Source organism: Dactylosporangium sp. CS-047395 (assembly GCF_050942185.1).
Classification (GTDB): domain Bacteria; phylum Actinomycetota; class Actinomycetes; order Mycobacteriales; family Micromonosporaceae; genus Dactylosporangium.
The window spans coordinates 3,729,533-3,785,932 of the sequence record NZ_CP192015.1 but is presented as its reverse complement, the minus strand read 5'-3'; the positions used below and the strand labels follow the sequence as shown (position 1 = coordinate 3,785,932).

Sequence of the window (56,400 nt, the reverse complement as noted above, 5' to 3'; positions counted from 1 at the left end):
CGAACGTGGCGATCTCGCGGCCGGGGCGCCACAGCTTCACCACGCCGGTGGTGTCCACATTGGCCGAATACTGGTCGCGGAAGGTCAGGGCGGCCGCGGTGCCGCTCACCACCTTCACGTCACCCTCATACGTGAAATCGGCCGCGCTGGTGCCGCTCAGGTAGAACGCGTCGCCGGTCGCGGTGCCCTGCTTGCCGCCGGCCACGTCCGTCCAGGTGCCGCCGTTCGCGGTCCACGGGCCGGCCAGGTTGCCGTCCAGTGTGGACTCACCGGTGCCCCAGGTCTTGCCGAGGCGGTAGAACTGCAGTGAGGTGAGCGTGACGGCGCCGTTCTCGGAGTACACCTGCAGGCCCTGGCTGGTGCTCGCGGAGTTGAAGTTGACGTTGTCGCTCACCGAGAGCCGGCCGTCGTTGCCGAACACCTCCAGCTGTCCGCGATCGACGAGCACGCGCATCTTGACCCGGCCGTTGACGGGGGCGAGCGGGCGACCGTACAACGTGGACGCACCGCGGTCATAGGCCACCGCGCGGTCGTAGGTCCCGTCCGCGCGGGTGTGCAGCCGCAGCCCGAACGCGCTCGCGGTGGCGCCGGCGAGGTCGAACTCGGCGGTCACCTCATAGGTGTCGGCGGCCGTGATCGCCATGCCGCCGTTGACGGTGCGGCTGCCGAGGGCGATGCCGCCGGACCGCAGCGAGGCGAGCTCGCGGATCGGCGTGCGGGTGAGCCGTACACCCTCGGGGAAGCTCTTCAAGGCAAGCTCCGCCGGGAACGTCTGGTCGCCGGTCCACGTGCTGCCGTGGTTGCCCGGCTGCCAGCTCATCTGGATCACCCGGCCGTCCGGGACGCCGGTGAACGTCTGGCCGGCGTAGAAGGTGCCGTCGGCCGTATTCGTGCCGAGGTCCATGCGCTGCGGCGACGACCAGTCGGAGCGGAACGTGGTGCCGTCGAACGATCCGATGGTGTACTCCCCGGAGGCGTCGGTGAGCACCCACTTCTGGCCGGCCGCGCTGCCGTCCACGTTGAGCGGGAACATGTCCGGGCACTCGAAGAACCAGCCGGCGGCGAAGCGGCTCGCGTACGTCCAGTCGAGCAGGTTCGCCGACGTGTAGAACGTGGCCCCGTTGCCGCCGCCGTCGTTCCACACCACCATGGCCCACCGGCCGGAGGCGGCGTGCCAGAACACGTGCGGGTCGCGGCTGGTCCCGCTCGGCACGGCGACCTTGCGGCCGTGGTCGAAGGACTGGAAGGTCCGGGCGCCGTCGGTGCTGTACTGCACCGTGACCCCGTTCGTGCCGGAGAACACGAGGATCGGGTCGTCGTCGCCGGACTTGAGCCCGGTGACGTTCGCGGTGTCGACGACCCCGTTGCCGGACCACAGATCCCCGGCGTGCACGCCCGGCTCGAGGGCGATCGGCCGCTGGGTCCAGTGCACCATGTCGGTGCTCGTGGCGTGGCCCCAGTGCATCGTGTCCCAGCCCAGGCCGTGCGGGTTGTGCTGGAAGAACAGGTGGTACGTGCCGCGGTAGTACACCATGCCGTTCGGGTCGTTCATCCAGCCCGCGCGGGGGCTGAAGTGGAACTGCCCGCGGTACGGCTCGTCGTAGGCGGTGGCGGGGTACGGGAACTCGGGATAGTCGGCGACAGTGCCGGCCGAGGCCGGCCCGGACGGCAGCGCGACCAGCGCGGCCGCGGCCAGGAGCAGAACGCACAGCAGACGTCTCAACGTGCCCTCCCTGACAACGTTGTCAAAACCCGCCCGCTGCGGTGGCAGCCGCATGAAACAGGCGGTTACGTCAACGTTGTCAGTCTTCGCCACGGCACGACGAGCGTCAATACGTCGGGCCAAGGTCGATTCGCGTTGGGCGGCCCCGCCGCCAACCCGGCCCTGCCCGCGCCGACCCGGCCCGGCCCGCGTCGGCGCGGGAGCGCATTCACGCCGACGGTGCGTAACTTTCACGGGCGGTGCACACAGTTTCGAAAGCGATTGCGGTCGCCAGCCATCGATGGATCACCCGGCCCCGGAAACGGCGGCTGATCGACATTTCGGGCCCAAAAGTTTCGTGGCAGCATCGCGCTCGCGTGGAGTCGCCAACTGGGGAGACGGGCGTTCTGGCGAAAGCCGATCTTCCGGGGACTCCGCGACCCGCACTCCCGGGGTGGCTTGCAGCGTAAGTTTCAGGCGCGTTACCAGGCACTTACGAGGTAGACGGCGCATCCGACGGAGACCGCCTTGACGCGGTCCCGGGACGGTACGGACGGTAATCCCCACCTCGATTCCGACCCGTCAATGTAAGGAGAGTCGATGAGGCGCAAGATCGCCCTCATATCGGCCGCCGCCCTCGTGGCGACCGCCGGTGCCGTCGTGGTCGCCAACCAGGCGTCCGCGGCCGCCGGGTGTTCGGCCAAGTACGCGATCGTGAGCTCGTGGCCGGGCGGCTTCCAGGCCCAGGTCGACGTCACCAACCTCGGTGACGCGCTCACCGCCTGGAACGTCGGCTGGGACTTCGGCAACAGCTCGCAGACGATCACGCAGATCTGGAACGCCAACAAGACCCAGTCGGGCGTGCACGTCAACGCCACGAACATGGCCTACAACGGCAACGTCGGCACCAACGGCGTGGTCTCGTTCGGCTTCACGGGCAACTGGAGTGGCAGCAACCCGGCCGGCACCAACTTCACGCTCAACGGCACCGCCTGCACCGGCGGCACCACGGGCGGTCCGTCCTCGCAGTCGCCGTCGGCCTCGACCTCGCCGTCGAACCCGACCAGCGGCACCCCGACCGTGTCGCTGACCAGCCCGACCAGCGGCTCGTCGTACACCGCGCCGGCCACGATCAGCCTCGCCGCCTCCGCCAGCGTGAGCGGCAGCACGATCAGCAAGGTCGAGTTCTACAACGGCTCGACCCTGCTCGGCACCGACACCTCCGCCCCGTACACGTTCAGCTGGACCAACGTGGCCGCGGGCAACTACTCGCTGACCGCCAAGGCGACCAGCGCGGCCAACAAGACGGCCACCAGCTCGGCGGCGGCGGTCAGCGTCACCACCGGCGGCGGCAACAACGGCACCCACGTCGACAACCCGTACGTGGGCGCCAAGTGGTACGTCAACCCGGACTGGTCGGCCAAGGCCGCCGCGGAGGCCGGCGGCAGCCGGGTCTCCAACCAGCCGACCGGCGTCTGGCTCGACTCGATCGCGGCCATCTCGGCCCCGTCCGGCTCGGGCTACACCACCAGCCTCGCGGCGCACCTCGACAACGCGCTCGCCCAGGGCGCGACGCTGGCCCAGTTCGTGATCTACGACCTGCCCGGCCGGGACTGCGCGGCGCTGGCCTCCAACGGTGAGCTCGGCCCGACCGAGATCGACCGGTACAAGTCCGAGTACATCGACGCGATCGCGGCGGTCGAGGCGAACTCCAAGTACGCCGGGATCCGCATCGTCAACATCGTCGAGATCGACTCGCTGCCGAACCTGGTGACCAACGCGGGTGGCGAGGCCGGCGCCACCGCCGCCTGCGCGACGATGAAGGCGAACGGGAACTACCAGAAGGGCATCCAGTACGCCCTGAGCAAGTTCCACGCCGCCGGCACGAACATCTACAACTACATCGACGCGGCCCACCACGGCTGGCTCGGCTGGGACAGCAACTTCAACCCGTCGGCCCAGCTGTTCGCCCAGACCGTGCAGGGTGCCACCGGCGGTTTCGCGACCGTCGACGGCTTCATCACCAACACGGCGAACTACTCGGCCCTGTCCGAGCCGTTCATCCAGCCCACCGTCACGGTCGGCGGCCAGAACATCCGCCAGTCCAAGTGGATCGACTGGAACCAGTACACCGATGAGCTCACCTTCGCCCAGGCCTTCCGCAACCAGCTGGTGTCCCTGGGCTTCAACTCCAACATCGGCATGCTGATCGACACCTCCCGCAACGGCTGGGGCGGCTCGGCCCGGCCCACCGCGGCGAGCACCTCGACCGACGTGAACACCTACGTCAACGCGTCCCGCATCGACCGGCGCATCCACGCCGGCAACTGGTGCAACCAGAGCGGTGCGGGTCTCGGCGAGCGTCCGCGGGCCACGCCGGCCGCGGGCATCGACGCCTACGTGTGGATCAAGCCCCCGGGCGAGTCGGACGGTTCCAGCTCGCTGGTCCCGACCGGCCCGAACAACCCCGGCGGCAAGGGCTTCGACGGCATGTGCGACCCGAGCTACGGCGGCAACGGCCGCAACGGCAACAGCCCGTCGGGCGCGCTGCCGAACGCCCCCATCTCGGGTGCGTGGTTCTCGGCGCAGTTCCAGCAGCTGATGCAGAACGCCTACCCGGCGCTCTAAACCACCTGTAGCACCACGGCAACGAACGAGGGCCCCCGGGTGACCGGGGGCCCTTCCCACGTTTCATCCCGCCCGCATGCGGTACAGCTAGGGCCGTGAAGCGTTTCGTGGTAGTGGCCAACCGCCTGCCGGTCGACGCCGGGCCGGGCGGCCTGGTGAGCGCGCTGCAGCCGATCACGCGCAGCTCCGGCGGCGCCTGGGTGGGCTGGACCGGCAACCCCGACGAGCGGCCGGAGCCGTTCGAGCACGAGGGCGTGCACATCCACCCGGTCGAGCTCAGCGCCGACGACATCGACCGCTACTACGAGGGCCAGTCCAACTCGACGATCTGGCCGCTGTTCCACGACGGGGTCGAGCCCTCGGTGCACCACCGGCCGTGGCGGGTGGCCTACCAGGCGGTGAACATGCGCTTCGCCGAGGCGGCCGCGGCCGTCGCCGCCGAGGGGGCCACCGTCTGGGTGCACGACTACCAGCTGATGCTCGTGCCCGGCATGCTCCGCGAGCTGCGGCCCGACCTGCGCATCGGGTTCTTCCTGCACATCCCGTTCCCGCCGGTCGAGCTGTTCATGCAGCTGCCGCGGCGGACCGACTTCGTGCGCGGGCTGCTCGGCGCCGACCTGGTCGGCTTCCAGCAGCCCCTCGCGGCGCAGAACTTCCTGCGGCTCACCACGCAGCTGCTCGGGCTGCGGCCGGAGGGTGAGCGGGTGGAGTACGAGGGGCGCACCGTCACCGCCCGCGCCTTCCCGATCTCGATCGACGTGTCCGAGATCGACGAGCTGGCCGCCGACCCGGAGGTCCAGGAGGAGGCCCGCCGGCTGCGCAAGGACCTCGGCGGCGACCGCCGGCTGCTGCTGCTCGGCGTCGACCGGCTGGACTACACCAAGGGCATCGACCAGCGCATCGAGGCCTACGGCGAGCTGCTCGCGGACGGCACGGTGAGCAACGAGGAGGCCGTGCTGGTGCAGGTGGCCACGCCGAGCCGGATGCGGGTCGCGCAGTACCAGCAGCTGCGGGAGCGCGTCGAGCGCGAGGTCGGCCGGATCAACGGCGAGTTCGGCGACGTCGGCCGGGCACCGCTGCACTACCTGTTCCAGTCGCGCAGCCGGGCCGAGCTCGTCGCGCTGTACCTGGCGGCCGACATCATGCTGGTCACGCCGCTGCGCGACGGGATGAACCTGGTCGCCAAGGAGTACGTGGCGGCCCGCCGCGACGAGGGCGGCGCGCTCGTGCTCAGCGAGTTCACCGGGGCCGCGAGCGAGCTGTCCGACGCGTTCCTGGTCAACCCGTACGACGTCGACGACCTCAAGCGCGGCATCAACGCGGCGATCGCGGCGAGCCCGGACGACCTGGCCGCGCGGATGCGCAAGATGCGCGAGACGGTGCGGGCCAACGACGTCGGTCGCTGGGCCAAGCAGTTCCTGGAGGCCCTCGGCTGACGGAACCTCGCGTGTCCGGCAAGCGTCGGAACAGGCATGCGAAGCCTCGCGGTCCTCGTCCTCGCCCTCGCCGGGCTCACCGCCTGCGCCCCCAGGGACACCGGCGACCACCCGGCCGTGCCCCCGGTGGCGACCGGAGCACCGATCATCAACCCCGCCTGGACCTCCTGCGAGACGGCCGCGGCCCAGACCGTCGCCGGTCCGGACGCGCTGGAGCTGCCGCGGCTCCCGGCCGATTTCACCCCCGCCGCGGTCGTCGTGTGCGACGAGCCGATCCAGCCCCGGGCCGACGGCGGCGAGGACGTGGTGCAGCGGGAGCGGCGCGGGACCGACGTGGCCGCCCTGACCGCGGCGCTGCGCCTGCCCGACCAGCCGCGCACCACCTCGGCGTGCACCATGGACCTGCCCGGCATCGCGTGGTTCGCGGTGCTCGACGCCGGCGGCCGGTGGCTGCGCCCGGGTGTCGCCACCGACGCGTGCGGCAAGCTGCGGATCGAGGCCCGCCAGGCCGTCGAGCGGCTGGAGCTCACCACGGTGCGCACGCGGGTGCTGCGGGAGATGACGTCCTCGGCCGCGGCGAGCACCGGCTGCCAGATGGCCTGGGCGGACATGGTCGGGGCGGTCACGGCCGACCTGGGGAGCATCGACTACGCCAAGCGCCCGGTCGACGCGCCCAAGGGCCAAGTGCGGCTCTGCTTGTACCGTGTAGAGCCCGCAGAACAGGGCAGCGGCAAGCCTCGCGGCGACTTCGACCGGGGCGGGGCGCTGGCCGAGGAGCGCTGGACGCCGTTGCGGGCCAAGCTCCTCGCCGCCGGCCCGCCGTCCCCGTGCACGGCCCACGCGAGCCGGTTCGCGCTGTTCCTGCGGCCCGACGGCACCGGCGGCACGGTCTACGCCGAGCTCGACGGCTGCCGGCGGCTGTTCTTCGACACCATGGCCGGCGGCGCCCTCCGCCAGGGCGACCAGGCCCTGGCGGAGGAGATCGAGCGGGCGGTGTGACTCAGGCCGTGATGTGCAGGGCCGGGTCGAGGGCGAGCGCGGCCAGCTGCTGGTCGTCGAACGGCAGCTGCTCCAGCGGGTTGCCCGCGTGGTCCAGGGCCAGCCCGAAGTTGCCGTAGCGGGACAGGGCGACGTAGACGACCGTACCGTCGGGGTGGATGTAGCCCGCCCAGCGGTCGATCCGGTCGTCCTGCTCGCCCCCGGTGGCCACGGCGACGTCCTTGCCGCCCACCTTCACGATCTTGCAGCTGGCCGCCTTCGACCAGAACTGCAGGTCGCACGGGCCGCTCGCGCCGGTGTTGCGCAGCCCCGGCTCGTACACGGACACGACGATCTGCCCAGCCCGGCCGTCCTTGCGGATCTCGACCGACGACAGGTAGCTCCACCGGTCCTTGCCGCCGCTCCGGTCCTCGAACTGGGCCTGCGTGTTCCGCGAGGGGATCGCGTTGTCGCCGCCCTTGTCGTCGGCGGCCGTGTAGCCGGCCGGAACGAGCGTGAGCAGGTGCTCCAGCAGCGCGTTGGCCTTGTCGTACTTCACCCCGGCCCGAGCCGTGCGGTCGCCCTGCGGCGTGCCGTCCGGGCCGGTGGGCCAGACCTCCTTGGTGTCGCTGCCGATCGGCACCGGCGACGGCCCGGCGGTCCCGGCCGGCGCGGGCGCGGTGGCGGCCACGCTCGGCCGGCCCGGTCCGGCCGCCTGCTGCCCGGCCGGGGCCCCGCCCGCGGTCGCCGCCACGCCCACCGCGGTCAGCGCCGCGAGCACGCCGACGCCCGCGCCCCCGATGGCGGCCGTCCGCCGGCGGGCGGCCCGGCGGCCCTCCGCCAGCGCGACCTCGGGCCGCATGCCCGGCGGCTGGTTGCTGTGTTCGAGGGCGTCGCGCAACGAGGCCCGGAAGTTGTGTTCGTCCATTCCTATTCACCCATGTCTATTCGCGCTCACTTCGGTCCGCAGCGGTGGGTCAGTCGGTCGAGAACGTCGGGCTGAGCCGGCTGCGCAGGGTCTGCAGTCCCCGCGACGCCTGGCTCTTGACCGTGCCCTCGGAGCAGCCGAGCAGCTCGGCGGTCTCCTCGACGGACAGGTCCTCCCAGTACCGCAGGATCAGCACGGCGCGCTGCCGGGCCGGCACCGCGGACAGCGCCGCGAGCACCGCCACCCGCTCCTCCGGCCCCGGGTCGAGGGCGACCCGCTCCGGCGGCGTGCCGGTGGTGCGCACGCGCCGCCACCAGCCGAGCCGTCGCTCATCGAGGTACGTGCGGACCAGCGTGCGCCGCACGTACCCGTCGAGCACCTCGTGCCGCGAGACCCGGTTCCAGGCGAGGTACAACTTCGTGAACGCCTGTTGCGTGAGGTCCTCGGCCCGGTGCCAATCCCCGCACAGCAGAAACGCCGTGCCGCGCATCGCGTCCGACCGCGCGGCGAAGTACTCGGCGAACGCCGTGTCCCGTTCCGTCATGCGCTACTCACGACTCCCGACCCGCTGCGGGTTGCATGCCGCCCCGAACTTTCTCACTTCCGCGCCGTCCCGTGCTAAACTGCTAACGTCGTTCGCAGTTGCTCGACGGAGGGGGAGGCATGGAGCAGCGGGTGCAGGCGCCCGACGGGGCGGACATCGTGGTGCACAGCTTCGGCAGCGGGCCCGGGATCGTCGTGGTGCACGGCGGCGGCGTGACGATCGCCGTGTACCAGCGACTCGCGCACCGGCTCGCCGACCGGTTCACCGTGCACCTCTACAACCGGCGCGGGCGGGCGGATGCCGGGCCGCGCCGGGAGCCGTACACGTTCGCGCAGGACATCGACGATCTCGCGGCGGTGTTGCGGGCCACCGGGAGCAGCAACGTCATCGGGCACAGCTCCGGCGGGTTCATCGCGCTCGAGGCGGCCAAGACGCTGCCCATCGAGCGGCTCGCGGTCTACGACGCGGCCGTGGGCGTGGACGGGATGAATCCGGGCGAATGGCTCGACGACGCTCGGCAGGCGGCGGCCGACGGGGACATTCCGCGCAGCATGGCCATCACCACCGGCGGGATCAACACGCACTCCGGGCTGGCCCGGCTGCCGCTCGGGGCGCGGATCGCGCTCTGCCGGCTGTTCCTGCGCACCCCGGTCGGGCGGATGATGGGCGGGCTGCTGCCCCAGACGCTCGACGAGACGCAGCAGATCCGGCTCGCCGACGGGCCCGCGGCGCAGTGGGCCGGCGTCAAGGCCGAGGTGCTGCTCGCCTACGGGTCGCCGGGCCGCCGTACTACAAGCCGGTCAATGAGGCCCTCGCCGGCGCCATCCCGCGGGCGCGGGTGCTGCCGGTCGCGCGCTGCGGGCACGACGGGATCAACCGGGCGCCGGAGCGGGTCGTCGAGCCGATCAAGGCGTTCTTCAGTGGATCCAGGGAAGATCTGGCGGCATCTCGTACGTCACGCTGACGTCGAAGGCCCCGTCGCCCTGCACGGTGAACGTCAGGCCGAACCGCGACGGGCTGCCCTGGGCGACCATGACGGCCCGCAGGGCGAGCAGGGTGTCGCTCAGCTCGTCGGTCCACGGGTCGGCGAACACGACCCAGCCGCTGCTGTCCAGCGGGCCCGTCGCCGAATGGAACTCCATCCGGGTGCCCGTGTAGTGGTCGTCGACCTCGGCGAGCAGGACGGACCGCACGGCGTCGGGCGGAGAGACCTTGCGCACGATGCCCACGATGGTGTCCACACAGGACGTGGCATCGACCATTGTCACAGGATACGGGGCTACTTGGCCGGGCCGGCGCCGGGCCGCACGGTGTTCGCGGCCAGGGCTTGCACCAGGGCCCGGCCGCCGCTGACGGTGCCGTCCTCGTCGTTGCCGACCGCGGCCGGGGGCAGGCGCAGCACGATGAGCCGGCCGTCGCCGGTGTCGGTCACGTCGACGTCCAGGCCGTCCGTGTCGGTTCGCGCGGCGGTGGTGCGCAGCCAGGTGGCCAGCGAGAAGACCGGCGCGCCGGGTTCGGGGCGGTTCCATTCCTCGCGTACGTGCACCAGGTCGATCCAGGCGTAGTCGGCCTCCCACGCCCGGCCGAGCTCGGCGACGAGGCCCGCGACGGCGGGCAGGTGCTCCTCGAGGACCGGGTTCAGCAGCGGCTTGGTGCCGACGTGCAGGCCGGCCCGGCCGCGCTCGGCCTCGTGCCAGGTGATCCAGAGCCGGCCGCGGCCCAGGGTGAGCGGTTCGGGGCCGGCGGCTTCGAGGTCGCGGACGAGCGACGGCGCACCGACGGGTGTCTGGTCGCCGCCGGGGGTCATCCGGACCGTGTCGGCCTCGCCGGGGAACGCGGCGGCGATGGCGTGCAGGGTGGTGCGCAGGCGGCCGGCGCGTTCGGCCGCCGTCCATAAGTGCGCCGGGCCGTCGGTGCGGATGTCCCATCGGTACGTCACGCGAATCCTCCGCTTGCCTCGTGCATCCACGTTGTGCAGCGGCATGTTCGCGCGCACCCCTGAGCGCCGCCCGGGCGGCGCGGGATCTTCTTACCCGAAGTGATCGCGGCGCACGCACGATCGGCGCGGCGCGTGCGTCGGATTTCCCCCACCGCATGCTATCCGGCCGTCGCGCATCCCCGCTGCCCCGCTCACCCAGCGTCACGCAGCGCGCTCGGGGTTATCGCAGCGCCTCCACTGTGGACGTCTCGTACAGGCGCGGGATGAAGATGTCCAGCAGCTGGGGGCAGCGCCGTTGCGGGTACGCGGCCAGCAGCGCCTCCTTGAACGTGGCCGGGTCGTCGTGGGCCAGGCGCTGCTCGGCGAAGGCGAGGTAGTCGGCGTTGTGCAGCACCTCGGCGGAGTCGGCGACCGGCCCGTGCCCGGCCAGGAACACGTCGGAGCCGGAGGTGGCCATGATGCGCAGCAGGGCGACGGTGTTGGCGGCGTCGCGGGTGACGTAGACGTGCGTCTGGCTGTACACGAGGTCCTGCGCGATCGTGACGCCGTGCCCGGGCAGGGTGAGCACGAGCTGGGCGCCGCACTCGGCGTTGCGCACGACGTCGAGGTGGTAGTCGACGCCGTCGACGGTGTCGTGGCCCGGCTCGGCCACGTGCTGGGGCATCACGACGGCGTCGGGGACCATCGGGCCGTACTGCATCCGCCGGGCGGCCCGCTCGGACTCGGCGGTGTGCCGCAGCTCCTCGATCGTCGCCTCGGCGGCCCAGACGGGCACGTCCGGGAACGCCGTGCTGAGCCCGAACCAGTGGTCGACGTGGGAGTGACTCAGGTACAACTTGCGGATCGGCTTGTCGAAGGCGTCGACGAAGCGCCGGAAGGCGACCGCGTAGGGCGCGACGAACTGCCCGTCGATGACCACGAGGGCCCCGTCGGTCTCCAGCACGTGGGTCGAGTCGGCGAGGAAGTCGTCGGGCGCCGTGAAGGTGTGGATCCTCAGGTCGCCGCGCTTGATGGAACTGATGGTGGGATCGGCTAGGTCAGGCACGTGCACTCACCGGCTTCCGCGCGAGGTGGCTGGGTGGCACAGCACCCGTGGTCATGGCGCCGACCGTAGCAAGGTGATTACTCCAAGTTACCGAATCGCGCGTTCTGGGTATCCTGCACCCCGCACGCCGTACGGTATGAGCGCGGACTCCTACCGCCGGTGCAGGTTGCGCATGGCGAGGATCGACGAGCGCACCTCCTGCAGGAGCTCGGTGGTGCTGAGCGGGCGCCCCCAGGCGGCGGTCGCGGCGTCGTCGTAGCCGACGGTCTCGATGCCGCAGCCGTACCTGCTGCCGAGCAGCCTGATCGCGTCGCAGTGCTGGTGCCGCACGTAGGGCGCGTTGGTCACCAGCAGCACGCGCTCGTCCGGCTTCGGCTCGTGCACGATCTCGGCCCAGCCGATGAGCGTGTCGGCCGTGTTCGCCCGCAGCGGCGGCCGCGTCGACGGCGCGGCGAGCACGTGGCGCTCGCCGGCCCAGGCGCGATGGTGCTCGTTCACCCGCGTGGGCGCGCCGAGCGCGAAGAACTTCGTGAACGCCGCGGCCATCATGTCGGCCTCGGTCTCGACGCCGGGCAGGCCGAGCCGTTCGGCCTCGCGGAACTCGCGGTCGTCGCGGTAGCGGTGACTGCCCAGCCCGGTGAGCGTGCGCGTGGTCGTTCCCGCGGCCAGGAGCCGGGCGGTGTAGTCGGTACGGCCGAGCGCGACCCGGATGCCGCCGCCGAGCACGAGGACGTGGTCGTACCGCGCGTGCCGCGGCGCCGGCGGGCCGCCCATGCCGAGCCCGTGCATCAGGTCGCGCACCCGCGCGTCGCGCTCGGGCTCGAAGTCGATCCGCTCGGTGTCGAACCGCTCCCTGACCCCGGCCCGGTAGTCCCAGACGGCCGAGAAGTCGGCGAGCCGGTCGAGGTCGCCGCGCGCGTCGCCACCGAACTCGGCGACCAGCTCGGCCATCGCGTCGCAGCGGGCCCACGCCTCGACGGCGGCGGCCACGGCGTCGAGATCCTGAAAGCCGGGCTCACAGGGCGGCAGGGGGAACGGCTCCATGGTCACCGAAGCTTACGTGTCCAGCAGTTCCGGGGCGAAGAGCTCCTCGACGGTCCAGCGGCGCGGCGATAGGCCCTGCTCGTGGTGGTACCGCAGGAACGTGTCCAGCGCCGTGCGGTTCGCGGCGATGCCGTACGGCCACCAGTCCTCCGCGAACAGTTCGGCGTTGCGCTCGTACAGGGCGTTCGTCCACGGCAGCAGGTGGTGCGCCTGGTAGAGGCGTTCGTTGGCACGGTACCGCTGCAGGCCCTTGTTCTTGGCTTCCAGGAAGGCGTCGTAGACCGTGCGCGCCAGGCCGGGGCGATCGGCGAACAGGGCGCGCGGCGCGGCGAGCAGGTGCATCATCGGGAAGATGCCGGTGCGCCGGAAATAGTCGCGTTCGGCCGTTTCGTAGTCGGGGAACAGGCGGCGGACGGCGGGTGAGCGATCGAGCACCGGCTGCGGCACGTTCGCGGTGAACAGGGCGTCGATCTCGCCGGATGCGAGCATGCCGCTCAGCGTCCTGCCGTCGGGCGCGCGGCGCACGTCGACGCCGGCCGGGTGCGGGTGGGTGGTGAAGTCGAACGGCGCCATCGGCCGGTCGAGGCCGCCGATCACCCAGCGGTTCGTCTCCGGGCGGAAGCCGTGCTCGTCCATCAGCGCGCCCTTGATCCACACGCCGGAGTCCTGGCCGTAGACGCCGAACTCGCCGATCGTGCGGCCGGTGAGGTCGGCCGGGCCGGTGATGTCGCTGCCGGCGTGCACGAACACCGACGAGTGCCGGAAGACCCGGGTCGGAAAGACCGGGATCGCCGTGTACGGTGCGCCCGCGTCCAACGCCCGCAAGTAGAACGTGAGCCCGAACTCGGCCACGTCCGCCTCGCCGTCGACGAGCGCGCGGAAGATGTCGGGCAGCGTCGGGCGGGTCTGCACGTTCGGGCGTTCGAACAGCGCCTCGGTGGCGTCCGACCGGCTGGTGATGACGCGAAGGTTGTCCATGGGACCACCGTCGCCCCGGCGCACCCCGGCCGTCCAAGTCCGAACGGGCGGCGCGCATACCTTCTGGGTATCGTGCGCGGGTGGACCTGCGGTTGCTGCGGTACTTCCAGGCCGTGGTCGAGGAGCGCCACGTCGGCCGGGCGGCGGCCCGCCTGCACATGACCCAGCCGCCGCTGAGCCGGGCGCTGCGCCGGTTGGAGCGCGACCTCGGCGCGACGCTGCTCGACCGGACCCCGCAGGGGGTGAGTCCAACCCCGGCCGGCGACGCCCTCTACGCCGAGGCCCGCGCCCTGCTGGAGCAGGCCGACCGGCTGCGCGAGCGGGTCCGCGACGCCGCCGGCACGGCGACGCTGGCCGTCGGTACCCTCGCCGACACCGCCGAACTGCTCAGCGGCCGCCTCGTGGCCGCGTTCCGCGCCGAGCACCCGCACGTGACGGTCTCGGTGCACGAGTCCGACCTGAGCGACCCGACCGCGGGCCTGCGCACGGGCCTGGTCGACGTGGCGTTCACCCGCGCCCCGTTCGACGAGACCGGCCTGCGCGTGCACGCCCTCACGAGCGAGCCGGTCGGCGTCGTGGTACGCGCCGGCGACCCGCTCACCCGCGCCTCGTCGGTCGCGGTCGGCGACCTGGGCGACCGCCGCTGGATCCGCCTGCCGGAGGGGACGGACGCGGCGTGGGCGGCGTACTGGACCGGGCCGCCGCACCCGGACGCCCCGGTCCTGCGCACGATCCAGGAGTGCCTGCAGTCGGTGCTGTGGAACGGCACGTCGGCCCTCGCCCCGCTGGACCAGCCGCTGCCGCCGGGCCTCGTCACGGTGCCGGTGCACGACCGGGCACCGAGCCGCCTGCTGATCGCCTGGCGCGCCGACCGGGTGACCCCGCTCGTCCGCTCCTTCGTCCACATCGCCGCGCGCTCCTGAAGGTCAGATCCCGGCGCGTCAGGCGGTCACCGTGGCGGGGCCGTGGTTCTTGAGGGAGGTGGTCAGGCCGGTCTTGCCCGGCAGCAACGAGACCACGCAGCCGGTACGGCCGTCGCGCGGGGAGCCCAGCACGTACGCGCGCAGGTCCTTGCGGGCGGCGAAATCGTCCACGGGCTGGCCCAGGTACGCGGCGGCCGTCTGCCGGCAGCTGCCCTCGTGGTCGCCGCCGTCGGTGACCGAGCCGACGTACTCGGCCGTGTGGTCGGCGCCGCACTCACGATATTCCAGGCGGCCCTCGTCGTAGCGGCCGCACCGGATCGCGATCGGGCGGTCGCCGGACATCGCGCCGTGCAGGGTGCCGGCGTACTCGGTTTCGGCGTCGTCGGAGTCGGTGGTGACGACGAGCGCGCAGGCGAGGGAGGTGAAGTCCTCGCGCACGTACGGCAGGCGCCGCAGCTCGACCCGCGCGTCGGCGAGCGGGCCGCCCAGGAAGTCCTCGGCCGCCTTGTGGCAGCCGGTCTCGGCGCCGTCGGGGTAGAAGAAGTCGACGATCTCGGCCTGGTGGGGCTTACTGCACGGGGCGGGCGAGAGCTCCTCGACGTTGGTGGTGCTCGCGTAGCAGCCCTTGTCGCCGAACGCGTGATGATTCGGGGCGAAGTGGCGGTACAGCGTGAATCCACAGCAGGACAGGACCAGTGCGACCGCGACGCCGATGGCGACCCTCATCTTCACGCGCGCAAGGTATACGCCCTCCGCTGGAGGGTGGCAAGGATGACCGCCAGGGCGACGGCCTCCGCGGCGGCGGTGGCGGCGGCGGTGCCGAGGGGGCCGAACAGCGGTACACCCGCGGCGACCGTGACGGTGAGGACTCCGGCGAGGATCGCGATCGCCTTGGTCGCCCGGCTGTAGTGGGCGTCGCCGATCCAGTTGAACAGCAGGGCGCGGGTGACCGCCATGAACGGCAGCGCGAGCATGAACACGGCCAGCCAGGCGGCCGCCTGGTGGTGCGGCAGGGACAGGACGGTGCCGGTCAGGAACGGGGCGAGCACGGCGACCGCGGCCGCCATCGGCACGGCGCAGGCCAGTGCGACCGCGATCGAGAAGCCGGCCGGGTGGGCGGAGCGTTCGATGCCGAGCCGGTCGCGCGCGCGGGCGACCATCGGGACCTGCAACGCGGACTGCACGACGCCGCCGATGGCCTGGTAGGCGGTGACGATGGCGCCGAAGCTGCCCATCACCGCCGGGCTGGCGACCAGGGAGAGCACGAGCGTGCCGAACCGGGCCACATACAGTTCGCCGAGGGAATAGCCGAAAAGATGACGGCTGCTCTTGTACCCCTGGATCGCCCGCCGGAACGACAGCCCGTGCAGGAGCTTGGCCCGCAGCGAGCCGTGCTTGCCGAGGATCAGTTCACCGGCGAGCAGCTGGGCGAGCCCGATCACCGCGAGCGCCAGGGTGAGCGGCACGCCGAGCACGACGAGCACGAGCGAGACGGCCTTGCTGACGCAGATGAGCACCGCGCTCTCCAGGAAGCGCATCCGGCGGCTGAAGTCGGACAGCTGCAGGGTGGCGAGCCCGTTGCCGAGCGCGATGACGCCGGCCGCGGCCAGGGCGCCGATCCCGTACCCTCGTGCGGCGTAGAAGGCGCCCACGGCCACGGTGCCGAGCAGCAGGCCGGGGACGACGACGAGCATCCACTGGCTGCGCACGAGGGCGCGCTGCTCCTCGGTGCCGTTGAGGTAGAGCAGGGTGGAGCCGCCGCTGAGGAAGATGACGACGAACGCGAGCGCGGACGTCATGACCGTGTACGCGCCGATCTCGGCGGTCTGCCCCAGTTTCGCGCACAGCGCGAGGATCGCCGCGCTCAGCAGTCCGTTGGCGACCACCGCGCCGGCCGCGATCGCCGAGTTGCGGGCGAGCGCGCGATACCCGGGCCGCGTCTCGGGGACCGGGTCCGCGACCAGCTCTGCCATGGGCCGAACGTAGCAGGCCCGCTCAGCCCGGAACGCCCGCCTCGCCTGATGGTCGCATGAGCTCCCTCAGCAGAGTGAGGTCGATCGTGGGTGACCCGGCCGGCTTGGGGTTGCGCTGCGCGGTGGCCAGGTGGGCGGCGACGAGCTGGTGCACCGCCGCCGGCTCCCCCGCCTCGATCAGCTCCAAAATCCGGCCGTGGACCTCGCCGGACTCGCGGCGCTGCCCGAGCGGTACACCTCGAGGCTCGGTGCGACTCGCCCAGCCCTCCTCGTGGCTGGACCACAGCGCCTCCAGCGCCCCCGCGAGCACGATCAGCGGCGGGTTGCCGCACAGCTCGACCAGGGCCTCGTGGAACCGGCGCGACACCCCGACCACGGTGGGCAGGTCGCCGATGCTCGCGAGGTACTCCTCGTGCAGCTCCCGCAGCCGCGGCACGACCGTCGTGGCGCGGTCCGGCCGGGCCGCGCACAACGCCGCACACGCCGGCTCGACGTGACGCAGCGCGACCGCCACGTCACCGATGTCCGAGTGCTGGGCGGCGAGGACGAGCCCGAGGTTGTACCCGAGGTTCGCCGGGGACGGCCGGTGCACGACGGCACCGCCCAGCCGCCCCCGGCGGACCGTGATGAGACCCTCGGCCTCCAGGATGCGCATCGCCTCGCGCAGGGTCGGCAGGCTGACCGGGTAGCGCCGGCTCAGCTCCTCCGACTTCGGCAGCGGGTCGCCGTCGGCCAGCTCGCCGCTGATGATCTGCGCCCGGATGCGGTCGGCGACCTGCTCGGCGAGCCGATGGACGCGTACCCGGGGCTCCACGACATCGAGCCTAGTAGGCGTCGGGGTCCTGCTGCACGGCGGCCGGAACCGGGTGCCGGTACAGCTTGGAGGCGTTCTCCCAGGTCATCTTGCGCACGTCCGCGGCCGGCAGCCCGCCGATCTCCTCCTCGATGGTGCGCTGGGTGTGCGGCCAGGTCGAGTCGCAGTGCGGGTAGTCCTGTTCGAGCAGGATGTGGTCGACGCCGATCACGTCGCGCAGGGCGAACGAGGACGGGTCCTCGACCGCGCAGAAGTAGAAGTTGCGCAGCAGGACCTCGGCCGGGGTGAGCTCGATGCCCTTCCAGGTGCCGTACATCGCGTGGTAGCTCAGCATGTGGTTGAGCCGGTCGACGAGGCCGGGCACCCAGCCGATCCCGCCCTCCGAGAGCACGATCTTGATGTCCGGGAACCGCACCGGGATGCGCGAGTACAGCCAGTCGACGGCGGAGAACATCGAGTACCCGAAGAACAGCACGCCGACCACGTCCGGCGGGGCGTCCTCGGCGGTCGACGGGGAGGTGCCCGACGATCCGATGTGGAGGTTCACCACGGTGCCGGTCTCGGCGCAGGCCCGCATGATCGGGTCCCAGTGTCCCGTGTGGAGGGACGGCAGCCCGAGCATGTGCGGCGCCTCGCTGAAGGTGACGGCCTTGAAGCCGCGCTCGGCGTTGCGGTAGATCTCCTGCGCGCCGACCTCGGGGTCGAGGAAGTACGGCAGCTGGCAGGGAATCATCCGATCGGGGTACGCGCCCGACCAGGCCTCGATGTTCCAGTCGTTCCACGCGCGGGTGGCCGCGAGGGCGAGCTCGGCGTCCTGTGTGGACAGCTGGAGGCGCTGCCCCGCGAAGCCCGGCAGGAACGACGGGAAGCACAGCGAGGCGTACACCCCGGAAAGGTCCATGTCCTTGATGCGCTCGTGGATGTCCCACGATCCGCGGCGCATGTCGTCGAACCGGCACGGCTCCATGCCGTACTCGTCGACCGGGCGCCCGACCACGGCGTTGAAGCCGACGTTGGGGAACTCGTTGCCGTCGTACACCCAGACGTGGCTGCCGTCCTTCTCGATGACGTGCGGCGCCTGCTCGGCGTACTTGGCGGGCATCCGGCCGTCGAACGCGTCCGGCGGCTCGACGATGTGGTCGTCGACGGAGATGAACGTGTACTTGCGCTCCTGCCGGGGCGGATCGGGCAGGAACGTCACCTTGTTGCGGTCGGCGGTGGTGAATCCGGTGTTGCGCAGCAGTTCGTCGATCGAAGCCATGTGCTCTCCTACTCGAGGACGTCGGGTTCGTGGCGCAGCAGCTTGCGGACCGCGCCGGCCCAGAAGTAGTCCGATCCCCGCTCCAGCAGGGACTTCTTCATGCCGTGGCGCAGGCCCGGCGCGATCGCGAGCGGGTCCTTGCCCAGGAGCATCACGTCGTACGCGAGCCGGCACGCACGGTCGATGCTCGCCGAGCGGTAGGTCGCCTCCTGGATCGTCGGCGCGGTGACGATGATCCCGTGACTGGCCAGGATGACGACGGACTTGTCCCCGATGCGCCGCGCGAGGTCGGCCCCGAGCGCCGCGTCGTCCACCTCGCCGGTGTACTCGTGCACGAACGCCAGGTCCCCGTCGAACATCGACCCGGTCTGGTGCACGATCGCGGGCAGCACCCCGACCGCGGCCAGGACGGTCACGTAGTACGGGTGGTTGTGCACCACCACGCGCGCGTCGGGCCGGGCGCGGTGCAGCTCGGTGTGGATGTGGAACGCCGGGGTGACGTCCCAGCGCCCCTCCTTCACGGCACCGTCCCGGTCGACGACACACAGGTCCGAGGCGCTCACCTCGTCCCACCACAGGCCCCACGGGTTGATCCACATGTCGCCGTCGGCGTTCTTGACCATGGTGATGTGCCCGGCGATGTTCTCGCTGAAGCCGGTGCCCGCCAGGATGCGGAACGCGCACGCCAGGGCCTGCGCCTCGGTGAGCTCGACCCCGATGGGCGGGGTGACGCGCGGCGACCAGACGGCCGCCCCGCCCTCCTTGACTCCACTCTCCGCGACTGCTGTCACGTCTCTTCACCTCCGGAGGTGACTGCCAAAAATCCTTTAAAAGATTTAGCAGTTGTACCGCCCTGAGGCAAGCAAACGCTTGGTTGTTTTCAACCGCCCGCCCGCAGCAGACCGAGCGCGACCCTATCGGCGCCCGTGCGATAACGTGAGTCCCGTGACCGAGCCCGCGGAACCCGCCGAGCCGGACGACCCCCGCGACCCGCCCCGCCGGCGCCGCCGCATCACCCCGATCGACCCCCGCCTCAGCCCCGAACAACTGGACCGAATCGTCGGCCCAGAGCCAAAACCAGAACCCCAAACAGAACCCCAGCCAGACCGCCAACCCGACGACCAAGCAAACGGCTCCTGATAGGACCAGGTGCGGTTTTGAGGGGGTGTGGGTGGAGCGGAGCTCCCCCACTGCTTTTCAGGACATTCGACGGAAAACCCCGCTGCCAAGGCGCCCATACAGTGCTGAGACCTTCCAGTGCCCGTCCAGCCCCAGTGGGTTGTGAAAACCCCGCTACCAAGGCACCCATACAGTGGGAGACCTCAGAGCCCCGTCCAGCCACAGAGGGTTGTTAAAACCCCGCTACCAAGGCACCCATACAGTGAGAGACCTTAGAGCCCCGTCCAGCCACAGAGGGTTGTGAAAACCCCGCTTCCAAGGCGCCCACACAGCGGGAGACCTTAGAGCACCGTCGAGCTAAACGCCTCGAAGGCGCTCGATGACGCCCGCTGCCACAGCCGCGTCGTGTTCGCCCCAGTAGTAGCCGATCTCGATGCTGATCTCCTGGGCCTGGGTCAGCTCCGCCCGGGCCGCCTCCGGGTCGCCCGCGTGCGCGCGCAGCTGGGCCAGCACGATCCGGGCGTCCACCTCGTACAGCCGGTAGCCCCCGATGATCGCCAGATGCAGCGCGTGCACCGCGTGGGTCAGCGAGTCGCCGCGGTCGCCGGTGGCGATGTCGAAGCGGCTGCGGCCGAGCAGCGCGGCGACCAGCACGTCGCGGCGGGTGATGCCGCGGGCGACCCGCAGCGCCTCGTCGTACGCGGTCCGGGCGGCGTCGAGGTCGCCCGCGGCCACGTGCACGTCGCCGATGCCCACGTGACTGCGGGCCACGTCGGCCAGCCAGCCCGCGGTGCGGCAGATCTCGACGTTGCGGCGCAGCACGGCGAGGGCCTCGGCGGACCGGCCGACCCGCATGAGGTGCTCGGCGTACCGGGTGCCGCTGGAGCTGTAGAGCGCCGGGATCGGGGTGTGCGCGGTGGCGATCCGCAACGCGTGCCCGAACGCCGCCTCGGCCTCGGTGGAGCGGCCCTCGATGTGCGCGAGCGCGCCGCGCAGGGTCTCGGCGACGAGCTCGTCCTCCTTGTCGGCCGCCCGTCCGGCCAGGTCGAACGCCTCCGGGATGAGCCGCCGGCAGCTGCTCAGGGCGCCCAGGTGCAGGTACAACTCGGTCACGTTCTGGCAGCTGACCGCCGCCTCGTGCCACGAGCCGAGCTCGACGAACGCGGCGCTCGCCCGCCGGAACGTGCTCGCCGCCTCCCGCAGCCGGCCCAGCATCTGCAGGCAGGCGGCGACCTCGTGCAGCAGCCAGCCCCGGGAGTCGGGGTCGGACAGCAGCGGCTCGGCGTGCACGTCGCCGCCGGGGAAGAAGCCGGTGAACATCGACAGCGCCGCCTCGTACGCGTTGAGCTCGCTGGTCACCAGCGCCCGGTCGCCGAGGTAGACGTGGTCGTAGGCGATGTCGCACGCCTCGTCGTAGCGCCCGGCCCGGCACGCGTGGTGCACCGCCTCGATCGCCGGCTCCAGGTCGTCGAGCGAGGCGGGGGCGGGCGCGAGCGCCGAGCGGTAGTACGCGAAGGCCAGCTCGTGCGCCTGCCGCCAGTCGAGCTGTTCCCGGCGGCCGTGCGCCTGGTAGAAGTCGCGGACCAGCGGATGCAGCACCAGCCGGGACCGGGAGTCGCGCCGCAGCACCCGGGCCACCTCGAGATAGAGCAACGTGCGGGCCACGGTACGGGCCCAGCCGGCGTCGTCCCCCGCCAGTCCCAGCACGGCGCGCAGGGCGTCGTCCTCGACCGGGCCGCGGAACAGCGAGCAGCGGACCAGGACCTGGCGCTCCTCCTCGGCGAGCAGGTCGTCGTACTCCCGCAGGATCCGCCGCACCCGCTCGCCCTCGGACAGCCCGGAGCCGGGCGGCGGGAGGGCGCCGATCCGCCGGGGGTCGCCCGCGTACCGGCGCTGCAGGTAGGCCGCGACCAGGGTGAGGGTGAGCGCGTGCCCGCCCCAGTCGGCCGCCAGCTGCTCGAGCGACGCGTCGGGGCCGATGACGCCGAGCTTGCGCAGCAGGTCGCGGCCCTCCGCGACGCTGAGCGGGACGATGGCCGCGTGCTGGTAGGTGCTGTAGGCAGCCAGGTCGAGCACCGGCACCCGGCTGGTGAGCAGGCAGAACGACTGGTGCCCGGGTGTCGCGGCGAAGCGCAGGAAGTCGTAGAGCTCCTGGCTGGTGACGGACCCGTACTGGTCACCCCGCTCGTACTGCAGCGCCTCCAGGCCGTCGAGCACGAAGAGGTACCGGCGCTGCTGCATGACCCCGGCGACCACCGCGGCCCGGCTGCCCGCCTCCCCGCCCACGTCGGCCGGGCGCAGCCGCCCGCCGCTGAGGAACTCCACCGCCGCCGACAGGAACTCGTCGGTGCTGGGCCGCTCGGTGAAGCTCCACCAGAAGATCCCGGCGACGTCGTCGCCGCGCTCGACGACCGTGTCGATCCAGCGCCGGGCGACGCTGCTCTTGCCCTCGCCGCCGAAGCCGATCATGCCGACGACGAGGATCCGGCGGCCCTCCCAGGCCTCGTCGAACAGGCCGATGAGGTCCTCGCGGCCGACCCAGTCGGTCACCACCGACGGGGCGTCGGCCAGCCGGTGACCCGGCACCGGCACCGCCTGCCGCGCGAGGGCCTCGTCGAAGACCGGCGGCTCGGCCCGGCGCAGCGGGAGCGGGTGGTCGCTGAGGTCGATGCCGAGCCGGGAGAAGCCGATCACCCGGGCGTCCACGGCCCACGCCGTCTCGCTGTCCTTGCCGGTGGTGTCCGGGATCCAGGTCTCGGACACCACCCCGACGATGAGGTTGCGCACGGTGTCGAGCACCGGGCTGCCGCTCATGCCGGCGTTGATCTGGGTCGAGCGCAGCTGCACCGGGTCGGTCAGTGCCACCGCCTCCTCGGGCGGCTCGACCTCGCCGAGGATCATCCCGTCGGCGATGCCGCCGAGGTACTTCTGCAGCCGCCGGAAGCCGTAGCTGCGGAACCGGTTGTCCTGCGAGTCGTGGGCCGAGCCGAGCGCGGCGACCCGGTCGGCGGGCAGGTCGACCCGGCCGCGCAGGCGCAGGCACACGATGTCGTCGTCGAAGCCGTCGGGGTACCAGACCACCCGGGCCACCGCCGACCAGCCCGGCCGGTCCTGCCGGCGCGGGATGTCGACGGTGACCGACGCGCCCAGCTCGGCCGGGTCGACGGCGGCCGCCCGCAGCACGTGGGCGCAGGTGATGACCAGGCCGTCGCGCGACACGATGATGCCGGTGCCCACCACCGCGGCGCCGTCCAGGGTGCGGACGCGCACGGTGCAGTTGCGCAGGTCCTGCAGGATGACGCGGTCGGTGGACCCGGTCACGGCGAGGGCTGCGGCGGCACCGCGACGACCGCGAGCTCCAGCGGCGGTTCGGCGTCGTCTTTGACTTCGGCTTCGGCTTCGGCTTCGGCTGCGGCTTTGGCGTTGGCTTCGGCCAGGTTGTGCGCGTCCCAGCGGAACACCACGTTGATCGAGGCCTCGACGCCGGCCTTGGCGATGACCGCGCCCGCCTCCCCGTCGAACTTGATGCCGAACGAGACCTCGACCTCGGACGGGCGGCCGGGCATGGCGCGCACGGTCTGGCGCACCCGTCCCGCCATCTGCCGGATGATGCCCATGGCGTCGTTCATCGCGCGTACGGAGCGGTCCAGCGCCTCGGTCCCGCCGAGCGCGACCTGGCGGACTCCTGGGCCGTACGAGAACTCCACCCGCAGCGGCGGTTCGAGCTGGGCGTCCACGGCCCCGATTATCCCGGGCGGCCGTTACAAGGGTCAATGGACGACTACGGAATGCATCCGACCGGCGCCGCGGGCGACCCCGTCGAGCTACCCGTTCCGGTTCCCGGCGGCCTCCTCGGCGATCGCGGCGAGCTGGGCGGTGACCAGGCCCCAGCCGTCGTGGAAGCCGAGTTCCTCGTGCCGGGCGCGGGCGGCCGGGTCGCCGTGCCGGACGATGACGCGGTAGTCGGTGCCGTCGGGGTGGTCGACGAGGGTGATCTCGGCGGTCATCGGGACCGGCGCCGGGCTCGCCGGGCGCCACGAGCTGTCCAGCGCGTTGGTCCACACGAGCCGCTCGAACTCGTCGACGACCAGGAAGCAGGCGTCCAGGTGCGGGACGAAGGTGGTGCCGTCCTCGCTGAACTCGGTGACGAAGGCGCCTCCCGGGCGGACGTCCAGCCGTTCGACGCGCGAGCGCGCCGGGGCCGGCACCCACCACTGGGCGAGGCGGTCGCGGTCGGTCCAGGCGCTCCACACCGACTTGCGCGGGGCGCGGATGACGCGGTTCAGGGCGAGGTCGAGGTCGGGGTTCATGACGGGTCCTCCGTGGTGACGAAGTGTTCGAGTCGGTCGGTGCGGCCCTGCCAGATCCGGCGCTGCTCGGCGAGCCAGTCGTCGACGAGGGCCAGGCGGTCGGGGTTGAGCGTGCAGGTGCGCACCCGGCCCGCCTTGGCCGTGCGGATCAGGCCGGCGCCCTCGAGCATGCGCACGTGCTTCATGAACGACGGCAGCGCCATCGGGAACTCGCCGGCGAGCTCGCCCACGCTGGCCGGGCCGCCGCCGAGCCGCCGGATCACGGCCCGCCGGGTCGGGTCGGCCAGGGCCACGAACACCCCGTCGAGCTGGGCCGAATACTGAGCCATGAGGCTTAGTATTGCCGCCATGAACAGTTAGCGCAAGGGCTAAGTGTTCAGCCGCTCCAGGGTGGCCGTCGTCGCGGCGTGGCCGGGGCCGAGGTGGCGGGTCTGGTCGTCCGCCAGCCGCCGCAGCACCCGCCTCCCCTCGCGCCGGCGGCCCTGTTCGAGCAGGGCCACGCCCAGCCAGTACCGCGGGCGCGTGTCGAGGGTTTCCGGGTGCTCGGCGCCGAGCACGCGCAGCCGGTCGGCGATCAGCGGCCGCAGTTCCCGCTCGGCCGCACCGAACAGCGAGCTCAGGACGAACAGCTCGGCGAGCGAGTGGCGGGCGTCGAGCGTCTCGACGTGGTCGGCGCCGAGGACGCGGCGGCGGTCGGCGATGACCTCGGCGTACCGTTGCCGCGCCTCCTCCTCCCGCCCGCACCGCCCGATCGCCCAGGCGAGGCAGCAGCGGGTGTGCAGGGTGTCGGGGTCGTCGGCGCCGAGCAGGGCGGACCGGGCCACCAGCACCGGCTCCAGCAGGTCCCGCGCCGCCTCCCAGTCGCCGAGCCGCCCCGTCGCCCAGGCGAGCTTGTGCCGGGTGTCGAGCGTGTCGCGGTGGCCGGCGCCGAGCAGGCGCGTCCGGGCCGCGCACACCTCGGTGAGCTCGGAGTGCGCCCTCTTCCAGCGGCCCTGCCGGCCGACCGCCCAGGCCCACTCGTTGCGCAGCGCCAACATCGCCGCGTGGTCGGAGCCGAGGCCGGACGCGTGCCGCAACGCCGAACCGGCGAGGGACTCGGCGGCCGCCTCGTGGCCGCGCCAGGTGCTGGCCGCGACGACCCGCGCGACGGTGGCGACCAGCTTCGCGAGGTGCTCCTCGCCGAGGGTGCCGCTGAACTTCAGCAGCTGCTCGACGTGCGGGGCGAACAGCCCGAACCAGCGCCACTCGGCGTTGTCGTCGAACCGCCGGGCCGCGACGGCCGCCACGAGCAGGTCGACCGCGTCACCGGCGGCGGCAGCACCTTGCCGGCTCACGTCGGCCACGAGCGGATGCAGCATGAGCAGCCGGCCGCCGTCGGGAGCGGTGGCGTCCAACCGGTCGATCAGGCCATGGTCGGCGAGCCCTTCGAGGCCGCGCTGCACGAGGCGCCGCGCCTCCAGCGTCTCCTCAGACTGCAATACCTTCTCCGGTACGGGCACCGCCGGCGCGAAGTACGCCAGCACCCGCAGCAGCGCGCGGCACTGCGGCAGGCCCTGGCGGTCGAGGGCGCTCAGGGACAGCTCCCAGGTCAGCGCCACGTTGCCACGGTGCCCGATCGACTCGTCGGCCGGGCCGAGCACGGTTCGGACGCCCAGCTCGCGCAGCGCGGCGCGGTAGTCGTCGAACGTGCGCCAGATCGGGAAGGGCGAGCCGAGGTACGAGCCGGCCAGATGCAGCGCGAGCGGCAGGCCGCCCAGGTCGGCGGCGAGCCGTTCGGCGGCCGGCCGGTCGCCGCCGCCGGGGGCCAGGTCGAGCAGCACCTGCGCCGCGTCAGGCCCGCCCAGCGGCCCGAGCTCGACCGTCTCCGCGCCGTCCCACAGCGGCCGCCCGCCGATCCGGCTGGTGCCGGCGAGCCGGCTGGTGACCAGCACGAGACCGCGGTCCGCGCAGCGCGCCACGGCGGACCCGACCAGCCCGGCGGCCACCTGCGTGTCGTCGACGTTGTCGAACACCAGCAGCCACCGCCGCCGGGTCCGGCTCAGCGCCTCCCACAGCTGCTCCACCGCCCGCGGCGACCCCGCCCGGATCGCGGTCACGTGCGCCCGGCCGAGGCGGAGGTCCTCGGCCACGCTGACCAGGCCCTCGGTCAGGCCCTCCTCGGCGGTGATCCACCACGCCCGCTCGCCGTGGCGGCGCTCGAACCACCGGCACGTCGACACGGCCAGGCACGACTTGCCGACCCCGCCGAGCCCGGTCAGGACGTACAGCCGGCCGTCGGGCCGCCGCGCCGCCCGCCGCAGCCGCCGCACGTGCTGGTCCCGGCCGCGGAGGAGCGCGGTCCCGCCGCCGGCCGGCACGGTGAGCGGGGCGCCGGTGAACGTGGCGCCCGAGCCGGACCGCCGGGCCGGGCGCCGCCGCCGCAGCTCGGCGATGACCAGCCCGGCCACGGCCGCGCCGCCGCCGGCCACGCTCGCCCACTTGTCGGCCCGGTCGAGGCCCTCCCACAACAGCAGCGCGACGACCACGGCGAGCACCGCGACGACGGCGATCCAGCTGACCCGCGGCCGTGACCAACGCATGCGAACATTGTCACCGACCGATGCCAGCGACACTTCCGTGCAGGGCGGGCCGGTAGCCGGCGGCCAGCGCGGCCACCGACGAGGGCGGGGTGAGCAGGTCGGCGCGGGCGGGCAGCGGGCGCGGCGGGCCGTAGCCGGTGCTGGTCCACGGCAGGAACCGCTCCCCCGCGACCAGCCCGGCGGTGCCGTCGTGGCGGACCATCGCGCCGGTGGGCAGCCCGGCGCACTCGACCGGGCGGGTGCGCTGGCGGCGGGTCCGCGGCTCGACCCGCTCGGCGTGCAGCCGGGCGTCCATCTCGTGCGCCCACGGCCGCCGGGTGAGCCCCGCCGCGGCCCGCCAGGCCTCGGCGTAGGCGAGGAAGTCGGCGCGCCGGCAGTACGCGCACGGCCGGTGCCCGGCGGCCAGCGCGGTCGCCTCGTCGAGGAAGAACAGCGCCGTCCAGCGGCCCGGCGGCATCGGGTCGCGGCGGACGTCCTTCCAGGTCAGCGTGCAGCAGATCCAGAGCTTGGAGCGCCAGCGGGCGGTGCCCAGCCGGTGGCCGGGGCCGTGCAGGCAGCCGCGGTTGCCCATCAGCGTGCCGCGGGCGGGATCGGCGACGATCTCGCCCGTCGGCAGGACGCGATTCTGCAGGGGCCGCTCGGCGATCAGCCCAGGCCGATCTTCTGGTGGTCGGGCTCGATGACCGCGATGATGCGCTCCTGGCTGCGGTCATAGGGCCCGCCGGTGTACTTCGCGGCCACCCGGTCGATCATCGCCCAGCCCTCGTCGCCGTCGATCCAGCGGGTGACCCGGCCGCGGACGATGACCGGCTGGTAGGGGTTGTCGGGAGTGGCGATCGACACCGCGACCCGCGGGTCGTGGCGCAGGTTGCGGGCCTTGCGCGAGTCCGGGCCGGTGAAGAACACGACGGCGTCGCCGTCGGTGCCGATCCACACGGGTGAGGTGTGCGGGGCGCCGTCCGGGGCGACCGTGGCGACGTGGGCGAGCGGGGTGCCGTCGAGCACGCGGCGGACGTCGGCTTCAAGCATCGTCGGGCTCCTTCGGAAGCGGGCTGCACGAACGAGTAGTGGGCGGTGTCCCCCGCGAACTCTACCGTCGGCGACGTGTACGGATATGTGATCGCCGACGTCTTCACCGAGACGGCCCTGGAGGGCAACCCGCTCGCCGTGGTGCCCGACGCGGCCGGGCTGACCGCCGAGTGCATGCAGCGCATCGCGCGCGAGATGAACCTGTCCGAGACGACGTTCGTCCTGCCGCCGCTGGCCGGCGGGGACGTGCGGGTGCGCATCTTCACCCCGGTCGGCGAGCTGCCGTTCGCCGGGCATCCGACGTTCGGCACGGCGGCGGTCCTCGCGGCGACCGGCCACAGGAGCGTGCACAAGGGAGCCCTGCGCATGGAGACCGGGATGGGTGTGGTGCCGTTCCGGTTCGTCGGCAGGACCCGGAGCGGCAGGACGCGCAGCCGGCGCTCGCTCACCGCGCGCATGCTGCAGCCGATCCCGGTCTGGGAGCCGTACGCCCGAGCCGAAGCACTCCTGGCCGCGCTCGGCGTCGAGCGGTCCACGCTGCCGGTCGAGGTGTACCGCAACGGCCCCCGGCACGCGTTCGTCGGCCTGGACAACGTTGAGCAGCTGTCGGCGCTGCGGGTGGACCTGCGCGCCCTCGCCGAGCACGACGACCTCGCGGCGAACTGCTTCGCCCCCACCGACGACCCCCTGGTGTGGCGGGCCCGGATGTTCTCGCCCGCGTACGGGGTGACCGAGGACGCCGGCACCGGCTCGGCCGCCGGCCCGCTGGCCCTGCACCTCGGCCGGCACGGGATGGCCCCGCTCGGCGGCGCGATCACGGTGCGCCAGGGCGTCGAGATGGGCCGGCCCTCCACGATCCGGGCCCGGGTGACGATGGCCGGCGACCGCGTCGAGCAGGTCGAGATCGCCGGCAGCGCCGTGGTCGTCGCCGACGGGAGGCTCTACGTCTGAAACCTGCAACAAACCTGCAAACGCCGCGTATTGCCCCCAGGAATGCGCTTTCCTACATTCAATAACATGAATAGAAACCTCAAGTGGCTGGTCGCCGGAGGAGCGGCCGTGGCCCTGGCCGCCGCCACGCAGGTCGCGTTCGCCGCCACGACGTTCAGCGCGACCTTCGAGGACGGCTCCACCAGCGGCTGGTCGAAGTCCGGCGGCACCTGGAGCGTCGTCACCGACGGCAGCAAGGTGCTGCAGCAGTCCAACGCCGGCAGCGAGAACGCCCGCGACTTCGCCGGCGACAGCGGCTGGACCGACTACACCGTCCAGGCGAGCGTGAAGCCCCTCGCGCTCGGCTCGGGCGGGTTCGCCGGCCTGCTGGCCCGCTCGACCGGGGCGACCACGTTCTACCGGCTCGCCCTGCTGCCCGGCAACCAGGTCCAGCTGCAGGCGGTGAACTCCGGCTCGGTGACCGTCCTGGCCGGCCGATCGCAGACCGTCGCCACCGGCACGTGGTACACCCTCGCCATCACCGCGACCGGCAGCTCCGTCAGCGCGTCGGTGAACGGCACGACGATCGGCACCGCCACCAACAGCTCGATCGCCAAGGGCCGGATCGGGCTGCAGACCGCCTACTCCAGCGCCAGCTTCGACAACGTCACCGTCACCACCGGCGGCACCACGAACCCGACGCCGACGCAGACCACACCGTCACAAAGCGCGAGCCCGACCCCGAGCTCGAGCCCGAGCCCGACGCCGTCGACGAGCCAGCCGCCGTCCTCCGCGCTCTACGTCGCACCGACCGGCAGCGCGAGCAACCCGGGGACGCAGGCCAGCCCGACCACCCTGGCCGCGGCGATCACCCGGGTGACGGCCGGCGGGACGATCTACCTGCGCGGCGGCACCTACAGCCAGTCGTCCACGATCACCATCGCGGCCGGCAACAACGGCACAGCGGGCGCGCTGAAGAACATCGTGGCCTACCCCGGCGAGACCCCGGTGCTCAACTTCGCCGCCCAGAGCGAGGATCCCGCCAACCGCGGCCTGGCCGTCAACGGCAACTACTGGCACCTCAGCGGGCTCGTGGTGGAGCGGGCGGGTGACAACGGCATCTTCGTCGGCGGCAGCAACAACACCGTCGAGCGGGTGGTGACCCGCTACAACCGCGACAGCGGCCTGCAGCTCTCCCGGATCGCCTCCGACACGCCCAAGGCGAACTGGCCCGCGAACAATCTCATCCTCAGCAGCGAGTCGCACGACAACGCCGACTCCGACGGGGAGGACGCCGACGGCTTCGCCGCCAAGCTCACCATCGGTACTGGCAACGTCTTCCGCTACGACGTCTCGCACAACAACATCGACGACGGCTGGGACCTGTACACGAAGACCGACACCGGCGCGATCGGCCCGGTCACCATCCAGGACTCCCTCTCCTACGCCAACGGCACGCTGAGCAACGGCACCGTCAACGCCAACGGCGACCGCAACGGCTACAAGCTCGGCGGCGACGACATCGCCGTCAACCACGTCGTCCAGCGCAGCATCGCGTACAAGAACGGGCATCACGGGTTCACCTACAACAGCAACCCGGGCGCCATGACGATCTCGAACAACCTGTCCATCGACAACGCCGAGCGCAACTTCTCGTTCGACGCGGGCAGCTCGACGTACCGGAGCAACACCTCGTGCCGGTTCGCCGGTGGCGGCTCGAACGACAAGACGATCGGCAACAGCGACAGCTCCAACCAGTGGTGGACGGGCACCAACGGGTCGCGCTGCGCCAACTTCAGCGGCGCGCTCGCCTGGTCGTTCGCCTCCGACGGTCACCTCGTGGTCACCCTCGGCGGGCGGACCGTCAGCCTCTGACCGCAACCACTCCCCCGCCCCGCGTACGACCGGCGGGGCGGGGTAGTCGCGCGCGATGACGGATTGCACGATCGGCGAGTACCTCCTCACGCGGTTGCGCGAGGTCGGCATCCGGCACGTGTTCGGCGTGCCCGGCGACTACCAGCTCGAGTTCCTCGACCAGCTCGAGGCGGCCGACGGCCTGGAGTGGGTCGGCAACTGCAACGAGCTCAACGCGGCCTACGCCGCTGACGGCTACGCCCGGCTCAACGGCATCGGGGCGGTCGTCACCACCTTCGGCGTCGGTGAGCTCAGCGCGCTCAACGGCGTCGCCGGATCGTACGCCGAACGGGTCCCGGTGGTGTCCATTGTGGGCACCCCGGCGACGTTCGTGGTGCGCGAGCGGCAGCTGGTGCACCACACCGCGGGCGACGGCGACTTCACCCGGGCCGCACGGTGCGCCGCGGAGTACACGGCGGGACAGGCCCTGCTGGACCGGGACAACGCCGGGTCGGAGATCGACCGGCTGCTGCGCCTGTGCTGGCTGGAGAAGCGTCCCGTGTACCTCATGCTCCCCTCCGATGTCGCCGGTCAGCTGATCGCGGCCCCGGCGGCGCCGCTCGACCTGCCGGAGCCGTCCTGCGACCAGGCGATGCTGGCCCGCTTCGCCGCCGAGGCGCGGGAGCGCGTCCGGACCGCGGACTCGGTGGCGATCCTCGTCGGGCCGGGCGTCGACCGCTACCGGCTCGGCCCGCAGCTGCTCACCCTGGCCGAGGCGCTGGGCTGCCCGGTGGCCACGCTGAGCAGCGCCAAGGGCGTCTTCCCGGAGACCCACGACCAGTTCGTCGGCGGGTACGCGGGCGCGCTGAGCTCCCCCGAGGCCCGGGCCGCGATCGAGGACGCCGACTGCCTGCTCGCCATTGGATGTCAGTTCACCGATTCGGTGACCGGCGGCTTCTCCCAGCACCTCGACCCCGACCGGATGATCGAGCTGCACGCGGTGGCGGCCGACATCGCCGGGACGCCGTTCGCCCACGTGTGCATGAAGGACGCGCTCGCCGTGCTGGCCCGCGCGCCCGAGCGCACCGGCCGCGGCCCGGTCACCCACCGGCGCATCCCGTCCAGCCCGGAGCCGATCACCGGCCAGCCGCTCGTCCAGGACCGGTTCTGGCCGCTGGTCGCCGGCTTCGTCCGCCCCGGCGACGTCATCGTGGCCGACCAGGGCACCTCGTACTTCGGCTTCGCGGCCCAGCCGATGCCCCGCGACTGCGCGTTCATCGGGCAGCCGCTGTGGGGGTCGATCGGGTACACGCTGCCGGCCCTGCTCGGCACCATGCTCGCCGCCCCGGACCGCCGCCACGTCCTGCTCATCGGCGACGGCTCCTTCCAGCTGACCGCGCAGGAGCTCGCGACGATCCTGCGCCTCGGCCTGAACCCGGTCATCGTCCTGGTCAACAACGACGGGTACACCGTGGAACGCTGCATCCTCGGCGAGCACGCGGCCTACAACGAGATCGGCACCTGGCGGTACGACCGGCTGGTCCAGGCCTTCGACCCGCAGGACCGCGCCGTCACGGTGACCGCGAGCACCGAGGACCAGCTCGCCGCGGCGCTGGACAAGGCGGCGTCGACCCGCGACCGCGCCGTGTTCATCGAGGCCCGGATGGGCGCCCTGGACGCCCCGGAGCCGCTGATGCGCCTGGGCAAGGCCTTCGCCCGGGCCGACTACCACCACGCACCCGTATAACCGATTGAGGTGAGGCAGGTGTCCGGGCGACGGTCCACCGTGGACTCATGGACCAGGTCGCGGTCGCTGAACGGCCCGTACAGTCCCGAAAACCCCGCCTGACGCCGCTCGTCGGACCGGCCGTCGTCGCCGCCGTGGCCTATGTCGATCCGGGCAATGTGGCCACGAACCTCACGGCCGGGGCCACGAGCGGGTATCTGCTGGTGTGGGTGGTCGTCGCGGCGAGCCTGGTGGCGCTGCTGGTGCAGTTCCAGGCGGCCAAGCTCGGCGTGGCGACCGGGCGGAGCCTGCCGGAGCTGTGCCGGGAGCGGCTGCCGCGCTGGGCCGGCCTGCTGTTGTGGGGGCAGGCCGAGCTGGTGGTGCTCGCCACCGACCTGGCCGAGTTCGTCGGGGCCGCGATCGGCCTGAAGCTGCTGTTCGGGCTGCCCGTCCCGGCGGCCGCGGTGATCACCGCGGTGGTCTCGATGGTCCTGCTGGAGCTGCGCCGCCGCGGCCGCCGCCGGTTCGAGGTGTTCACCGCCGGCGCCCTGCTGCTGGTCGGGGCCGGGGTGCTCTACGACGTCGTCGCGGTCGGGCACCAGTCCGCCGCCGGGCTGGCCGGCGGGCTCGTGCCCCGCCTCGACGGCGTCGGCAGCGCGCTGCTGGCGATGGGCATCGTCGGCGCGACCGTCATGCCGCACGCCATCTACCTGCACTCGGCGCTCGCGGTGCGGCCCGAGTTCCGGGTCGCCGACGCGATCGGCGGGCGCACGCCCCGGCTGGTGCGCCGGGCGCTGCGGCTGGACTGCGGGGTCGCGCTGGGCGGGGCGGCGGTGGTCAACGTCGCGATGATCGCGCTCGGGGCCGGCCTCGGCGCGCTCACCGCCGGCGGCTGGACCGGTGACATCATCGCCGCCCACGGCGAGATCGCGGCGCGGGTCGGCGGGGCCGCGGCCCTGGCGTTCGCCGTCGCGCTGCTCGCCTCCGGTGTCTCCTCGTCCGGGATCGGCACGCTCGCCGGGGACTTCGTGATGCAGGGCTTCCTCGGCTGGCAGATCCCGAGCCGGGTCCGCCGCCTGCTCACCATGTTGCCGGCGATGGCCGCGCTGCTGCTGGGCGCGCCGCTCACCGCGATGCTGGTGCTGAGCCAGATCGTGATCTCACTGGGCGTACCGGTGGCGCTGTTCCTGCTGGTGTATTTCTGCCGGGACCGGGCGCTGATGGGCGGGCTCGTCAACGCCCGGGCCACGACCCGGGTGGCGGCGAGCGCCGGGTTCGTGGTCGCCGCCGTCGGGCTCTCGCTGCCGGTCCTGCTCCTGCTCTGATCGTCCGATGTGGAGTGTCCATGCCCTCCGTCGTCTGTCTGCGCGTGCGATCCATCGGCTTCGCCCTGGCCGCCGTCGGCGCCCTGGCGCTCGGTGCCGCTCCCGTCGCCGTGCTCGCGTTGTGCTTCGCCGCCGCCGCGATCCCCGCGGCCGTCGCAATGTCCGGAGGTGTACCGCACGTGCGCGCCCTCTGCGGCCTGCGGCACACCGAACCCCAGAAGGAGCGTTGATGAGCAACCCCGAACGCATTCCGCAGCCCGAGCGCGGGCTGAAGGGCGGCCCCGACGTCGGGCCGCGCAACGTCGCCCTGGACCGGCAGAACCCCGACCTGCTCGCCCCGCCGTCGACCGACCGCGGCACGCTGCCGAACCTCAAGTTCTCGATGTCGATGGCGCACACGCGCATCGAGGACGGCGGCTGGACCCGCGAGGTGACCCAGCGCGAGCTGCCGATCGCCAGCGAGCTCGCCGGCGTCGACATGGCGCTCGACCCGGGCGCGTACCGGGAGCTGCACTGGCACAAGCAGTCCGAGTGGGCGTACGTGCTGTCGGGCAGCTGCCGCATCGGCGCCGTCGACCAGGAGGGCCGCAACTTCCTGGAGGACGTCGAGAAGGGCGACCTGTGGTTCTTCCCGCGCGGGGTGCCGCACCACATCCAGGCGCTCGACGAGGGTGTGGAGTTCCTGCTCGTCTTCGACGACGGCCAGTTCTCCGAGAACGCCACGTTCATGATGAGCGACTTCTTCGCGCACACGCCGCGGTCGGTCATCGCCAAGAACTTCGGCTGGACGCCGGAGCAGCTGGACCGGCTGCCGGAACGTGAAAAGTACATCTTTTCCGGCCAGGTTCCGCCACCGCTCGAACGCGACCAGGTGGTCAGCCCGACCGGTGACGTACCGCGCACGTTCAAGCACCGGATGCTGGCGCAGGAGCCGGAGTACTTCAACGGCGGCAAGGCCCGCGTGGTCGACTCGACCAACTTCTCCGCCGCCGACTCGATCTGCGCCGCGCTCGTCGAGATCGACCCGGGCGGCCTGCGCGAGCTGCACTGGCACCCGACCGACGACGAGTGGCAGTACTACATCTCGGGCCAGGGCCGGATGGGCGTCTTCGCGAGCTCGGGCGAGAACGGGACGTTCAACTACCAGGCGGGCGACGTCGGCTACGTGCCGTTCGCGTACGGCCACTACGTCGAGAACACCGGCAACGAGCCGCTGGTGTTCCTGGAGATGTTCCGCAACCCGAAGTTCGAGGACATCTCACTGAGTCAGTGGATGGCGAACACGCCGCCCCAGGTGTCCGCGGACACCCTCAACCTCCCGCGCAACGTGGTCGAGTCCATCCCGAAGACCAAGGCCCGCATCACCGCCTGAGATCGCCGGTGCAACGGCCCCGTCCACTCACGGACGGGGCCTCGCATTTCTCAGACGGATCCCGCTGTACCGCATGCTGCTCGCCACAACCGCATCCCAGAACGGCCACACGTTGTCGAGCAGCCGCAGCTGGATGCCGGCCGCTTCGTGCAGCCGCAGCAGGTCCCCCACCGGCTCGGCCGGCCCCAGCGGCACGACGGTCTCGGTGGCGACGAACGCGTGCCGCTCGAACGGCCGGAATTGCGTGATGTCGAACCGGTACGCGTACAACCGCGTCGTGCGCATCGCCTCCAGCCAGCCGAACTCGATGGCGTGCACCCGGTCGCCGCAGCCGGCCCCGGCGATGCGCTCCCGGTCCTCGTCCGTGGTGCCGTCGCCCGTCCAGGCCATCGCGCGCGGGCACTGCCGCGGGAACCAGTAGTCGGGCGCGCGCTCGGCGTCGACGGCCCAGACGTACGCCTCGGGCTGCTGCGCGGTGGCGGCGACGTGCGGCGCGAACCGCTCGATCCGCGGGTCCTCGGAGAAGTGCAGGACCTCGCCGGGCCCGGGGCGCATCAGGACTCGCCGGGTGCGACGTCCAGCAGGTACCAGTTGCCCTCCACGAACGCGGCGGACAGCAGCACCCGCCACCCGACCCGCGCCAGGCCCGCGATCCCGGCCGGCACCGCGACGGCGCCGATGCCCTCGAACGTGACCTCGCCCTGCCCGACGGCGGTGATGGCGCGGGGCTCGTCCTCGACCATCTCCTCGGCCAGCTCGACCAGCTCCGCCGGATCGGGGGCCTGCGGGTCGTCGGCGATGTGCTCACCCAGCGCCTCGACGAAGGCTTCGATGGAGTTGGCAGCCGCCGCCGGGACCGCCGCCGGGACCGCCGCCGGAACCGCCGCCGGGACGGCGTTCTTGACCCGGACCGGCACGGCGTTCGCGGACGGCGGGGCCTTCTCGATCGCCGCGATCGCCAGGGCGAGGTCGGCGAGCTGCCCCTTGCGGGGGTCCACGGCCGGGGCGACCAGCGCCTGGGCCTGGGTCAGCTCCTCGTACTCGCCGGACCAGCGCCAGGTGACCCGGTGGCGTCCGGCCGCGGCCTTGAACCGCTCCCGCAGCTCGCCGTCGCCGCCCCGGCGCACGTAGTCGTTGTGCACCCGCACCTCGACGGCGGTCGGCCGGGTCAGCGCCTCCAGGCCGGTGATGACGGCGGTGATCGCCATCCGGTCGGCGGACGCGCCGGGCTCGGCGCCCTGCAGCTCGCGCCGGTGCGCGCCGAAGGTGAGCACCACCGCCCAGGCCCCGGCACCGCCGGCCGCGTGCAGCAACGCCTGTTGGGAAGTCTGCTGATCCGCCACCGGCCCATCTTGCCACCCGCCCCGGGCGGCGGGCCCGCGACGTGCGGTCCTAACCGACGGTGTTCACCGGAGAACGCGGCGGGCGGCCGGTGAGCACCCGGACGGCCTCCTGGGTCGCGATCGCGCGAACATCGCGCAGGGACTGCTCGGAGTAGTGCGCGGCGTGCGGCGTGATCACCGTGTTGTGCAGGCTGAGCAGCGGGTTCACCGGCCGCCAGTCGCGCTGCTGGGCCGGCTCCTCCTCGATGTCGTCCAGCGCCGCGGCGGCGATCGTGCCGACGGCCAGGGCGTCGGCGAGGGCGGCGTCGTCCACGATCGGGCCGCGGGCGGTGTTCACCAGCGTCGCCGTCGGCTTCATGCGGGCCAGGGTGGCGCGGTCGAACAAGTGGTGGGTGTCCGGCGTCAGCGGGGCCTGGATGACCAGGTAGTCGGACTCCTCGACGAGCGTGTCGAACGAGACCGGCGCCACGCCCGCCTCCCGAATCCGGGCCGGGTTCACGTAGGGGTCGTGCGCGCGCAGGTCCACGCCGAACGGTCGGGCCCGCTGCGCGATCAGCTCGGCGACGGCGCCGAAGCCCAGGATGCCGAACACCCGGCCGCGCAGCCGCCAGATCGGCTCGCCGGTCTGCCAGCGCCACTCGCCGGCCCGGGCCGCCGCGTCGTACTCGTTGATCTTCCGCGCGGCGCACAGCCACAGCGCGATCGCGTGGTCGGCGACCTCCTCCGCGCACCAGTCGTTCGGGGCGTTGGTGACCTGGATGCCGTGCCGGGTGGCCGCGTCCACGTCGACGATGTCCACGCCGGTGCCGTACCGGGCGATCACCCGGCAGTTCGCCAGCTCGTCGATCGCCGTCGCGCCGATGTGCGCGTACTGCGTGAGGATGCCGTCGGCGTCGCGGCCGTACCGGATGACCTCCTCCTCGCTCCGGCACTGCCGCGCGTCGAGGGCGAACCCGGCCTCCTCGGCGATGGCGCGCTCGATGTCGACGTCGCCGAAGTCCGAATCGGCGATCATGATGGTGCCTCGCTCGAGCGAGCGGCCGGTGCGGGTCACGCGGCAGTCCCTTCGTGGGCACGATCCTCCGTCGCGTGCTGTCGCGCGCGGGCGAGGTTGACCCCGCTGGCGATGACGCCGATGTGGCTGAACGCCTGCGGGAAGTTGCCGGCGAGCTCCCCGGAGCCCGGGTCGATCTGCTCCGAGAGCAGGCCGAGCGGGCTGGCCCGGCCGCACAGCGACGCGTAGAGCGCCTCGGCCTCGTCGAGGCGCCCCTGGCCGGTCAGGTTGTCCACGAGCCAGAAGCTGCAGAGCAGGAAGGCGCCCTCGTCGCCGGGGAGGCCGTCCGGGGATTCGTCGTGGCGATAGCGGTACAGCAGGCCGTCGCCGGCGCCGAGACGCTCGGTGACGGCCCTGGTGGTCGCGACCATCCGCGGGTGGCCGGCCGGGACGACGTGCCGCAGCGGCAGGGCGAGCAGGCTCGCGTCGACGCCGCCGGGCCCGTCGAGGTGCCCGCCGATCGTCTGCGCCCGCTCGTCCCAGGCGTCCTCGACGATCGCGCGGCGGATCTCGGCGGCCGTGGACCGCCAGGCGGGGACGGGGCCGGGGAGCCCGAGCCGCTCGGCCATGCCGGCCGCGCGGTCGAGCGCGACCTGGCACAGGGCGGCCGAGTACGTGAACACCCGGCCCTCGTTGCGCACCTCCCACAGGCCCTGGTCGGGGTGGCGCCAGGTGCGGGCGGCGCCGTCGGCCAGGCCGGCCAGGCGGCTCCAGAGCCCGGGTTCGACGTGCCCACCCGCGCGGGACCACTGGTCGGCGCAGTCGAGGATCTCGCCGTACACGTCGTGCTGGCGCTGGTCGGCGGCCCCGTTGCCCCAGCGGACCGGGGTCGAGCCGCGGTACCCGCCCAGCGCCGCGTCGATCCGCTCGTCGGGGACCGGCCCGCCGGCCAGGGTGTACATGATCCGCGGCTCGCGGCTCTGCTCGAACGCGTCAAGGACCCAGCCCAGGAACGCGTCGGCCTCCTCGCCGAAGCCGATGCGCCGCAACGCGAACACGGCGAACGCGGCGTCCCGGATCCACGCGTAGCGGTAGTCCCAGTTGCGCACCCCGCCGACCGGCGCCGGCAGCGACGAGGTGGGCGCGGCGGCGACCGAGCCGTCGGCCCAGTGGTCGCAGAGCTTGAGCGTGACCGCGGCCCGGCGGACCATCGCCTCCTGCGGCCCGTCGTAGGCGAACCCGGTCATCCAGCCCCGCCAGGCCGCGGCGGTCTGCCGGAGGCTGGCGTCGGCGTCGAGCCGGTGGTGGCGGTGGATCCGGCCCCACGACAGCACCAGCTCCACGCGGTCGCCGCGGCCGAGCTGGTAGCGGTTGTGCAGCCCGCCGTCGAGCGGATGGCTGGAGCGCAGGTGCAGCCGGACCCCGGGCAGCCGCGCGGCCCGGATCTCCAGCCCGCCCAGGGCGGCCCGGGCGGTGGCGCCCCCGCGCGGCTCCACGTCGACGTGCAGTTCCACGGTCCCGTCGAGCACCTCGGCCAGGCGGACCAGCTCACTCCGGTCGGCGGGGGTGTCGTCGGTCAGGTCGGCCCCGGAGCGCAGCGCGAGCGCGTCGGTGAGCCGCACCAGGCCGGTCGGGGTGCGCAGCTCCGTCACGAGGACGCCGGTGTCGCTCTGGTACCGCTGCCGAGCCTCCACCACCCCCGCCGGCGCGACGCCGAACCGCCCGCCCCCGGCCGCGTCGAGCAGCCCGCAGAACAGCGGCTCGGCGTCGAAGCCGGGCACGCACAGCCAATGGACGCCGCCGTCGAGCCCGACCAGGGCGGCGGTCGCGCCGTCCCCGATCAGCCCCAGGTCCTCCAACGGCGGGTGCCCGTCACGCCGGCGCGGCGGACGGAACCGCGGTTCCCCATCCACGCGGCGGTGCCTACCCGGCCTCCCGGGGACTACACCGCGACCATCGTCTCGGGCTGCATGTCGTACGAGGACTGCAGCTGCGCGGGCCGCGTCCCCAGCCCATCGGTGGTTCTGCGCTCCCACGGCACCTGCTGCAGGTGCTTGGTCTCCTCGATCATCGACTTCGGTTCGAGGTTGCGGAACGCGTCGACCTCGCCGGCCGCGACCGCGGTCATCGTGGCGAACACCGGCTCGGGGTCGAACTGCGCCCGCGGGAACGCGAGCTTGGAGTAGTCGAAGAGCCGCTCCGACGGGTCGTCCTCCCAGCTCTGCCAGGTCTGGAACATCCGGTCGTTGAAGCCGGTCAGGAACGGCCCGGGGTTCACGGTGGCCACCTCGACGCCGAACTCCTGCAGCTCCATCGCCATCGTCTCGGCGATCGCCTCGATCGCGTGCTTGGACGCCGCGTAGATGCCGGTGAACGGGTTGACGTTGAGCCCCTCGCGGGACGAGACCCAGACGATGCGCCCCTTGCCCCGCTTGACCATCTGCTTGGCGATGCCCTGGGTCAGCAGCAGCGGCCCGGTCACGTTGGTCTCGAACTCCCGGCGGATGTTGGCCCCCGGGATGTCGAGCGTCGAACCGCCCTCGCCCACCCCGGCGTTGTTCACCAGCACCTCGACGCCCCACGACAGCGCCTTGCGGCGGTCCCCGTCGTCGGTGACGTCGAGCTTCTCCACCTGCAGCCGCACCCCGCGCCGCTCCGCCTGCCGCTTGAGGGTCTGCACCTGGGCCCAGATCTCCACGGAGGCGATGACGTCGAAGCCCTTCTCGGCCAGGCGCATCGCCACCTCGTGCCCGAACCCGGTGCCGCATCCTGTGATGAGTACCTTGGTCACGCCCGGTGGTACCCGCCCGGTCGGCCGCTACCGGCCGCGGACCCGAATCACCCGGCCCGGCGTCGTGGCCGTGGCCTGCTGGCGCCGGGCCTGGGGGCGGGTAGATTCGCAGCGTGAAGACCCTGAGGCGGCATGCGCTGCGCCGCGGTGACCTCGACGCCGGGACCGTTCCGGTGCCCGAGGAGTGCGACGGGGCGGCCACCGTCGTGCTCGAGCACAAGCTGCACGGGGTCACGCCGGGGCGGTACACCTTCGACGCCGAACTCGACGGGGACACCGTGAACGTGGCGTGGCCCGAGGACGTGCAGGTCGGCGTGCTCGTGGCGATCTCCTGGCAGCCGGCCCGGCGGCAGATCGTGCTGCGCACCAAGCCGCTCGACGAGCCGTTGCGGGTCGACGGGGTCGCCTACTTCCACGCGTACGACCCGCTGACGGTCACCCACGAGTTCCGGCCGGCCAGTTCGAACCGGGGCAAGGTGCTCGACGCGGTGCGCCGGCACGGGCGGGCGTTCCCGGACGGCAGCACGGTGTTCCCGGAGGCCGACCTGGTCAAGCGGGCCGGGCTGGGCAAGGGCACCCGCGGCACCTTCCTGCTGCGCAACGCGATCGACCAGCTCATCCGGGAGGGGTACGTCACCCGCGTCGACGGCAGCCTCGACGCCGGCGGGCAGCCCACCTTCCCGCCGGCGCCCGGCGCCGAGGTGCTGCCGATGCTGTTCTACGCGCCGCTCATCGACCCCGCGACCCGCCCGGACGTGGAGGAGCACGACCCGTCCAACCGGCACGAGCACTGGGTCACCGGCTTCACCCGCAAGCTGCAGCCCGGCACCCGCCCGTCCCCGCGCGCCCTGGCCCTGCACCGCCAGGCGATCGACAACGGCCAGTTGCCCGACGAGCCGCTGCCCGACGGCTACACGTTCGTGAAAAAGCACCACCGCAACGGCTAGAGGGGCTTCGTGCACACCACATCCGGCACCGGCAGATAGCCCAGCGACTGCCAGAAGCCCAGCCCGGCCGCGTTGTCCGGCAGCACGAACAGGTTGACCCGCGGGCACCCGAGCGCCTTGAGCCGCAGTTCGAGCTCGGCGACGAGCCGCGTGGCGATCCCCAGGCGGCGGTGCGCCGGGTCGACCGCGAGGCGCAGGATGAACCCGCGCCGCCCGTCGTAGGTGCCCATCACCACACCGGCTACCGCGCCGCCGGCCTCGGCGACCAGGAACAGCTCCGGGTCGCGGGTCAGCTTGGCCTCCAGTTCGGCCCGCGGCAACGGCTCGCTGCCCACCGCCCGCCAGATGGCCACCACGGCGTCGTAGTCGTCCCAGCCGAACGCGCGAATGCTCATGCGGCCGCGAACCCGTCGAGCAGATACGTCACCAGGCGGGCCGAATCGTCGACGCCGCAGTTGGCCTGGAGCACCACCAGCAGGTCGCCGGGCTTGAAGTCCGGCCGCAGCCTTCCCGCCGCCTGGGCACGGTGGACAAGCTCGGCGAAGGCGGCCAGCCCCCGCTGGAGTTCGTGCTCCAGGTCCACGAGGTGCGGGAACGCCTCGAGCACGGCGGCGCTGAACCCGCGGTCGGCGGCCTGCATCGCGCAGACGCGCCTGATGACGGTACAAAATCCGCGCCATGGGTCTGGGTCCTTGAGGGCGTCGTCGAGGACCGTGCCGCAGGCCGCGAACTGCTCGGCGAACACCTCGGAGACGAGCGCCTCGCGGGTCGGGAACCGGCGGTAGAGCGTGGCCACCCCGACCTCCGCGTGCCGGGCGATCGCCGCCATCGGCACGTCGATGCCCCGCTCGGCGAACAGGGCGCCGGCCACCTCGACGATCCGGTCGCGATTCTGGCGCGCGTCAGTGCGCAACTGAGAGACGCCGTGGCTCATGTCGATCACTTTAGGCACAACTGGACGGGGGTCTCCACTTGGCCGGTACGGTGGCGGTCGTGGAGCTTCCCAAGAACACCGTCCGCCGGGTGAACGCCTGCGTGCTGCGGCTGCGCGACTCGCCGCGGTTCGGCCGGATGGTGCGCCGGCATCTGACCGTGGTCACGTACACCGGGCGGCGCTCGGGCCGGACGTTCAGCACGCCGGTCGGGTACCGGCGCGACGGGGACACGGTGCGCATCGGCGTCCAGGTGCCGGACGCGAAAACGTGGTGGCGCAACTTTCTCGGCGCCGGCGGCCCGATCGGCCTGCACCTGGACGGCGAGGACCGATCGGGCCACGCGGTGGCGCACCGCGACGGGAAGGGGCGGGTCAGCGTCACCGTGACGCTGACCCGCCCCTCGGATCAGGAAACCGCGTAGGGGATGGTGAGCGTCGACTGGTTGCCGTTGGCGGCGCTCGCATCCACCCGGACGGTGGTGTTCGCGTTGCCGATGGCGTTCCACACTTCCAGGCGGACGCAGCCGCCGCTCATCGCCGACAGCGTGCCCGACGACGAGCTGAGCCCGACCGCCTGGGTGTACTGCTCGGTGCCGGTGACCGGGTCGGTGGCGAAGTAGCGGTACGTCTCGACCCGGCCGTAGGTGCCGCCGCCGGTGAAGTCGTACGACACCCGGGCCTGGATGCCCTGCCCGACCGCGGTTCCGGCGTCGACGTGGAACGCGAACTGCGTCGCCCCGCCGTTGAGGCTGCCGGTGATGCCGCACGTCCGGTAGGTGACCGGGTTGTGCGGAGTGCCGTCGTAGTTGCCGTTCGCGGCCGTGACCGTCTGCGTGGTCGCGCCGCCGCCGGCCGTGGTGCTGAAGGCCGGGCCGCTGCGCAGGAACAGCTTGTTGGCGCCGACCGGCGGCTGGGAGGTCGGCGGCTGGGAGGACGGCGGCTGTGAAGAAGGCGGCTGTGAAGAAGGCGGCTGTGAAGAAGGCGGCTGGGACGTCGGCGGGTTGCTCGTGCCGTTGCCACCGCTCCAGGTGTACGCCCCGTTCGTCGCCGTCTTCCCCGCGCCCACGATCAGCGTGTGGCCGTCGGAGAACGTCACCGTGAGCGCCGACGTGCCGAGGTTGGTCGCGGCGTACGTGCGCGCGCCGTTCTTCGTGAACACCGCGTACAGCGGCGTGTTCGCGGTCACCGAAGTGTCCACTGTGCCCAGTGCGGCGAGGTTGCGGATCCAGTGGAAGGTGTGCGCCTTGCTCTCGCCTTCTTCCGGGGTGTACCCCGCGTTGTTCCGGAAGTTCGCCAGCGCCTGATCGCCGTTGCCGAGCGCCTGGAACGACCACAGCACGTCCTGCCACACCGTGGGCGGGCCGCCGTTGTTGGTCGTCATCTCGTTGTAGTTGGTCGCGATGTAGCCCGGCTTGTAGCCCAGGTAGAACGATCCGCCGGTCACCGGGAGCATGTTGATGCCCTGGATCATCTCCGGCTCGGCGCTGAACCAGGTCGCGTAGGCGCCGCCGTCGCCCCAGACCATGCCGACGGTGTTGTGCGCGAACGTCGACGGGAAGTTCTGGTTGGACGAGTCGAACCAGTATTCCTGGATCGCCTGCGCCTGCGTGGTGTAGATGTACAGGCCGGCGTCGCGCATCGTGGTGTTGCCGGTGGCGATGCCCCACTGGATGAGCGCGTTGGCGAAGTTCATGCCCTCCGACGACGACTCCTGGTTGTTGCCGGCGCCGAACGAGCCGTGCCCGGACGCCCAGTCGTGGCCGGCGTAGATGTCGAAGTCGCGCAGGAACGGGAACATGGCGTCATTGCGGTCCGGGCTGTTGGCGTCCCGGATGAGCAGGTTGACCATGCCGCCGTACGCGCTGGTGGCCGCCCACGCCTTGTCGAACTTGGCGAGCGTGGCGGCGGCCGCGATGTAGTAGCCGTAGTGGAAGTGGTGGTCGTTGAGCTCCTGGTCGGAGCCGTACGACGCCGGGTAGCCGATGAGCGTGCCCCAGGCCTGGTTGTACGCGAACAGGCGGCCGGACTCGCCGGAGCCCGCGGTGAACCAGTCGGTGAGGCGGGTGCGGATCGCGCTCAGCAGCGCGTCGCGCTGGCTGGTGCGGCCGAGCTGGTCGGCGAGTTCGGCGGCGCGGGCGGCGCGGCCGAGGCCCTTGCCGGTCCAGTACGTGTCGTTGCCGAACGCGGCGAGCGGGTCGCCGGTCGCGACCTGGTCGAGGTACCCGCCGACGGTGCTCAGGTCGGCGCCGGACGAGTCGGCGACGGCCGGGATCTCGGGCAGGACGCCCTGGTACTTCGTGGCCGTGGTGAACGCGCCGGCCCCGGTGAGCACCTTCATGGCGCCGCGGGCGGACACGTACGTCTGCGCGATCGGGGTCGAGCCGGACAGGTTCTTCCACTGGTGCGGGTACAGCGCGAGCACCGTGCCGGAGCCGGTGCCCTCCCGGGCCGTGGTGGTGAACGTGTACGTGGCGTTCACCGTGCTCGTGGACTGGTTGAAGCTCCACGCGACGCGGGTGCCGGTGACGTGGTTGTGCGCGTACTGGCCGTAGGTGTTGGCCAGGGCGGTGCGGTCCGCGGCGGACGTCGACGTGGTGGTCGGCAGCAGCGCCACCGAGAAGTAGTTCTTGCCGGCGAGCGTCGAGGTGATGTTCGCACCGCTCACCGTCCACGTGGCCCCGGTCGGCGCGTAGGCCATGTAGTCGTGGCCGCGGACCGTGAAGCCGATCCGGTTGCCGCTGTTGGTCCACACGCTCGGGGCGCCGCCGAAGGACAGCTGGGCGTTGCCGCCGGAGGTCTGGGCGTACACGAACGGGATTCCGTGGCCGATCGTGGTCTTCAGCGCGCGGGTGCCGTCCGACCACGAGGGCGTGACGGTCCAGTCGGTCCAGCCGTCGACGAGGGTGCTGGGCGCGTTGAGGCCCGTCACGCCGAGGGTGAATTCCGTCGTGTACGGGAAGTGGTACTCCCCGACGCCGGTGGCCGTGCCGGAGATGGCGGCCTCGGTGGTGTACGAGACGCCGAGGCCGTTGTTTGCGGGCTTGAAGGCCATCGGGTGGGCCTCGAGCGGCAGGCTGTAGTTGCAGTCCGTCCGTTTGAACAACAGCGACGACCACCAGTCGTTGGTGGGCACGGCGCCGGCGGGGGCGTTGGCGGTGACGTACTGGCGGGGGTTGGTGGCGATGCTGCCGCAGCCGGTCGGGCCGGTGGTGCCGGCCGGGTTGCTGGTGGCGTACGAGCCGGAGCCGAGGGTGGCGGCCTCGGCGCTGGGCAGGACGACGAACGTGAGGGCGGTGGCGACTGCGGCGAGGGCGAGGGCGCCGGCGACGACGGGCCGGCGTCTGGGTATGCGCATTGATGGACTCCGTGGGATCGAAGTGGGCGGCTTCGGGGGGTCCTTGCGAATTCTGCGCACCAAATGCGACCAGTGTCAATGACGGGTTTGTGGAGAGCGCTCTCAATCGTCGCCCTGAGCTGGGAAAATGTCATGAGAGCGCTTTCAGCCAAGTGGCCCGTTAGGCTGGTGCCATGTTCAGCGTCGCACTGGGCGAGGGGGCGCAGTTGCGCCCGCTGGAGCCGTGGCAGGCCGAGGAGTTCCTCGCGCACATGGACCGCGCGCGGGCGGCCGTCGACCCGTGGATCCCGTGGGCGTCGGTGAGCACGGACCTCGACTCGGCAAGGGCCACCCTGCAGCGCTACGCCGACCTGCAGGCCCGCGACGCCGGCCGGCTGTTCGGCATCTGGCTCGACGGCACGCTCGTGGGCGGCACGATGTTCGTGAGCTTCAACGCCGACGCGGGCAAGGCCGAGATCGGCGTGTGGCTGGAGCCCGCCGGGCAGGGCCGGGGCCTGGTCACCCGGGCCGTGCGGGTGCTCATCGACTGGGCGTTCACGACGCGGGGCCTGCACCGCCTGGAGTGGAAGTGCCGGCCCGACAACGCCGCGAGCTCCGCGGTCGCGAAGCGGCTCGGCATGCGGCTGGACGGGGTGCTGCGGGACGAGTACCTGTACCGCGGGGAGCGCTACGACACCGAGATCTGGTCCCTGCTCTCCTCCGACTGAGGCTGGGCGACCCGCGCCGGCCACCAGAAGCGGTCGCCGAGCAGCAGCGCGAGGGCGGGCACGACGATCGTGCGCACGATGAGCGTGTCGAGCACGACGCCGATGCCGACGATGACGCCGATCTGGGTGAGCACGATGACCGGCAGCACGCCGAGCACCGCGAACACCGCCGCGAGCAGGATGCCGGCCGAGGTGATCACGCCGCCGGTGGTCGCCAGCGCGCGCACCATGCCCTTGCGGGTGCCCCGGTGCGCGGCCTCCTCCCGGGCCCGGGTGGCCAGGAAGATGTTGTAGTCGACGCCCAAAGCCACCAGGAACAGGAAGGCCAGCAGGGGCACCGCGGTGCCGAGTGCCGGGATGTCCAGCACGTACCGCAGCACGAGACTGGCGGCGCCGAGGCTCGCCGCGAAGCTCACGACGACCGTGAACAGCAGCAGCAACGGAGCCACCAGCGAGCGCAGCAGCAGCACGAGGACGAGCAGGACCACGGCGAGCACGAGCGGTACCACCACGAAATCGTCGCGAAGGTTGGCGTCCCGCTCGTCGAGGTCGGCCGCGGGGTCGCCGCCGACGAGCGCGCCCGGGGTCCCCTTGAGCGCCGCGCGCAGGTCCTGGACCGTGCGATCGGCCGTCGCGGTGCCGGAGCCGCTGGTCAGGTCGACGTCGAAGGTGACCAGGGTGCCGTCGTCGGAGCGCTCGGGCGCGCCGACCTTGGCCACCCCGGCGACGCCCTTCGCGGCGGCCACGGCCTGGTCGGCGGCGGACGCGTCGACGATGACGGTGACCGGCTGGGCCGCCCCGGCGGGAAAATGCCGCGCGAGGGCCTCGGCGCCGGTGACCGACTGGACCTCGGTGCGGAACTGCTCGGTCTGCGACAGCCCGAGCTTCGTCCCGGCAAGCCCCGCCGCGAGCCCGGCGAGCAGCAGCACGGCGACGCCGAGCACGATCCGCGGCCGCCGCTCCACCCCGCCGGCGACCCGCGACCAGAACCCGGCGTGCGCGGGATCGTCGGAGCCGACGCGGGGTACGAACGGCCAGAACACCCCGCGCGGCAGGCACACCAGCGCGGCCGGCAGCACGATCAGCCCGAACGCGAGCGCCACGACCACCCCGAGCGCGGCCGCCGCGCCGAGCGTCCGGTTCGTGGTGAGCACCGCGAACAGCAGGGTGAGCAGCGCGAGCACCACGGTCGTGGCACTGCCGATCACGGCCGGCGCGGCGCCGCGCAGCGCGGTCGCCATGGCCTCGCGGCGGCTCTCGGTGCGGCGCAGTTCCTCGCGGTACCGCGCGATGAGCAGCAGCGCGTAGTCCGTCCCCGCCCCGAAGACGAGCACGGAGACGATCCCGCTGACCTGCCCCTCGGTGGGCTGCCCGGCGACCTTCGCCACCCAGGGCAGCAGCTTGGCCACCACCTGGTCGGCGGTCCCGATGACCGCGAGCGGAACGAGCCAGAGGATCGGGCTCCGGTACGTCACCAGCAGCAACACCGCCACGACGATCGCGGTCGCGGCGAGCAGCGTGAAGTCCGCCCCGTCGAACGCCGCCGAGATGTCGCGGGCGAAGGCCGGCCCCCCGGTCACGAGCACGGTCAACCCGTCCGGCGCCTGCACCTTGTCCAGCGCCGCGCGCAGCTGCTCGACCTCGCCGGCCACCTGCTCGATGCCGCCGCTCTCGAGCGGAACGGCCACCAGCACGGCCTGCTTGTCGTCGGACGGCACCGGCGGCGCCTGCGCGTTCACGGCCTGCCGGGCCCGCTCGACGGCCTGCATGTCGTCCGCGGTGAGCGGCCCGCCGGTGCGCTCGAACACGACGAGCGCCGTCTGCGTGCGCCCGCTCGGGAACCGGTCCTCGAGCTCGGTCACCCGCGTCGACTGCTTCCCGGCGGGCAGCCCGTCGGTGGCGCTGGCTGCGGGTTGCCCGGGCGACGTGACGAACGCGAGGGCGGTGAGCCCGACCGCGACGATCAGCACGAGGATCGCACCCAGACGCCCGGTGATCGCCGACGCAACCCGCATGACACACCCTTCTCGGGGCCGATATTTCGATGATGGAAATACTGCCCCCGAGTGATACCCCGCAAACGACTCCCGACGCAACTATCGACGCAACAGCTGTTCACTCACCGGTGCACGGTGCCGCGGCGCTCGTACTCGAACAGCGCTTCGACGGCCAGCGCGACCGGTGCGCCGTACTCGCGCTCGACCAGGTGCAGTCCCAGGTCGAGCCCGGAGGTCACGCCGCCCGCGGTGACCAGGTCGCCGTCGTCGACCACGCGGGCCCGCACGGCCCGCGCACCGGTGGCGGCGAGCGCGTCCATGCCGAGCGTGTGGGTGACGGCCGGGCGCCCGGCGAGCAGCCCGGCCAGGCCGAGCGCGAGCGACCCGCCACAGACGGCCGCGACGGTGATGCCCGGGTTCTCCATTGCCGAACGCACGAGCGGTACCGCCGCGGACTGCGCGAACTGGCCGAGCAGCAGGGGGATGGCGTCCGGCGCACCGCTCGCCCCCGGAACGATCACGTACCCGGGCGCGTCCGGGTCGATGGTGTCCGCCGCGTGCAGGGTGAGCCCGCGCGTCCCGCTCACCACCGCACCCGGACCGTCCGCCGCGACCAGCCGGACCTCGTCCTCCGCCCGCCCGGCCAGGTCGGCCCCGGCCGCGAGCACCTCGAACGGGGCGACGACATCCAGCGGGTCGAACCCGTCGAACAGCACAATCTGCATCAACATGCCCACATGCTCGCGCTCGCGCCTGGGGCCTCGACAGTGGCAGGATTGCCGTTGTCCGGCTGTTTCCTGCCAGCTCCCGCTTCCGGAGGCCCGCATTGCACACGGTGGCCGTCCTCGCCCTCCCCGACACGATCCCGTTCGACCTCGCGACCCCGATCGAGACCCTGGGCCGCCTCCCCGGCTACCGGGTCGAGGTGTGCGCCGCGACGCCGGCGGTGGCCGCGGGACCGATCCGCATCGCGGTCGAGCACGGGCTGGACGCCCTCGAACGGGCCGACACCGTCGTCGTCCCCGGACGTGACAGCTTCGACCCCCTGGACCCGGAGATCCTCGACGCCCTGCGCAAGGCCGCCGCGAACGGCCGGCGCATCGCGTCCATCTGCGTGGGCGCCTTCACCCTGGCCGAGGCCGGGCTGCTCGACGGCCTGCGGGCCACCACCCACTGGCTGGCGGCCGACGAGTTCCGCCGCCGCTTCCCCGCCGTCGAGCTGGATCCCGGCGTCCTGTACGTCGACTGTGGACAGTTCATCACCTCGGCCGGCGCCACCGCCGGCATCGACATGTGCCTGCATCTCGTCCGGCGCGACTTCGGCGCCGCGGCCGCCGCACACGCCTCCCGCCTCGCCGTCGCTCCCCTGCACCGGGACGGCGGCCAGGCCCAGTTCATCGCGCGGCCCACACCCCCACCGTCCGGCGCCGGCCTCGCCCCGGTCCTCGCCTGGCTGGAGGCGAACGCCCACCGGGACCTGTCGCTCGCGGACATCGCCGCGCAGGCCGGGCTGAGCGTCCGCACGCTCAACCGCCGCTTCCACGACGAGACGGGCCGCAGCCCGATCCAGTGGCTGGCCGCCGCCCGCATCCGCCGCGCCCAGGAACTCCTGGAGACCACCGGCCACGGCGTCGAACGCATCGCCCACCTGGCCGGCTTCCCGTCCCCGACGAACTTCCGCGAACAGTTCAAACGCACCACCGGCGTGACCCCGCAGGCGTACCGCGCAACCTTCACCTGAGCGTGCGCACCGAGCCGATGCACTACGTTGAGGCAGATCGGCAGCGGTCTACTGCAAGGAGGCCGGTTTGGAAACTCCCGCGTGGGTGCGACTGAACCTGACCGGCGATGTACGCGGCCAGCTTGAGCGGGCCTGCAACGACCGGCGGATCGTCGTCGCCGGTGACGCATCGGGGCGGTTCACGGTCGCGGCCGAGGACCTCCGCGCGGTGGCACTGCGGGTATCCGAGCCGTTCGGTCTCCGGCTGATCGATGCACACATCACCGGCGAGCTCGACCTGCGCGCGGCGACGGTGCCGGTGCCACTGCACCTGCTCGGGTGCGTGTTCGACCATGCGCCGCGGTTCGACGGCGCCGACCTGCACGAGCTGGTCATCGCCGCCACCGAGGTGCCGGCCACTGGCCTCGGCGCCACCCGGGCATCGTGGCTGCCCGGCCTGCTCGCCAACGGCCTGCGTATCCGTCGTGATCTGGTGCTGTCCGCGAGCACGATTCGCGGTGCCCATCGGACGTCGGCCTCGCTGTCGAAGTCGTCGGCGGTCTGGCTCACCGAGGCTTCGATCGGCGGCCGGCTGCTCGCCGTGGGAACGGTGATCGAGGCCACGGGTGACCGAGCACTGCAATGTGACCGGACCGAGATAGCCGGTGACGTCCGGTTGGTACGCGGATTCCATGCGAACGGCGAGATCCGGCTGCTCGCCGTTCGACTCGGCGGCTCACTGGACCTCAGAGCAGCCCGGCTCCTGCCCGGCAACGCTCGGGCCCTGGACCTTTCTGAGTCCACAGTCGGCGGCAGCATCTTCATCATCGACGATCCCGGCTTCGGACTTCGGCCGGAAGTCCGAGGTCGCATCGAGATGGGCCGCGTGACGGTCAACGGTCGAATCCTTGTCCGCAACGCCGACATCCACGCCCCGTCCCCCGGGGACGGGCGACACGACTACAACGCCACCGAACACGACAGCCGGGTCGCCGTGCTCGCACCGCGCCTGGTGGTCGACGGCGAAGTCATCGTCGAACCCGACACGGTCATCAACGGCGGCCTCCTCCTGCCGGGTGCCGAGCTCCGGGGCGGAATCTCCCTCGAACACGCCCGCCTGTGGAACCCCGGCGAAACGTCCCTCGACCTTTCCCAGGCCAGAATCGGCAGCGGACTGCGTCTTGCCGGTGCGCTCGTCGAAGGCACGGTGTCCCTCGCCGGCGCCCACATCGCCGGACCGCTGGACCTCAGTGCAGCCCGGCTCACTCAGCCGTCGGCGACGGGCCGTTGCCTCGACGGTGTCGGCGCGTCTGTGGACGGCGATGTCGGCCTGCGCGGCCTCACCGCGCAGGAAGGCAGCATCAACCTCCGCGGCGCACGGCTGGGCGGCGTGGTGGAAGCGGAAGGGGCGACACTCGACAACCCCGGCGGACGAACGCTCAGCCTGCACCAGGCCCGGGTGGCGGGCAACGTCCGCCTGTGTGCGGGGTTCCGGTCCAACGGGCTCGTCATGTTGACCAGAGCGGTCGTTGAGGGCCGATTGCGTTGCGACGACGCGGTCTTCGCATGGGATCGGCCACCGGCCGCATTCAACTCACGAGCGGCTGCCGTGGAGGCCATCTCCGCGACGTTCCGCAACGGTATGAGCCTTGGCTGGACGATCACCGCCGGCTCGGTCGTCGTGACGGACGCGCAGACTTCGTTTCTCGCCGACCGGCCGGACAGCGACTGGCCCGGCGAGACCTTCATGAGCGGCTTCGAGTACGCGCGCTACAAGGCCCCGGACAACACAGGTGAGCCTGCCGTGTGGGACGCTCGGACCCGAATCCGGTGGCTGAGCCGGCTGGGGCCGTTCGATCCGGGCAGCTGGGAGCGCGCGGCACGGGTGCTGCGGGACAACGGCGACCGGATCGGCGCGGAGCAGATCCTCATCGCGCGCGGACGCCACGCCCGACGCCACGGGATCGGCTTCGCCGGCCGACCGCTGCGGCGCTTCGCCGACCTCGCCCTCGACATCCTGACCGGATATGGGCAACGCCCGTGGCGAGCGCTCATCGTGCTCGCCGCGCTGATCGCCGTCGTCACCCTCGCGCTGGCGCTGCCGGCCGGGCGAGCGCAGATGCGCCCGACCGGCTCGGCGCAGAGCGTCCCATGCGCCAGCGCCAACGTGCGCTGCATCAACCCGCTCTTCTACGCCGTCGACACCGTCGTGCCGGTGATCGACCTGAAGCAGCGGTCGACCTGGTATCCGGACACCTCCCACGGCGGACTCTGGCTCGAAGTGCTCTTGGACCTGTGCACCATCCTCGGCTGGGCCGCGTCGAGCGTCTTCTTGTTGAGCTTCGCCCGGCTGGGCCGAGGAGGGCCGTGACGGCGGCACCGTGGTCCGGCCGCGGCTGAGCCGACCGGCATGGCGTGAGACCGCGACGCGCCGAAATGTCCTCGACCCTGCCGCGGCGGCGCGCGAGGATCGGCCTCGTGCGCGTACGGCTGCGGCATCTGCAATTCGGTGAGCGAACGTTCACGTGGCGGGCGACGATCGGGCATGTGCGGGGGTCCGGGGACTGTCACCGCTGCGTTCGGGTGCGCGTGTGGGGGGATCGGCACGGGCGGGCGTTGCAGGCCGATCTGCTGTCGACGGCGTGGCCGGCTCCGCATGGGGCGTGCGCGTCGGACGGGTCGTATCCGACGTCCGGCGATGTGCGGTTGCTCGTCGAGGGTGCGCTGCGGCAGGGGTGGGATCCGGGCGTGCGGGGCGGCACGCACCGGATGACCGAGCGCGACGGGCGGGAGCTCGCGCTGGCGGGGTTCGTGCTCACCGATCGGGTGGTGGAACCGGACCGGGGAGAAGATCCTACCGCCGTCGTGGTGCGACTGTACGAGCGTCGTGACGGACGGTGAAAATGCTGGACATCAACCGGGGTTCACGTCATACGGTCGGATCATGAGCATCCGCGGAGACCGGCCGGCGTTCTTTCACCTGCTCGTGAACACCCTTCTGGTGTCCGTCATGAACTTTACCGTCTGGTTCGCGATCACCTTCTACGTGTTTCTGCAGACGCGCTCCGTGTTCGCCACCGGGGTGGTGTCCGGGATCTTTCTGGTGCTGACCGCGCTCACCGGGATCTGGTTCGGCAGCCTGGTCGACCATCACGGCAAGAAGGCGATGATGCAGGTCTCGGCGGCCGGCTCGCTGGTGATGTACGGGGCGGCGCTCGTGGTGTACCAGACGGCGCCCGAGGGGGCGTTCCGGGATCCGGCCGGCGGGCGGCTGTGGGCGCTCATCGTGCTGCTCATGGTCGGCGTGATCGCCGGGAACATCCGCACGATCGCGCTGCCGACGCTCGTGACCGTGCTCATCGAGGAGGACAGCCGAGACAAGGCGAACGGGCTCGTGGGTACCACATCCGGGGTCACGTTTCTGGTCACGTCGGTCATCAGCGGGGTGCTCGTCGCGGCCGGCGGGATGACGTGGGTGCTCGTGCTGGCGCTCGTGGTGCTGGCGGGCGGGCTCGCGCATCTCGCGCTCGTCCGGATCGACGAGCGGGCGGCGGCCCCGGCGGAGGAGGGTGCCGAGCCCGAGCCGCGCCGGGTCGACCTGCGCGGGACGTTGCGCGTGGTGGCCCAGGTGCCGGGGCTGAACGCGCTCATCATCTTCTCCGCGTTCAACAACTTCCTCGGCGGGGTGTTCATGGCCCTCATGGACGCGTACGGGCTGTCGCTCGTCTCGGTGCAGACGTGGGGCCTGCTGTGGGGCGGGCTCAGCACCGGGTTCATCGTCGGCGGGCTGCTCATCGCGCGCACCGGGCTCGGGCGCAACCCGGTGGGGCTGCTGCTGCTGGTGAACCTGGTGCTGTGGACGGTGACGCTGCTCTTCCCGCTCAAGTCCTCGATCGTGCTGCTGACCGCCGGGCTGTACGTGTACATGCTGCTCGTGCCCTACGCGGAGGCGGCCGAGCAGACGATCCTGCAGAAGGTGGTGCCGTACGAGCGGCAGGGGCGGGTGTTCGGGTTCGCGCAGAGCGTGGAGCAGTCCGCGTCGCCGCTGACGGCGTTCCTCATCTCGCCGATCGCGCAGTTCGTGTTCATCCCGTTCATGACCGACGGCTTCGGTGCGCGCACGATCGGCGGCTGGTTCGGGACCGGCGCCGACCGCGGCATCGCGCTCGTGTTCGTGCTCACCGGCGTGGTGGGGATCGCCGCGACGGTGATCGCGCTCCGCTCGCGGCCGTACCGGCGGCTGAGCCGCCGGTACGCCGCCGCCGAGTGAGCCGCTAGCCGACCCGGTAGGTCACGTGCGTCGCGCCGGGCGTGTCCACGGTCTCCAGGTGGTGCAGGGCCGGGCCGGGGGCGCCGTCGAACAGGGCGGTGCCCGAACCGAGGAGCACCGGCGCGATGTGCAGCCGCAGCCGGTCGACCAGGCCGGTGCGCAGCGACTGCTGGACGAGTGACGCGCCGCCCATGATGTGCACCCGCTTGTCCCCGGCGGCGGTCGTGGCGGCCTCGAGCGCTGCCGCCACGCCGGCGGTGACGAACGTGAACGTGGTGTCCCGCGTCCGCACCGGTTCGTGCGGGCGGTGCGTGACGACGAAGACGGGCATGCCGTAGTAGCCCGCGTACGCCGGCTCCTCCCAGAACTTCGCGTGCTCCGCCCAGCCGCCGGTGTCGTCGAACACGCGCCGGCTGGTCACGAACGCGCCGGACGCGGCGAACGTCGCCTCGCTCAGGCGCGCACCCTCCGGCTCGTCGAGCCACGCGTGCAACTGCTCGCCGCCCCTGCCGAGGCCGGGGAAGCCGGCCAGGTCCGGGCCGGTGGCGAAACCGTCCACCGACATCGAGATGTCCGCTTCAACAAGTGCCATACCCGGGTAGACGGTGCCGGGCCGGAAACTCATCGGTGGGGTAAGAAGATGCTCGTGGACTTCGCCGACCTTGCCCGCCGGTACCACCGTGAGCTGCACGTCCACTGCTACCGGATGCTCGGCTCGTTCGAGGCGGCCGAGGACCACGTGCAGGAGGTGTTCCTGCGCGCGTGGCGCGCACGGGACTCGTTCGAGCAGCGGTCGAGTGCGCGGACGTGGCTGTACCGGATCGCGACGAACGTCTGCCTGGACACCCTGCGGCGGCCGGCCCCGCCGTTGCAACCGTATCCCGACGAGTTGCTCGACGAACGCCCCGGACCCGACGCGCTGGTCGTCGACCGAGAGACCATCTCGCTCGCGTTCCTGGCCGCGGTCCAGGTGTTGCCGGCGAGGCAACGTGCGGTACTGATGCTGCGTGATCTTCTGTCCATGCCCGCCGATGAGACGGCGGAGATCCTGGACACCACCACGGCGGCGGTGAACAGCGCGCTGCAACGGGCGCGGGCGACGTTGCGCGAGCGCTGGCCCGGCGGGCGCCTCGAGTGGGCGCCGGCCGCCGAGCCGGACGCCGATCAGCGCGACCTGGTGCGGCGGTACATCGACGCCCACGAGCGCGCGGACCCTGCGGCGCTGATCGCGTTGCTGCGCGAGGACGTCCGGTTGAGCATCGAGCCGGGCGTCGGTTCGTGGCACGGCAAGTCGCGGGTGGCCCCGGCGCTGCGGCGGGACATGATGTCGGAGGGGCGCTGGCGGATGCTGCCGACGGCGGCGAACCGGCAGCCGGCGGTGGCCGCGTACATCCTGCGCCCGGGCGACACCGAGTTCCGCCCGTTCGCCCTCATCCTGCTGCGCGTCGCCGACGGTCTGGTGACGGCGATGGACGTGTTCGAGGCGCCGGGGCTGTTCGGTGCGTTCGGGCTGCCGTCAGTCCTCGGCGCACCGGGGGCATGAGACCGGGCACGGGGTGGCGGGCGCCCGGGTCGCGAGGCCGCTGCCGTGCAGGATCGTCGCCACGGTCTCGTCGAGCGTGGAGGCCGCGCCGATAACCGTCTCGCCCGGCGTGCCGAGGAGGTCGCGTTCGGCGTACCAGCCGCGCATGTCCTCGGGGGTGAAGGTGACGTGGGCGGCCCGGTTCGCGTGCCGGCGGACCGTCTCCTCGAACGGGATGTCGAGGTAGTACACCGCCGCTGTCCCCCCGTGGCCGGCGAGCAGGTCGAGGAGCGGCTGCCGGTAACGGCGGGAGTGGAGGATGCCCTCCAGGACGGCGTGGTAGCCGAGCGCCAGGGCGCTGCGCACGGTGTCCACGATGAACGCCGGGGCGACGGGGGCTCCGGAGTCGTGCTCGCGGAGGACGATCCGGCGCAGGTAGTCCTGCTCGATCAGGGCACAGCCGCGGCCGTACCGCCGCCTCACCTCGTGCGCGACGCTCGTCTTGCCGCTGCCCGAGTTGCCCCGGATCACGACGAGGGTCGGCGTCAGCGCGGGCCGCCGTGGTGCGGAGGCGGCGGAGGTGGCGGCGGGGGTGTCGTCACCAGCGGTTGGGCGGGCCAGACGAGCAGCACCGGGCACGGTGCGTGGTCGACCACGAACCGGGTGTGCCGGCCCAGGCTGCGCGGGCCCACCCTGGTGCGGTCGCCGTCGCGGGCCACCACGAGCAGCTCGGCGCCCAGCTCGTTGCAGGCGGCGATCACCTCGTGCTCGGTCCGGCCGCGGCGGACGGCGGTCTCGGCCGGGCGGTCGAGCTGGGCCGCCGCGGCGGCTAGGAGGTCGCGTTCGGCGGCGTCGGACAGCACGGTCATGGCCGGCGCCGGGTCGCGGTGGCCGCGCCCGAGCAGCCCGGTCCAGGCGCCGGTCACCTCGGCGGCGGCGGCCGGGTCGACGACGTGCAGCAGCGTGATGCGCGCATCCGCGGGGGCCAGGCGCGCGGCGGCCGAGGCGGCGGCCTCCCAGGTGCCCTCGGCAAGCCAGACGAGCACGTTCATGCCCTGAGACTTGCAGAAGTACGCAAGATCCGCCATAGCACCGCTGAATCCGACATTTCGCCTGTCGGGGTATAAATCCGAAACAGGTCATGAACGACTTCCCGGACCGGGTCTTCGCGTTCGACGAGTTCGGGCCGCTGACGATCCGCCCCCACGGCGGCGCGACCTGGGCGCCAGCCGGGCACCCGGACCGGTTGCCCGCGAACTACCACAAGCTGCACGGGGTCCGGCAGTTCCACGGCTGCGAACGCGCCCGCATCCGCTCCGAACGCCAACGCCGATGGGCCAGCCCACCCGCCTGGCGGCCTGATCACTGCCGGCAACACGCTGC

Annotated in this window: 52 protein-coding genes and 2 pseudogenes (1 of these 54 running past the window's edge); 20 read left to right on the top strand and 34 right to left on the bottom strand. The window is 72.3% G+C overall.

Going from position 1 to position 56,400, the window contains the following annotated elements; translation table 11 throughout:
* On the bottom strand, nt 1-1,723 hold the 5' portion of the coding sequence (locus ACQP00_RS17810; protein ID WP_433220376.1) for a GH32 C-terminal domain-containing protein. 638 nt of this gene lie to the left of the window's left edge; the window shows 1,723 of its 2,361 coding nt (coding positions 1-1,723); the start codon lies at nt 1,721-1,723; its stop codon lies off the left edge, out of view.
* 579 nt (nt 1,724-2,302) lie between these two features.
* Here ACQP00_RS17810 and ACQP00_RS17805 point away from each other — a divergent pair.
* The 3 genes from ACQP00_RS17805 (at nt 2,303) to ACQP00_RS17795 (ending at nt 6,765) form a co-directional block, all read left to right on the top strand.
* Nucleotides 2,303-4,330, top strand: coding sequence for a glycoside hydrolase family 6 protein (locus ACQP00_RS17805; RefSeq protein WP_433220374.1), 2,028 nt, complete (start codon nt 2,303-2,305; stop codon nt 4,328-4,330).
* A gap of 95 nt (nt 4,331-4,425) precedes the next feature.
* Nucleotides 4,426-5,766, top strand: coding sequence for an alpha,alpha-trehalose-phosphate synthase (UDP-forming) (locus tag ACQP00_RS17800; protein WP_433220372.1), 1,341 nt, complete (start codon nt 4,426-4,428; stop codon nt 5,764-5,766).
* 36 nt (nt 5,767-5,802) lie between these two features.
* Nucleotides 5,803-6,765, top strand: a complete 963-nt coding sequence (locus ACQP00_RS17795) for a hypothetical protein (RefSeq protein ID WP_433220370.1) — start codon at nt 5,803-5,805, stop codon at nt 6,763-6,765.
* A gap of 1 nt (nt 6,766) precedes the next feature.
* On the opposite strand, the gene ACQP00_RS17790 is transcribed toward ACQP00_RS17795, so the two are convergent.
* Nucleotides 6,767-7,672: a hypothetical protein gene (locus ACQP00_RS17790; protein ID WP_433220368.1), complete on the bottom strand. Its 906-nt coding sequence runs from the start codon at nt 7,670-7,672 to the stop codon at nt 6,767-6,769.
* Nucleotides 7,673-7,721: 49 nt separating this feature from the next.
* Complete coding sequence (locus tag ACQP00_RS17785; RefSeq protein ID WP_433220366.1) at nt 7,722-8,216, bottom strand: SigE family RNA polymerase sigma factor; 495 nt, start codon at nt 8,214-8,216, stop codon at nt 7,722-7,724.
* Nucleotides 8,217-8,335: 119 nt separating this feature from the next.
* On the opposite strand from ACQP00_RS17785, the pseudogene ACQP00_RS17780 reads away from it, so the two are divergent.
* Nucleotides 8,336-8,746, top strand: a pseudogene (locus tag ACQP00_RS17780) (alpha/beta fold hydrolase); the annotation flags it as partial.
* Here the strand turns inward: ACQP00_RS17780 and ACQP00_RS17775 are convergent.
* The 6 genes from ACQP00_RS17775 to ACQP00_RS17750 all read right to left on the bottom strand — a co-directional run bounded on the left by ACQP00_RS17775 (nt 8,674) and on the right by ACQP00_RS17750 (nt 13,222).
* The gene (locus ACQP00_RS17775) at nt 8,674-8,964 is read right to left on the bottom strand and encodes a hypothetical protein (protein WP_433224389.1); all 291 of its coding nucleotides are present in this window, start codon (nt 8,962-8,964) and stop codon (nt 8,674-8,676) included. The pseudogene ACQP00_RS17780 and the gene ACQP00_RS17775 overlap by 73 nt on opposite strands.
* Before the next feature lie 169 nt (nt 8,965-9,133).
* Nucleotides 9,134-9,478, bottom strand: coding sequence for a hypothetical protein (locus tag ACQP00_RS17770; RefSeq protein WP_433062139.1), 345 nt, complete (start codon nt 9,476-9,478; stop codon nt 9,134-9,136).
* Between the two features lie 17 nt (nt 9,479-9,495).
* The gene (locus ACQP00_RS17765; RefSeq protein WP_433224387.1) at nt 9,496-10,023 is read right to left on the bottom strand and encodes a hypothetical protein; all 528 of its coding nucleotides are present in this window, start codon (nt 10,021-10,023) and stop codon (nt 9,496-9,498) included.
* A 352-nt stretch (nt 10,024-10,375) separates the two neighbouring features.
* Entirely contained in the window at nt 10,376-11,200 is an 825-nt protein-coding gene (locus ACQP00_RS17760) for a hypothetical protein (RefSeq protein ID WP_433220364.1), read from the bottom strand.
* Between the two features lie 150 nt (nt 11,201-11,350).
* The gene (locus ACQP00_RS17755) at nt 11,351-12,244 is read right to left on the bottom strand and encodes a hypothetical protein (protein ID WP_433220362.1); all 894 of its coding nucleotides are present in this window, start codon (nt 12,242-12,244) and stop codon (nt 11,351-11,353) included.
* 12 nt (nt 12,245-12,256) lie between these two features.
* The gene (locus tag ACQP00_RS17750) at nt 12,257-13,222 is read right to left on the bottom strand and encodes a hypothetical protein (protein WP_433220360.1); all 966 of its coding nucleotides are present in this window, start codon (nt 13,220-13,222) and stop codon (nt 12,257-12,259) included.
* Between the two features lie 80 nt (nt 13,223-13,302).
* On the opposite strand from ACQP00_RS17750, the gene ACQP00_RS17745 reads away from it, so the two are divergent.
* Nucleotides 13,303-14,145, top strand: coding sequence for a LysR substrate-binding domain-containing protein (locus tag ACQP00_RS17745; protein ID WP_433220358.1), 843 nt, complete (start codon nt 13,303-13,305; stop codon nt 14,143-14,145).
* An 18-nt stretch (nt 14,146-14,163) separates the two neighbouring features.
* Here ACQP00_RS17745 and ACQP00_RS17740 read toward each other — a convergent pair whose 3' ends face one another.
* The 12 genes from ACQP00_RS17740 to ACQP00_RS17685 form a co-directional block, all read right to left on the bottom strand.
* Complete coding sequence (locus tag ACQP00_RS17740) at nt 14,164-14,877, bottom strand: hypothetical protein (RefSeq protein ID WP_433220356.1); 714 nt, start codon at nt 14,875-14,877, stop codon at nt 14,164-14,166.
* Entirely contained in the window at nt 14,874-16,118 is a 1,245-nt protein-coding gene (locus ACQP00_RS17735; protein WP_433220354.1) for a hypothetical protein, read from the bottom strand. Before ACQP00_RS17735 ends, ACQP00_RS17740 begins: the two co-directional genes overlap by 4 nt.
* A 22-nt stretch (nt 16,119-16,140) precedes the next feature.
* Nucleotides 16,141-16,932 carry a FadR/GntR family transcriptional regulator gene (locus ACQP00_RS17730; protein ID WP_433220353.1) on the bottom strand — a complete coding sequence of 264 codons (792 nt, stop codon included), beginning with the start codon at nt 16,930-16,932 and terminating at the stop codon, nt 16,141-16,143.
* 10 nt (nt 16,933-16,942) lie between these two features.
* On the bottom strand, nt 16,943-18,193 hold the full coding sequence (locus ACQP00_RS17725; protein ID WP_433220351.1) for an amidohydrolase family protein: 1,251 nt from the start codon (nt 18,191-18,193) through the stop codon (nt 16,943-16,945).
* An 8-nt stretch (nt 18,194-18,201) separates the two neighbouring features.
* Nucleotides 18,202-18,984: a class II aldolase/adducin family protein gene (locus ACQP00_RS17720; protein WP_433220349.1), complete on the bottom strand. Its 783-nt coding sequence runs from the start codon at nt 18,982-18,984 to the stop codon at nt 18,202-18,204.
* Between the two features lie 685 nt (nt 18,985-19,669).
* A complete protein-coding gene (locus ACQP00_RS17715; protein ID WP_433220347.1) occupies nt 19,670-22,633 on the bottom strand; it encodes a tetratricopeptide repeat protein in 2,964 nt (987 codons plus the stop codon).
* Entirely contained in the window at nt 22,630-23,049 is a 420-nt protein-coding gene (locus ACQP00_RS17710) for a CU044_2847 family protein (protein WP_433220345.1), read from the bottom strand. Before ACQP00_RS17710 ends, ACQP00_RS17715 begins: the two co-directional genes overlap by 4 nt.
* 87 nt (nt 23,050-23,136) lie before the next feature.
* A complete protein-coding gene (locus ACQP00_RS17705) occupies nt 23,137-23,622 on the bottom strand; it encodes an SRPBCC domain-containing protein (RefSeq protein ID WP_433220343.1) in 486 nt (161 codons plus the stop codon).
* Nucleotides 23,619-23,951 (bottom strand): ArsR/SmtB family transcription factor, encoded by a 333-nt coding sequence (locus ACQP00_RS17700; RefSeq protein ID WP_433220341.1) that lies wholly within the window; start codon nt 23,949-23,951, stop codon nt 23,619-23,621. Before ACQP00_RS17700 ends, ACQP00_RS17705 begins: the two co-directional genes overlap by 4 nt.
* 39 nt (nt 23,952-23,990) lie before the next feature.
* Complete coding sequence (locus ACQP00_RS17695; protein ID WP_433220339.1) at nt 23,991-26,201, bottom strand: tetratricopeptide repeat protein; 2,211 nt, start codon at nt 26,199-26,201, stop codon at nt 23,991-23,993.
* 10 nt (nt 26,202-26,211) lie between these two features.
* Nucleotides 26,212-26,772 carry a hypothetical protein gene (locus ACQP00_RS17690; protein ID WP_433220337.1) on the bottom strand — a complete coding sequence of 187 codons (561 nt, stop codon included), beginning with the start codon at nt 26,770-26,772 and terminating at the stop codon, nt 26,212-26,214.
* A gap of 74 nt (nt 26,773-26,846) precedes the next feature.
* Complete coding sequence (locus tag ACQP00_RS17685) at nt 26,847-27,230, bottom strand: PPOX class F420-dependent oxidoreductase (protein ID WP_433220335.1); 384 nt, start codon at nt 27,228-27,230, stop codon at nt 26,847-26,849.
* A gap of 75 nt (nt 27,231-27,305) precedes the next feature.
* On the opposite strand from ACQP00_RS17685, the gene ACQP00_RS17680 reads away from it, so the two are divergent.
* From ACQP00_RS17680 to ACQP00_RS17655, 6 genes are all read left to right on the top strand, one after another.
* Nucleotides 27,306-28,181, top strand: coding sequence for a PhzF family phenazine biosynthesis protein (locus tag ACQP00_RS17680; RefSeq protein ID WP_433220334.1), 876 nt, complete (start codon nt 27,306-27,308; stop codon nt 28,179-28,181).
* Nucleotides 28,182-28,247: 66 nt separating this feature from the next.
* Nucleotides 28,248-30,035: a family 16 glycoside hydrolase gene (locus tag ACQP00_RS17675; RefSeq protein WP_433220332.1), complete on the top strand. Its 1,788-nt coding sequence runs from the start codon at nt 28,248-28,250 to the stop codon at nt 30,033-30,035.
* 55 nt (nt 30,036-30,090) lie between these two features.
* A complete protein-coding gene (locus ACQP00_RS17670; RefSeq protein ID WP_433220330.1) occupies nt 30,091-31,761 on the top strand; it encodes an alpha-keto acid decarboxylase family protein in 1,671 nt (556 codons plus the stop codon).
* Nucleotides 31,762-31,808: 47 nt separating this feature from the next.
* Nucleotides 31,809-33,065, top strand: a complete 1,257-nt coding sequence (locus ACQP00_RS17665) for an Nramp family divalent metal transporter (RefSeq protein WP_433220328.1) — start codon at nt 31,809-31,811, stop codon at nt 33,063-33,065.
* Between the two features lie 20 nt (nt 33,066-33,085).
* Nucleotides 33,086-33,295 carry a hypothetical protein gene (locus ACQP00_RS17660; protein ID WP_433220326.1) on the top strand — a complete coding sequence of 70 codons (210 nt, stop codon included), beginning with the start codon at nt 33,086-33,088 and terminating at the stop codon, nt 33,293-33,295.
* Nucleotides 33,295-34,437, top strand: coding sequence for an oxalate decarboxylase family bicupin (locus ACQP00_RS17655; RefSeq protein WP_433220324.1), 1,143 nt, complete (start codon nt 33,295-33,297; stop codon nt 34,435-34,437). Before ACQP00_RS17660 ends, ACQP00_RS17655 begins: the two co-directional genes overlap by 1 nt.
* Before the next feature lie 27 nt (nt 34,438-34,464).
* On the opposite strand, the gene ACQP00_RS17650 is transcribed toward ACQP00_RS17655, so the two are convergent.
* From ACQP00_RS17650 to ACQP00_RS17630, 5 genes are read right to left on the bottom strand one after another with little or no spacing between them, the layout of a single operon-like run.
* On the bottom strand, nt 34,465-34,992 hold the full coding sequence (locus tag ACQP00_RS17650) for a DUF6886 family protein (RefSeq protein ID WP_433220322.1): 528 nt from the start codon (nt 34,990-34,992) through the stop codon (nt 34,465-34,467).
* Complete coding sequence (locus ACQP00_RS17645) at nt 34,992-35,780, bottom strand: hypothetical protein (RefSeq protein WP_433220320.1); 789 nt, start codon at nt 35,778-35,780, stop codon at nt 34,992-34,994. Before ACQP00_RS17645 ends, ACQP00_RS17650 begins: the two co-directional genes overlap by 1 nt.
* A gap of 49 nt (nt 35,781-35,829) precedes the next feature.
* Entirely contained in the window at nt 35,830-36,834 is a 1,005-nt protein-coding gene (locus ACQP00_RS17640) for a C-terminal binding protein (RefSeq protein WP_433220318.1), read from the bottom strand.
* On the bottom strand, nt 36,831-38,687 hold the full coding sequence (locus ACQP00_RS17635) for a glycoside hydrolase family 15 protein (RefSeq protein WP_433220316.1): 1,857 nt from the start codon (nt 38,685-38,687) through the stop codon (nt 36,831-36,833). The genes ACQP00_RS17640 and ACQP00_RS17635 overlap by 4 nt, the downstream gene beginning before the upstream one ends.
* A 29-nt stretch (nt 38,688-38,716) precedes the next feature.
* Complete coding sequence (locus ACQP00_RS17630; RefSeq protein ID WP_433220314.1) at nt 38,717-39,565, bottom strand: SDR family oxidoreductase; 849 nt, start codon at nt 39,563-39,565, stop codon at nt 38,717-38,719.
* A 113-nt stretch (nt 39,566-39,678) separates the two neighbouring features.
* Between ACQP00_RS17630 and ACQP00_RS17625 the strand changes: the two genes are divergently transcribed.
* A complete protein-coding gene (locus tag ACQP00_RS17625; RefSeq protein ID WP_433220313.1) occupies nt 39,679-40,512 on the top strand; it encodes a hypothetical protein in 834 nt (277 codons plus the stop codon).
* Here ACQP00_RS17625 and ACQP00_RS17620 read toward each other — a convergent pair.
* Complete coding sequence (locus tag ACQP00_RS17620) at nt 40,509-40,907, bottom strand: GNAT family acetyltransferase (RefSeq protein WP_433220311.1); 399 nt, start codon at nt 40,905-40,907, stop codon at nt 40,509-40,511. The two genes, ACQP00_RS17625 and ACQP00_RS17620, sit on opposite strands and share 4 nt — an antisense overlap.
* Nucleotides 40,904-41,446, bottom strand: coding sequence for a TetR/AcrR family transcriptional regulator (locus tag ACQP00_RS17615; RefSeq protein ID WP_433220309.1), 543 nt, complete (start codon nt 41,444-41,446; stop codon nt 40,904-40,906). Before ACQP00_RS17615 ends, ACQP00_RS17620 begins: the two co-directional genes overlap by 4 nt.
* Before the next feature lie 59 nt (nt 41,447-41,505).
* Here ACQP00_RS17615 and ACQP00_RS17610 point away from each other — a divergent pair, with 59 nt between their 5' ends.
* Nucleotides 41,506-41,868 (top strand): nitroreductase/quinone reductase family protein, encoded by a 363-nt coding sequence (locus ACQP00_RS17610; RefSeq protein ID WP_433220307.1) that lies wholly within the window; start codon nt 41,506-41,508, stop codon nt 41,866-41,868.
* Here ACQP00_RS17610 and ACQP00_RS17605 read toward each other — a convergent pair.
* On the bottom strand, nt 41,853-44,801 hold the full coding sequence (locus tag ACQP00_RS17605) for a glycosyl hydrolase (protein ID WP_433220305.1): 2,949 nt from the start codon (nt 44,799-44,801) through the stop codon (nt 41,853-41,855). The genes ACQP00_RS17610 and ACQP00_RS17605 overlap by 16 nt on opposite strands.
* A 173-nt stretch (nt 44,802-44,974) precedes the next feature.
* Between ACQP00_RS17605 and ACQP00_RS17600 the strand changes: the two genes are divergently transcribed.
* The gene (locus ACQP00_RS17600; protein WP_433220303.1) at nt 44,975-45,508 is read left to right on the top strand and encodes a GNAT family N-acetyltransferase; all 534 of its coding nucleotides are present in this window, start codon (nt 44,975-44,977) and stop codon (nt 45,506-45,508) included.
* On the opposite strand, the gene ACQP00_RS17595 is transcribed toward ACQP00_RS17600, so the two are convergent.
* The gene (locus tag ACQP00_RS17595; protein ID WP_433220301.1) at nt 45,469-47,523 is read right to left on the bottom strand and encodes an MMPL family transporter; all 2,055 of its coding nucleotides are present in this window, start codon (nt 47,521-47,523) and stop codon (nt 45,469-45,471) included. The genes ACQP00_RS17600 and ACQP00_RS17595 overlap by 40 nt on opposite strands.
* A gap of 104 nt (nt 47,524-47,627) precedes the next feature.
* Nucleotides 47,628-48,236 (bottom strand): DJ-1/PfpI family protein, encoded by a 609-nt coding sequence (locus ACQP00_RS17590; protein ID WP_433220300.1) that lies wholly within the window; start codon nt 48,234-48,236, stop codon nt 47,628-47,630.
* Between the two features lie 95 nt (nt 48,237-48,331).
* On the opposite strand from ACQP00_RS17590, the gene ACQP00_RS17585 reads away from it, so the two are divergent.
* The 4 genes from ACQP00_RS17585 (at nt 48,332) to ACQP00_RS17570 (ending at nt 53,495) form a co-directional block, all read left to right on the top strand.
* The gene (locus ACQP00_RS17585) at nt 48,332-49,246 is read left to right on the top strand and encodes a GlxA family transcriptional regulator (RefSeq protein ID WP_433220298.1); all 915 of its coding nucleotides are present in this window, start codon (nt 48,332-48,334) and stop codon (nt 49,244-49,246) included.
* Nucleotides 49,247-49,331: 85 nt separating this feature from the next.
* Nucleotides 49,332-51,596 carry a hypothetical protein gene (locus tag ACQP00_RS17580; protein ID WP_433220297.1) on the top strand — a complete coding sequence of 755 codons (2,265 nt, stop codon included), beginning with the start codon at nt 49,332-49,334 and terminating at the stop codon, nt 51,594-51,596.
* Nucleotides 51,597-51,925: 329 nt separating this feature from the next.
* Nucleotides 51,926-52,126: a hypothetical protein gene (locus tag ACQP00_RS17575; RefSeq protein WP_433220295.1), complete on the top strand. Its 201-nt coding sequence runs from the start codon at nt 51,926-51,928 to the stop codon at nt 52,124-52,126.
* A 43-nt stretch (nt 52,127-52,169) separates the two neighbouring features.
* The gene (locus ACQP00_RS17570; RefSeq protein WP_433220293.1) at nt 52,170-53,495 is read left to right on the top strand and encodes an MFS transporter; all 1,326 of its coding nucleotides are present in this window, start codon (nt 52,170-52,172) and stop codon (nt 53,493-53,495) included.
* 4 nt (nt 53,496-53,499) lie between these two features.
* Here the strand turns inward: ACQP00_RS17570 and ACQP00_RS17565 are convergent, their stop codons facing one another.
* Nucleotides 53,500-54,087 (bottom strand): dihydrofolate reductase family protein, encoded by a 588-nt coding sequence (locus tag ACQP00_RS17565; RefSeq protein ID WP_433220291.1) that lies wholly within the window; start codon nt 54,085-54,087, stop codon nt 53,500-53,502.
* Nucleotides 54,088-54,201: 114 nt separating this feature from the next.
* On the opposite strand from ACQP00_RS17565, the gene ACQP00_RS17560 reads away from it, so the two are divergent.
* Nucleotides 54,202-55,038 carry a sigma-70 family RNA polymerase sigma factor gene (locus ACQP00_RS17560; RefSeq protein ID WP_433223884.1) on the top strand — a complete coding sequence of 279 codons (837 nt, stop codon included), beginning with the start codon at nt 54,202-54,204 and terminating at the stop codon, nt 55,036-55,038.
* Here the strand turns inward: ACQP00_RS17560 and ACQP00_RS17555 are convergent.
* Together ACQP00_RS17555 and ACQP00_RS17550 are read right to left on the bottom strand one after the other, a co-directional pair.
* Nucleotides 55,012-55,548, bottom strand: coding sequence for an AAA family ATPase (locus ACQP00_RS17555; RefSeq protein ID WP_433220289.1), 537 nt, complete (start codon nt 55,546-55,548; stop codon nt 55,012-55,014). The genes ACQP00_RS17560 and ACQP00_RS17555 overlap by 27 nt on opposite strands.
* A 14-nt stretch (nt 55,549-55,562) precedes the next feature.
* Nucleotides 55,563-56,069 (bottom strand): universal stress protein, encoded by a 507-nt coding sequence (locus tag ACQP00_RS17550; protein ID WP_433220287.1) that lies wholly within the window; start codon nt 56,067-56,069, stop codon nt 55,563-55,565.
* 92 nt (nt 56,070-56,161) lie between these two features.
* Here ACQP00_RS17550 and ACQP00_RS17545 point away from each other — a divergent pair.
* Nucleotides 56,162-56,314: pseudogene (locus ACQP00_RS17545) on the top strand (IS630 family transposase); the annotation flags it as partial.
* Nucleotides 56,315-56,400: the final 86 nt, after the last annotated feature.

Coding starts and splice junctions, on each gene's coding strand:
- ACQP00_RS17805 (WP_433220374.1), top strand. CDS start 2,303: ATGAGGCGCAAGATCGCCCTCATATCGGCCGCCGCCCTCGTGGCGACC.
- ACQP00_RS17795 (WP_433220370.1), top strand. CDS start 5,803: ATGCGAAGCCTCGCGGTCCTCGTCCTCGCCCTCGCCGGGCTCACCGCC.
- ACQP00_RS17790 (WP_433220368.1), bottom strand. CDS start 7,672: ATGGACGAACACAACTTCCGGGCCTCGTTGCGCGACGCCCTCGAACAC.
- ACQP00_RS17785 (WP_433220366.1), bottom strand. CDS start 8,216: ATGACGGAACGGGACACGGCGTTCGCCGAGTACTTCGCCGCGCGGTCG.
- ACQP00_RS17770 (WP_433062139.1), bottom strand. CDS start 9,478: ATGGTCGATGCCACGTCCTGTGTGGACACCATCGTGGGCATCGTGCGC.
- ACQP00_RS17765 (WP_433224387.1), bottom strand. CDS start 10,023: ATGACCCCCGGCGGCGACCAGACACCCGTCGGTGCGCCGTCGCTCGTC.
- ACQP00_RS17755 (WP_433220362.1), bottom strand. CDS start 12,244: ATGGAGCCGTTCCCCCTGCCGCCCTGTGAGCCCGGCTTTCAGGATCTC.
- ACQP00_RS17750 (WP_433220360.1), bottom strand. CDS start 13,222: ATGGACAACCTTCGCGTCATCACCAGCCGGTCGGACGCCACCGAGGCG.
- ACQP00_RS17735 (WP_433220354.1), bottom strand. CDS start 16,118: ATGGCAGAGCTGGTCGCGGACCCGGTCCCCGAGACGCGGCCCGGGTAT.
- ACQP00_RS17725 (WP_433220351.1), bottom strand. CDS start 18,193: ATGGCTTCGATCGACGAACTGCTGCGCAACACCGGATTCACCACCGCC.
- ACQP00_RS17705 (WP_433220343.1), bottom strand. CDS start 23,622: ATGAACCCCGACCTCGACCTCGCCCTGAACCGCGTCATCCGCGCCCCG.
- ACQP00_RS17700 (WP_433220341.1), bottom strand. CDS start 23,951: ATGGCTCAGTATTCGGCCCAGCTCGACGGGGTGTTCGTGGCCCTGGCC.
- ACQP00_RS17695 (WP_433220339.1), bottom strand. CDS start 26,201: ATGCGTTGGTCACGGCCGCGGGTCAGCTGGATCGCCGTCGTCGCGGTG.
- ACQP00_RS17690 (WP_433220337.1), bottom strand. CDS start 26,772: ATGGGCAACCGCGGCTGCCTGCACGGCCCCGGCCACCGGCTGGGCACC.
- ACQP00_RS17685 (WP_433220335.1), bottom strand. CDS start 27,230: ATGCTTGAAGCCGACGTCCGCCGCGTGCTCGACGGCACCCCGCTCGCC.
- ACQP00_RS17675 (WP_433220332.1), top strand. CDS start 28,248: ATGAATAGAAACCTCAAGTGGCTGGTCGCCGGAGGAGCGGCCGTGGCC.
- ACQP00_RS17670 (WP_433220330.1), top strand. CDS start 30,091: ATGACGGATTGCACGATCGGCGAGTACCTCCTCACGCGGTTGCGCGAG.
- ACQP00_RS17665 (WP_433220328.1), top strand. CDS start 31,809: ATGGACCAGGTCGCGGTCGCTGAACGGCCCGTACAGTCCCGAAAACCC.
- ACQP00_RS17660 (WP_433220326.1), top strand. CDS start 33,086: ATGCCCTCCGTCGTCTGTCTGCGCGTGCGATCCATCGGCTTCGCCCTG.
- ACQP00_RS17655 (WP_433220324.1), top strand. CDS start 33,295: ATGAGCAACCCCGAACGCATTCCGCAGCCCGAGCGCGGGCTGAAGGGC.
- ACQP00_RS17650 (WP_433220322.1), bottom strand. CDS start 34,992: ATGCGCCCCGGGCCCGGCGAGGTCCTGCACTTCTCCGAGGACCCGCGG.
- ACQP00_RS17620 (WP_433220311.1), bottom strand. CDS start 40,907: ATGAGCATTCGCGCGTTCGGCTGGGACGACTACGACGCCGTGGTGGCC.
- ACQP00_RS17615 (WP_433220309.1), bottom strand. CDS start 41,446: ATGAGCCACGGCGTCTCTCAGTTGCGCACTGACGCGCGCCAGAATCGC.
- ACQP00_RS17605 (WP_433220305.1), bottom strand. CDS start 44,801: ATGCGCATACCCAGACGCCGGCCCGTCGTCGCCGGCGCCCTCGCCCTC.
- ACQP00_RS17600 (WP_433220303.1), top strand. CDS start 44,975: ATGTTCAGCGTCGCACTGGGCGAGGGGGCGCAGTTGCGCCCGCTGGAG.
- ACQP00_RS17595 (WP_433220301.1), bottom strand. CDS start 47,523: ATGCGGGTTGCGTCGGCGATCACCGGGCGTCTGGGTGCGATCCTCGTG.
- ACQP00_RS17590 (WP_433220300.1), bottom strand. CDS start 48,236: ATGTTGATGCAGATTGTGCTGTTCGACGGGTTCGACCCGCTGGATGTC.
- ACQP00_RS17570 (WP_433220293.1), top strand. CDS start 52,170: ATGAGCATCCGCGGAGACCGGCCGGCGTTCTTTCACCTGCTCGTGAAC.
- ACQP00_RS17565 (WP_433220291.1), bottom strand. CDS start 54,087: ATGGCACTTGTTGAAGCGGACATCTCGATGTCGGTGGACGGTTTCGCC.
- ACQP00_RS17560 (WP_433223884.1), top strand. CDS start 54,202: ATGCTCGGCTCGTTCGAGGCGGCCGAGGACCACGTGCAGGAGGTGTTC.
- ACQP00_RS17550 (WP_433220287.1), bottom strand. CDS start 56,069: ATGAACGTGCTCGTCTGGCTTGCCGAGGGCACCTGGGAGGCCGCCGCC.